Origin of the sequence: Flavobacterium sp. YO12 (assembly GCF_004119495.1) — a bacterium.
GTDB lineage: Bacteria > Bacteroidota > Bacteroidia > Flavobacteriales > Flavobacteriaceae > Flavobacterium.
The window spans coordinates 1-57,671 of the sequence record NZ_NRQU01000024.1; the positions used below are offsets into that span (position 1 = coordinate 1).

Genomic DNA, 57,671 nt, shown 5'->3' on the forward strand with positions numbered 1-57,671 from the left:
AAGCTGTATTTTTTCTGATTTTGTTTTTTTATCAGATTTATTTTTTTGTGTTTTGTTGCTTTTACTTCTTTTGCAGGAACCGTTTTGCCCTCTTTTGCAGGAAATGCATGAACCATTGCACTTGTTCCTAAAACTGCGACTAATAACATTAATAAATTTCTACTCAAGCTTAGCTGTTTGCTTTTTTTGTTTTCGTGAATCTTCGATTTCATAATTTCTAAGATTTAATATTCAATTCCTTTTATTTTACAGATCAAAATTACCCCTGTAACATGAAGAGAAAATGAAGAAATCTCCGAATAAAAAATTTTAACTTGACATTAACTTTTGCTTTTTTTACCATATAAGCGATATAAGTTCATTTAGATATTCTAGATCATTAAAATATTAGACGCACTGCAGTGCGTCTCTACGCTATGCGTGATGCTAAATTGAACTTATATCGCTTATATAGTGGAAAAAAAATCTTGTAACTTTAATTTTTGAGACCTCAATTGTTTATTTTTACAGACTAATATTTTTTATATGTCAACTCAAAAACGCCTTTTTCTTCTAGATGCATACGCATTAATTTTTCGTGGTTATTATGCTTTTATAAAAAACCCTAGAATTAACTCAAAAGGAATGGATACATCTGCAATTATGGGTTTTATGAACTCACTTTTAGATGTTATTAAAAGAGAAAAACCAGACCATTTGGCCGTAGCATTTGACAAAGGCGGAAGTCAATTACGTAATGAATTGTTTCCAGAATACAAGGCAAATAGAGATGTTACTCCTGAAGCTATTAAAATAGCGGTACCTTATATATGTGAATTATTAAAAGCAATGCACATTCCGATTATCGAAGTTGCTGGTTTTGAAGCCGATGATTTAATTGGAACAATTGCTAAACAAGCCGAAAAAGAGAACTATAAAGTTTTTATGGTAACTCCTGATAAGGATTTTGCTCAATTGGTTTCTGAAAACATCTTTATGTACAAACCTGCTCGTATGGGTAATGGAATTGAAATTTGGGGTGTTCCTGAAGTATTAGAAAAATTTGAAATCGAACGCCCTGAACAAGTAATCGATTTTCTTGGTATGATGGGAGATGCTGCCGATAACATTCCTGGACTTCCCGGCGTTGGTGAAGTTACTGCCAAAAAACTGTTGAAAGAATTTGGAACAATGGAAAATCTTTTGGCTAATACCGATAAGCTGAAAGGAAAAATGAAGGAGAATATTGAAGCCAATAAAGAAAAAGGTTTATTGTCTAAAAAACTGGCAACAATTTTACTAGACTGTCCTGTAACTTTTGATGAGAATGATTATGAGTTAACGCGCCCTGATATTGAAAAAACTGATGCGATTTTTCAAGAATTGGAATTTAGAAGAATGGCCGAACAATTTGATAACTTGTTTAAAACTGATGGAACACAAACTGCTCCTGCAGCTGCTCCAGATGCCAAATTATACAAAAAGCCACAGCCAAAAAACGAAGAACAGTTTGATTTATTTGGAAGTGCTTCCGCAGATGAAGATACAGAAACTGCAAGAACGTCTTTTTACAGCACATTAGAAAACACACCTCACTCCTATCAAACCATTCAAGGAGATTTAGGAGTAAAATTGCTTTTACAAAATTTACAAAACCAAACTTCGGTTTGTTTTGATACCGAAACTACAGGAATCGATGCTTTGCATGCAGAACTTGTGGGGATGTCATTTTCTTATGAAAAAGGAAAAGCATTTTATGTTCCGTTTCCAGAAAATCAAGAAGAAGCAAAAATATTAGTAGACAAATTTGTTCCGTTTTTTGAAAATGAAAACATCGAAAAAATTGGGCAAAACCTTAAATACGATTTAAAGATTCTTTCTAATTATGGCGTTACTGTAAAAGGAAAGCTTTTTGATACCATGATTGCGCATTATTTGATTAATCCAGATATGCGTCATAATATGGATATTTTGGCAGAAACCTATTTAAAATATTCTCCAAAATCAATTGAAACCTTAATAGGTAAAAAAGGAAAAAATCAGCTTTCGATGCGTGATGTTCCTCTTGAAGACATTAAAGAATATGCTGCCGAAGATGCTGATGTTACTTTGCAATTAAAAGAAATCTTCACTGTAGAATTAGACAAAACTGAAACTAAAAAATTATTTGACGAAATCGAAATTCCATTAGTAAGCGTTTTAGCTGCAATGGAAACCGAAGGAATTCGATTAGATGTTGATTTTTTAAACGCAATGTCTAAAGAAATGGATGTTGAAATCAAATCTTTAGAACAAAAAATATACGAAACCGCTGGAGAGAAATTTAATCTTGCCTCTCCAAAACAATTAGGAGATATCTTATTTGATAAACTTAAAATTGGCGGAGCAAAACAAAAGAAAACCAAAACTGGTCAATATGCAACCGGCGAAGAAGTATTAACTTATTTAGCAAATGACAACCCAATTGTAAAACAAATTTTAGATTGGCGTCAGATGGTAAAATTGCAAAGTACTTACATCTTAGCTTTACCAGAACAAGTTGACAAAAAGACTTTACGTGTTCATACTGATTATATGCAGACTGTTGCGGCAACAGGACGTTTGAGTTCTAACAACCCAAACTTGCAAAACATCCCAATTCGTACAGAAAGAGGACGTCAGATTCGTAAAGCCTTTGTAGCACGCGATGAAAATCATACTTTAATTTCTGCCGATTACTCGCAAATCGAATTGAGAATTATTGCCGCTTTAAGTGGCGAAGAAAACATGATTAAAGCATTTCAAAACGGAGAAGATATTCATAAAGCAACCGCAGCAAAAGTTTTTGATGTAGCGCTGGAAGAAGTTTCCCGCGAACAAAGAAGCCATGCTAAAACTGTAAACTTCGGAATTATATATGGTGTTTCTGCCTTCGGATTAAGCAATCAGACTTCGTTGTCAAGAAGTGAAAGTGCTGCTTTGATCGATGCTTATTACAAAACTTACCCAAGATTAAAATCATATATTCAAGAACAGATTGATTCTGCCAGAGAAAAAGGTTACGTACAAACCATTCTAGGTCGTCGTCGTTATCTAAAAGACATTAACTCGGCAAATGCAGTTGTAAGAAGTGCAGCAGAGCGAAATGCCGTAAACGCGCCAATTCAAGGAAGCGCTGCCGATGTAATTAAAATTGCAATGATTAACATTCATAAAAAATTACAAGACGAAAACTGGAAATCTAAAATGTTGCTTCAAGTACATGATGAGCTTGTGTTTGATGTACATAATGACGAATTAGAAAAAATCCAGCCCATGATCAAACATGAAATGGAAAATGCTTTTAAACTCTCTGTTCCTTTAGAAGTTGAACTTGGCTTAGGTAAAGACTGGCTGGAAGCACATTAGAAAGGCAGAAATGAAACAAAAAACGATAACGTATTCCCTTGTAACAATAGTTGTCTTATTTATAATCTACCAGATCAATGTTAGCTTAGCTTTAGGCTTGGATACTTTTGTAATAAATCTTTTTCCCCGCAAAAAACTGCCAAGTGAATTTGCGGCTTATAAAAATTTATCTGAAGTTAAAAAATTTGGCAATCATTATATATCAATATTTCAACAAGGAGCCAAATATTGTTATACGTTTCAGATACTTGAGATTTCAAGTGATAAAATCATGGTTAAAGTAATTACCAATTCTGAACCTTATGATCACGGGGGAGGAAATACTGGTGATAATTACAGCAACACATTATTTAAAATGGATTCCTTTGGAAAAGTTTTAGATACAATAGGCTTTAAAACTTCCTCATCTGATCAATCTGAATTTGGCGAGATTGTTTTGCTTAACAAACAAATAGTAAACAAAGCCCTGCTTTATTACCAAACTTGGCCCGTAGATGGGAACAAAACAAAAAAAGCATTTATTCCTGTAAACAAAGATTTAAGTTGGTCTGCTGAAAAATTATCTAAATATTATTATGATACTATTGTACCCAATTGTATTTACTTAGAGTCTTTTTATAGCTGGAGAGATCACTCGATACCTTCTGATAAAAGAGAATCTATAATTTATTATGCAAATAACCAATGGTACGTAGTTTATGGCACAGGTGAAGATATATATAATAATGCCCGAGATCTAAGCTCGAAGCAGCATAAAAAGATTGATAATGAAAATGTATTTCATGATATACCAAACAATAAAATAAAGGTTCGATATTATCAAAAAGTAGAATATAATTCAAATATGGCAGGACAAACCCAGTCCAACAGCCCTTATACTTATTATTACTGGGATGGAATTGCTTATGTCAATATACTTTTTGCAAAAGACACACTAAAATTTAAAAAAGAAGATATTTTTTTGGATGATTACAGCAACAAGGAAAAATCAATATACAGCACTACAAAAGACAACTGGACAGAAATGGAAAACGCTGTTAAAAAAAATACAATTATTATTCAAATCCAAATTTGAAGTTTACCTTAATTTCTGACGATGAAAGTAAAAACTTGTACATTGTCAAAAAAACAAAATAATATTGCATTTTAAAATTGGCTATCATGAAAAAAGTTTTTTTGTTTCTATTTGTAATGTACTCCACGATTTCATTTTGTCAGGACAAAATTTATTATCTAGAAGGAACTTTAGGTAAAAGCACAATCTATATGACCCTTCAAGTTTATAAATCGGATAATGAGACTAATCTAAACGCCGTATATTTCTATAAAAATTCATTAAAAGACATTAAACTTGAAGCAAAATTAAAAGACAATAACAATTATACTTTCTATTTTAAGCCCGGCGATATTGTTACTGAAAAGTTTTACCTGAAAAAATCAGGCAATAATTTCGATGGTTTTTGGTATGATGCTAAAGACAAACAACTGGCTGTTCATCTTGAACCTGTTAATTTTGATAATTACAAATCAAACCTCTCAATTAGGTTTGATGACGAACGTTTGAATCTGGTAAAATATAAGTTCTTGGAATTCAAAAAACAAAAAACCACGATTTACAATAACAAGGAATTTGTCTGGTATTCTGAAAAACATTGCGATTCGGATTTCTTTAGATTAGGAAATAATTTTTCAGAGAAAAACAAGGCTGTTATAAATCCAATTTTAGAAAATATACACATTCAAACTACATTAGCTCAGCTTAACTGCTCTTCAAGTTTTGAATATAGTGAAGGAAAAGGGATCGAAGGAAGAACTACCATAAATTTCCTCAATACAAACTTATTGGGTTTTGAAATGTTTTCATCTTATTACTGTGGCGGTGCGCATCCTGATTTTGGAGGAAGTGGTTATTTGATTGATCTAAACAATGGAAAAGATTATGAAATAGATGACATCATTGCATTTGATAAAAGTGTTACCACCGAAGAACAAAGCAATTTTGATAACTATTCAAAATACAGAAGTACTTATTTTGCTCCTAAATTACTAGCTGTACTTAACTCAGAGTTTCATTTCGAAAAACCAAAAAATGACGATGATGATCCTTGCGATTATACCAATGAAGAATATTGGGATTTTCCGTCTTGGAGTTACACCGAAAAAGGTATAGAATTCACGCCAATCTTTTACAGAGCCGCAAGATCTTGTGAGGAATCATTTCTAGTTCCTTTTGAAAAATTAAAAAAGTATAAAAATCCTAAATTCCCGTATTCTTTATAAAAAAAATATCCGCCTTAAAGACGGATATTTTTTATTTATGCTTTTCTAGTCGATTCTCGCTCTTTCAATTTTGTTTTGATAACGATAGTTTCATAGTCCGAAGTTTCGCCTTCCGGCTCTTCTAACCTCTGAATTAATCTTTTTGCCGCAACTTCACCAATTTCGATTCCGTGCTGACTTACTGTAGTTAAACTTGGAGACAAACGTCTTGAAGCCAAAATTCCGTCAGCAAAACCAATTATCGAAATATCTTCAGGAACTTTATATCCTTTTTTCAAACTTACTCTTAAAGCCGCAACAGAATCATTTTCATCTAAAGCGAAAATCGCATCAATTTTATTTTCAAAAATAGCATCAATTTTAGCTTTCATATCTTCTTCTGAATCAGTACGAAGAATGATTTTTTCGTTTATTGGAATATTATTGTCTTTTAACGCTTTTAAATATCCATCAGCTCTTAATTTTCCAACACTTAAATTATCTACAGAAGAAATTAAAGCAATGTTTTTGCATCCTAAATCAATTAAATGCTGAGTCGAGTTTAATGCAGAATCAAAATCATCTACCACAACTTTATCGCATTCTACTTCATCAGCAATACGATCAAACATTACAATTGGAGTCCCGTCATTAATAATAGCCGAAAAGTGGTTGTAATCTTGAAGCTTTTGCGCTTCTTCAGAAACCGAAAGAATAAAACCATCAATTGTTCCGTTGCTTAACATTTCAAGTGTATGAACTTCTTTCTCTAAAGATTCATTCGAAATACAAGTAATTACGTTATATCCTTTTTTATCTGCCACTTTTTCGATTCCGCTAAAAACTTTGGCGAAAAAAGAATTTAATATATTAGGTATAATTACTCCAATCGTTTTAGTCTTACGATTCTTCAAATTCAGACCAATAACATTTGGTTTATAATTTTTGAGTTTGGCATACTCCTTAATCTTCACCTTCGTCTGCTCACTAATTTCCGGACTATCATTTAGCGCCTTAGACACCGTAGATACAGAAACACCAAGTTCTTTCGCAATTTGTTTTAGAGTTGCTTTAGCTTTCATCTATTAATATTTTATGTAATTAATACAAATATAGTAGAATTACCTAAAATAAAACAAAAAACTGCTGCTACTATTTGAAATCATAAGGCCTTTTCGAAATAATATTCAAAAACATCGATTATTTAAAACCACTAGTGCTAAAATTTCGTTAATAACTTAATAGCATGTTATTAACCTTAATAAAAACCTAGATTATGAAAAACGAAGTTAAAATTCATGAAGTTGATCCTTCACTGAATAATAGAAGGAGCTTTCTTAAGCTCAGTGGACTAACATTAGTTACCGCAGGTTTGGTTTTAGCTGGTTGCAGCGACAATGACAACAATAATAATATGGAGGACAACTCCTTACCCGGAATAAAAAATGGAGTTTTTGATTTAGGTTCTGGAGATTTTGGCGTACTTACTTATGCATACGCCTTAGAACAATTAGAAGCCGATTTTTATACTAAAGTTGTAAATTCATCAAATTTCAACACTGTATTTAATGATATTGAGCGTCAAGTCTTAACAGACTTATACCACCATGAAGTAGTTCATAGAGATTTTTTTAAAGCTGCCTTGACTGGAGCACTCCCAGATCCAAGCTCTCAATTACTTCCTTCCTTAGCCTTCAGTTATGGTTCTTTAAATTTTAACAGCCGTAACGAAGTTTTAGCTACCGCAAAAGCACTAGAAGATACAGGCGTTGCCGCTTACAATGGCGCGGGACGACTAATTAAAAGCGCTGATTATTTATTACTGGCAGGAAAAATTGTTTCAGTTGAAGCCAGACACGCTTCCGCAATAAGAAGCTTGATCAATCCGAACTCCAAAGATTTTGCAGGCGACGATATTGTAAACCCTTCAAACGGCTTAGATGTAGCAAAAGATCCTTCTAAAATCTTACCAATTGCGGGCGGATTTATTACTACAAAATTTACTGCCAAATATTTACCTTAATCTTAACGAGCTAAAACTTAGAAATTATGAATATTTTAAAATTTATAGAAACCTTTACTGATGATAGTATAATGAATAGTACAGGTTCACGAAGAGACAGTTTTTCACAATTTGGAAATATCAGTAAAAATCTGGCGCTGGCATCAATTCCTTTTGGATTATCAGCATTGGCAAATAAAGCAATAGCAAAAGATATCACCCCAACACCCGCCACCCCAATCGGGGCTTTACAATTTGCCTTAACACTAGAATATCTTGAAAATGAGTTTTATGCCATGGCGCTGGATTCTGGTGTCATTCCGGCCTTAGAAAATGGTGGACGGGATTTAAAAGTCTTTCAACAAATAGCAGCTCACGAGTCAAGTCACGTTAAATTTTTAATCGCAGGATTAGGTGGTTCAGCAAGTGCAAACTTCGTTCCTAAACCTACTTTTGACTTTACAGTGGGCGGCACATTTGACCCTTTTCACGATTACCCAACCTTTCTTGCCTTAGCACAAGCTTTTGAAGATACCGGCGTGAGAGCTTACAAAGGGCAAGCCGCTAACTTAATAACTACACCAGATTTATTGACTGCAGCTCTGCAAATACATTCTGTCGAAGCACGTCACGCGTCTGAAGTGCGAAGGCTCCGCAAATTAAAAGGCTGGATTTCGAATGCTGATCGAGGAGCAGGAATGCCGTCAGCAACTCAAGCGGTTTACGATGGCGAAGGAGTTACCACTCAAGCAGGATTCAATACTGCTGCGGCCTTTGGAGCTTCCGCAGGATCAGAAGCTTACGACGAACCTTTAACCACTCAGCAAGTTGTAGATATTGCCAATATTTTTATTGTTTAATAACAAAAACACTCCACAAATTGAACCAGCTTCGCCTTAATGTGAAGCTGGTTTTTTTTTAGTTTTAAAAATAAAAACTGAGAGCCTGATTTTCAGGATATAAAATATTCTTTTAAGGTATTTGGTTTTAAAATAATTAATTGTACTTTTGCATCCCCTTTATTGGGGATGGAATGTTTAATTAAAATAATATTATGGACGCATTAAGCTACAAGACAATTTCAGCTAGCAAAGCCACTGTAACTAAAGAGTGGATTGTTGTTGATGCAGAAGGTCACAACTTAGGACGTCTTGCTTCAAAGGTTGCGATGATCTTAAGAGGTAAGTACAAGCCAAGTTACACACCGCACGTTGACTGTGGAGATAACGTAATTGTTATCAACTCAGAAAAAATTAACCTTACAGGTACAAAAATGAATGACAAAATTTACATGCGTCATACAGGTTACCCAGGAGGACAAAGAACTTTAACTGCTAAAGTATTGCAATCTAAAAACCCTGCATTATTAGTAGAAAAAGCTGTAAAAGGAATGTTACCTAAAAACAAATTAGGAGCTGAACTTTTTAGAAATCTAAATGTTGTTGTAGGTGCTGAGCATACTCACGGAGCTCAAAAACCTAGAACTGTTAACCTAAACGATCTTAAGTAATGGGAGTTATTCACAAAATCGGTAGAAGAAAAACCGCTGTTGCACGTGTATATGTTTCTGAAGGAACAGGTAAAATCACTGTAAACAAAAAAGAATTCGCAACTTACTTTCCAACTGCAACTTTACAATACAAAGTTTTACAACCATTATCTATGACAGAAAATGCAAGTAACTTTGATGTAAAAGTAAACGTTTACGGAGGTGGTTCAACTGGTCAAGCAGAAGCTGTAAGAATGGCATTAGCACGTGTAATGTGTGAAGTGAACATCGAAAACAGAGCTATCTTGAAACCAGAAGGTTTATTAACAAGAGATCCAAGAATGGTTGAACGTAAGAAATTCGGTCAGAAGAAAGCTCGTAAGAGATTCCAATTCTCTAAACGTTAATATTACCTGTCTTGTTCAAATGGGACAAGACATTATCAATTATTTATTGAAATTAAAAAACACAGTTATTGTTGCTCTCCTACCGAGGTAGGATATAGTTTAGCATCTAAATGTATAAAGCCAGAGAAATCGCCATTTATACATTGCTAATCAACAGAACGTAAACTAGTACAAAAATGGCAAACAAAATAGAAGTAAAAGAATTACTAGAAGCAGGTGTTCACTTCGGACACATGACTAGAAAATGGGATCCAAACATGGCTCCTTACATTTATATGGAGCGTAATGGTATTCACATTATCAATCTATATAAAACTGCAGCTAAAATTGAAGAAGCTAATGAAGCTTTGAAAAAAATCGCTGCATCAGGTAGAAAAATTTTATTCGTAGCTACCAAAAAACAAGCAAAAGACATCGTTGCTGATAAAGCAAAAGCTGCAAACATGCCTTACATCACTGAAAGATGGCCAGGTGGAATGCTTACTAACTTCGTAACTATCAGAAAGGCAGTTAAAAAAATGTCTTCTATCGATAAAATGAAGAAAGATGGTACTTTCATGACGTTATCTAAAAAAGAGCGTTTGCAAGTTGATCGTTTACGTGCTAAATTAGAGAAAAACTTAGGTTCAATCGCTGACATGTCTAGACTACCAGCTGCATTGTTCGTAGTAGATATCAAAGCTGAACACATCGCAATAAAAGAAGCACAAAAATTAAACATTCCAGTTTTCGCAATGGTTGATACGAATTCTGACCCAAGAGAGGTTGATTACGTAATTCCAGCAAATGATGATGCTTCTAAATCAATTGACAAAATTTTATCTTTAGTAACTACTGCAGTAATCGAAGGTCTTTCTGACAGAGGTTCTGAAAAAGAGACTGAAGCTCCTGCTGAAGAAGCTGCTCCTGCTGTTGAAGCTGAAGCTGCTCCTGCAACTGAAGAATAAATCAAATTTTAAATTCCAAATTTTAAATTCCAAACTCCAAATACAAAATTAAAAACGTTATGTTGATAATTTAATAAAATTGGAGTTTGGGATTTAGAAGATGGAATTTTTACTTTTAACATTAAAATTCAAAAATATTATGGCAACAATTACTGCTGCAGACGTAAATAAATTAAGACAATCTACAGGTGCCGGAATGATGGACTGTAAAAAAGCTTTAGTTGAAGCTGAAGGAGATTTCGATAAAGCTATACAAATCCTTAGAGAAAAAGGACAAAAAGTTGCTGCTAACCGTTCTGACCGTGAGTCTTCTGAAGGAGCTGCTGTTTCTTTCATCAATGCAGACCACACTAAAGGAGCTATCATTACTTTAAACTGTGAAACTGACTTCGTAGGTAAAAATGAAGCTTTCGTAACTTTAGCTAAAGATTTAGTAGAAAGAGCTATCAACTTCTCTTCTAAAGAAGAATTCTTAGCTTCAGATTTCAACGGAATTACTGTTGCTGAAAAATTAATTGAGCAAACTGGAGTTATCGGAGAAAAAATCGAAATCGGTGGTTTCGAAATTTTAGAAGGTGCTTTTGTTGGATCTTACGTTCACGTTAACAAAATTGCTGCTTTAACTGCAATTTCTGCTGCAATTCCTAACGCTGACGTTTTAACTAAAGATGTTTCTATGCAAGTTGCTTCTATGGGAGCTGATACATTATCTTACAAAGATTTTGATCCTGCTTTCGTTGAATCTGAACTTGCTGCTCGTATTGCTGTAATCGAAAAAGATAACGAAGAAGCAAAACGTTTAGGAAAAACTTTAAAAAATGTTCCTAAATATATTTCTTTCTCTCAATTAACTGAAGAAGTTTTAAAACAAGCGGAAGAAGATGCTAAAGCTGAATTAAAAGCTGAAGGTAAACCAGAACAAATTTGGGACAAAATTATCCCAGGAAAAGTACAACGTTTCATTTCTGACAACACTACTTTAGATCAAGAAAAAGCTTTACTTGATCAAAACTTCATCAAAGATGACAGTAAAAAAGTTGGTGATTACGTTAAAGGATTCAATGTTGAAATTACAGGTTTCAAAAGAGTTACTTTAGGTTAATATATTATTTCAATAAAAAAAGCCCGAATATTTATTTATTCGGGCTTTTTATGTTTATCAAATTGTAAAGACGCACCGCAGTGCGCCTATTATAATTACAAAGTATTTTTACTTTTTCTTTTCTACAATTGGAAAATTTCTAGCACGCATTAATGCATCAGATTTTGGAGCTCTGCCTCTAAAATTCTCATATGCTTTCTCCTGATCTATAGTATTTCCTACACTAAAAACATTATCATAAAGACGCTTAGCTACTTCTTTATCATAAGGTCCTTTTCCTTCTGTAAAAGCTTCCCAAGCATCAGCATTAATCACGTCTGCCCATAAATAACTATAATATCCAGCCGCATAACCATCCCCAGAGAAAATATGTCCGAATTGAGGAATTCTATGTCTCATTACAATTTCTGATGGCATATGAAGCGCGTCTAAAGTTTCTTTCTCAAATTTATGAGGATCAATAGTTGTAGTTGCCAAGTGCAGTTTCATATCTATTAAAGAACTAGAAATGGTTTCTACAGTAGCAAAACCTTCATTAAAATTAGCCGCTTTTTCAATTCTATCTACTAATGACTGAGGCAATGGTTGATTTGTTTTATAATGTAATGCAAATTTATTCAACACTTCTGGTGTAGCCAGCCAATGCTCTAATAATTGCGACGGGAACTCGACATAATCTCTAGCCACAGATGTTCCTGCCAAACTAGGATAAGTTACGTTAGAACATAATCCGTGAAGCGCATGTCCAAACTCATGAAACAATGTGGTTGCATCTTCCCAAGAAATCAAAACAGGTTCGTTTGCTGCACCTTTAATAAAATTACAGTTATTAGATACAATTGTAAGCACTTCACCGTCCATTTTTTGCTGATCACGATACGCATTCATCCAAGCACCAGAACGTTTACCAGCACGTGCATACGGATCAAAATACCACAACCCAACTGTTTTACCCGTTATTTTGTTACTCACCTCCCAAACACGAACATCTGGATGATAAACAGGAACATTTGTAACTTGTTTGAAGCTTAAATTAAATAATTCTCCAGCAACCCAAAACATTCCTTCACGTAAATTCTCTAATTGCAAATAAGGCTTAACCTCATTTTGATCTAAATCATATTTTGCTTTTCTAACTTTTTCAGCATAATAGCGATAATCCCAAGGCTGAATTTTAAATTTTCCACCTTCAGCATCTACTATTTTCTGCATTTCAGCAACATCTTGATGCACCTTTTCTACAGCCGGCTCCCAAACAGACATCATCAAATCCAATGTTTTCTTAGGATCTTTCGCCATTTTATTAGACAAACTCCAATCTGCAAAAGTTGGAAATCCTAATAATTTCGCTTTTTGAGTACGTAATTGCAAAATAGAAACCAAAGTCGCATTATTATCATTTGCATTTCCATTATCACCTCGTTTCACAAAAATATCGAAAGCTTTTTCTCTTAACTCTCTACGATTCGAGAAAGTTAAGAATGGCTCAATTGAAGAACGTGTATTAGCAATACAGCCCAAAACATCAAGTTTTCTCTCTTTTGCTTCAGCAATAGCAGCATTTTTTACTTCTAGCGGTAAACCATCAAAATCACTTTCTGTTTTTAAAGCTACATATTGATTATTTTCCTCGGCCAATAAATTTTGGCTGAATTTAGTAAAAAGACTCGCTAGTTTTTTATTAATATCAGCTACTTTTTCTTTATCAGCCGCATTCAATTTAGCTCCTTCACGAACAAAATCAGTATAATACAACCAGATTAAACGCTGTTGTTCGCTGGTCAGTTTTTTACTTTCTTTAGAATTGTACAAAGCCTCAACTCTAGCAAAAAGTTTTTTATTCTGATTAATCTTATCAGAGAATTCAGAAAACTTAGGAGACATCTCGCGATCTACAGCACTAAACTCAGGTGTACTCAAATTCGATCTGTAAATTCCGTATACTGTCAAAATCCTAGTAATTGTTTTTCCAGAACGTTCCAGCTCAGCAATTGTATTTTCAAAAGTCGGTGCCTTCGGATTATTAGCAATAGCATCAATCTCGTTTAGTTTTTCTTGAATTGCAAACTGAATTGCCGGCTTAAAATCCGCAACCTTATACTCATTAAACGCAGGAACTCCGCCATATGGCCCTGTCCAGTTTTTGAGCAATGGGTTATCTGAATTTGTTTGTGCGGTGGCCGCAAAAAAAGTTGTTCCCATGAGAAAAATTGTCATTAATTTTTTCATTATCATTATTTTTTAACTAATATATTATTGTTCCAAATGTAACTAAAATCAGCGTTCAAAATAGAATTTTAACTTTCAGATTCTCTTAAATGCAACAGCTTAATTTAAAATCAATCCTTTTTAAGTTATAAAGAAATAGTTTAAATTTGAAACATCATTTACCAAATTAAGATGTTTAAAACCCGAAAAGAAATTGTTTTTGTTGTCCTTGCCGGAATATTTATAACGAATGCAGTTGTTGCAGAACTTATTGGTGGAAAGCTAATTCAAATTGGCCCATTTGTAATGAGCATTGGAATTTTGCCATGGCCTGTTGTTTTTCTAACAACCGATTTGATTAATGAATATTTTGGAGAAAAAGGGGTAAAAAAACTCTCTTTTATAACTGCCTGTTTGATCGCTTATGCATTTTTAATCCTTTTTATGGCAATAGTAATTCCTGCTGCAAAAGGAATAAGTCCTGTAAACGACGAGCAATTTCAAGCTGTTTTTGGACAAAGTATGTGGATTATCGTAGGGAGTTTGATCGCTTTCATGGCATCTCAATTAATTGATGTATGGATTTTTTGGTTCTTTAAAAGACGCACAGGCGAGCGAAAAATTTGGCTTAGAACAACAGGTTCAACCGTAGTTTCGCAATTATTTGACTCATTTATTGTTCTTGGAATTGCTTTTTGGCTGCCTGGAAAAATTGATTTTGATACTTTTCTTTCTTCCGCTTTAATTGGATACACTTTTAAATTATCAATTGCAATTTTACTAACCCCATTAATCTATGCGGGGCATCATTTGATAAAAAAATATTTGGACGAGGAAGGCTCATCTCACAAAGGATAAACCAAAATAAAGCCATGAAAAAAAACTGTACGATATTAGTATTCCTTATCGCTTTCCTTTTTTTCGGTTGCGGAAATGACGAGAAAAAACAGCCTAAGAAAAAAGTGTACCCTGTTAATTCTTTGAAAACGGCACCGTTAAAAGAAATTTCCTCTGCTTCTTCAAAAACCATTGTACAAAAAGAAATTCTTACTGACTCAGTTTCTAGTAGAAAAAATACTTTTGCTGTAAAAAAGCCAATCAAAATTAACGAGCGCACTCAAGAATCAAAAACACCAATTAGCACCGCCGCTTCCGAACCAAAAAAAGACCCTAGCGAAAATAAATTATTAAGCTTTTCAAACCTTCATAAAATATTAAGCAACTGTAAAATTGGGCAAACCTTAACTCAAAAAGAGCTTACTCAAAACTTTGAAATTCAAAAAGAAGCAGTCAAACTTGTTAAAAGCGTAACCAAAACTGCCCAAAATGAAATCGAAGTTAAATGGCATTCAACGTGGTTTATTGAAAAAATATCTGATGCTAAACTTCAAGATGGGCGATTAAAAGTGGTATTTAAAGAAAATAAACTATATACTTCTGGCAATGCAATTGGCATTAAATACAACAAAAAAATCTATAATAATTTAGTTATAATAGGCCGTTCGGCTTACATTCCAACTGTAAAAGGCTACAGCTGGCAAATTGGAAAATAATGAAAAACGAAAACATCATTCGCTGCGGCTGGTGCAGTTCAAGCGATTTATACAAAAAATATCATGATGAAGAATGGGGAACTCCTGTTTATGACGACCCTACTCTATTTGAATTTTTAATCCTGGAAACCTTTCAGGCGGGATTAAGCTGGATTACCATTTTAAACAAAAGAGAAAATTTTAAAACAGCTTTTGACAATTTCGATTATAAAAAAATCGCCAATTATCCCGAAGATAAGATCGAAGAATTACTTCAAAACACAGGAATTGTTCGAAATAAACTCAAAATTAGGTCAGCAGTTACAAATGCTCAGGCATTTATGAAAATTCAGGATGAATTTGGAACTTTCTCTGATTATATATGGAAATTCACAGATGGAAAACCTATTGACAATAATCCGAAGAGTCTAAAAGATGTTCCTGCCACAACTCCAATTTCTGATGCAATTAGCAAAGATCTAAAAAAACGTGGTTTCAAATTTGTTGGTTCAACCGTTATCTATGCTCATATGCAGGCGACTGGAATGGTCAACGATCATATTGAAAATTGCTGGACGAGAACTAAATAGCTTTTAATTACAATCGTAGTTTTCAGTCACCGTTTTCAGTTTTCAAAAAACTTGAAACTTAAAACCTGAAACTTCTAAACAAATTTTATTACATTTGCTTCACACTTTAGGGGTGTCTGCAACTTGCAGGCTGAGATTTTACCCTCTGAACCTGATCTAGTTCATACTAGCGTAGGGAAAAGTAAGATGACTTCTGAGCGCATTTTTATGTGCAATTGCAGCCATTCCTAAGGTAGAGATTCACTTCAGTGAATCTTAGATAAACCGAAAAACAAAGGAATGGAACTAAAAATCAACCAACAAACTAAACATTTTAATGCTGAATCTCTAAGCATTCAGTCATTACTTGATCTCGAAATTCCCCACAAGCAAAACGGAATCGCCGTTGCTATTAACAATACTGTTGTTCCAAAAATTAAATGGAACGAATTCTTCATACAAGAAACTGACGAAATTTTGATTATTTCTGCTACGCAGGGAGGATAGAATTTAAACTCCAATTTTTTAAAAATCCAAATTCCAATTATATACTGGACGTAGACGCACTGCTGTGCGCCTCTACAGAAAAATTTTGTGAGACAAACACAATCAGAATCAACTTGAAACCTGAAACTTGAAACAAAAAATACCATGACTACAGAAGAACAAATATCAAGAACACCATTTCCTAATTCTAAGAAAGTTTACATCGACGGAGAAATTCATCCGATAAAAGTTGCTATGCGCGAGATTCATCTTAGCGACACCAAACTTTCAAACGGAGGAGTTGAAAAAAATCCTCCCGTAACCGTTTATGACACATCAGGTCCATATACTGATCCAAATGTTGAAATAGATATTAGAAAAGGACTGCCGCGCTTGCGCGAAAATTGGATCTTAGATCGAAATGATGTCGAAATTTTAAACGAAATCTCTTCAGATTACGGTCAAAGCCGATTGCGCGACGAAAACCTGAATCATCTTCGTTTTGAATATCTTCATCAGCCAAAACGTGCTAAAAAGGGCGCAAATGTAACGCAGTTATATTATGCGAAACAAGGCATTATTACTCCTGAAATGGAATACATTGCTATTCGCGAAAACCAACGTATCGAGTTTTTAAATGAGCAAACAAAAGCAATGCAATGCCAACACGGCGGAAATAGTTTTGGTGCAAATACTCCAAAAAGTAAAATAACACCCGAGTTTGTACGAGCTGAAGTTGCCTGCGGAAGAGCTATTATCCCTAATAACATTAATCACCCTGAAAGCGAACCAATGATTGTTGGACGTAATTTCTTGGTAAAAATCAATGCCAATATTGGTAACAGCGCTGTAACATCAAGTATTGAGGAAGAAGTTGAAAAAGCAGTCTGGGCTTGCCGCTGGGGCGCTGACACAATAATGGATTTATCTACTGGAAAAAACATTCATGAAACCAGAGAATGGATTATTCGAAATTCACCAGTTCCAATTGGTACCGTTCCTATTTATCAGGCTTTAGAAAAAGTAAAAGGAATTGCAGAAGATTTAACTTGGGAAATTTTCCGTGATACTTTAATAGAGCAGGCAGAACAAGGTGTTTCATACTTTACAATTCATGCTGGAGTTTTACTTCGTTACATTCATTTAACCGCAAATCGCGTAACGGGAATCGTTTCTCGAGGTGGATCAATCATGGCAAAATGGTGTTTATTTCATCATAAAGAAAACTTTTTGTACACTCATTTTGAGGAAATCTGTGAGATTATGAGACAATACGATGTTGCTTTTTCTTTAGGAGACGGTTTACGTCCGGGTTCGATTGCAGATGCCAATGATGCCGCACAATTTGCCGAATTAGAAACTTTAGGTGAATTAACCAAAATTGCTTGGAAACATGATGTACAGGTTTTTATTGAAGGCCCGGGACACGTACCAATGCACATGATTAAAGAAAACATGGACAAGCAATTAGAGCATTGTCATGAAGCTCCGTTTTATACTTTAGGCCCCTTAACAACAGATATTGCACCGGGTTACGACCACATAACATCTGCAATTGGAGCTGCAATGATAGGCTGGTACGGATGTGCTATGTTGTGTTACGTAACACCAAAAGAACATCTTGGTTTACCTAATAAAAAAGACGTTAAAGATGGCGTAATCACCTATAAAATTTCGGCACATGCAGCAGATTTAGCAAAAGGTCATCCGGGAGCTCAGTACCGTGACAATGCTTTAAGTAAAGCCCGTTTTGAATTCCGTTGGGAAGATCAATTTAATCTAGCTTTAGATCCAGATACAGCGAGAGAATTTCACGATGAAACACTACCTGCTGATGGTGCAAAAGTGGCGCATTTTTGTTCGATGTGCGGACCAAAATTCTGTTCTATGAAAATATCTCAGGAAATTAGAGATGTTGCTGCCGCAGAAAAAGGAATGCAGGAGAAATCAGAAGAGTTTATTGAGCAGGGAAAAGAGATTTATATTTAAGTGAAAAGATAAAAGGAACAAGGAGAAACATATGATTGTGATTACGAATCCTTCTTTTATTGAAGATGAAATTGAAATTCTTCATTCTTTATTTGAAGAAGGATTGTCTTTACTTCATATTCGAAAACCTGATTTTTCTGAATTGGAAATGGCGCATTTTATTCATCCAATAAAAATGGAGTTTAGATCGAAACTGGTTTTACACAGTCATCATGATTTGGCTAAAGACTTTGGTATTAATCGAATTCATTTTTCTGAAAAAGAAAGAAAAAATCAACGTCATCTTTTTTCAAAGTTTTCAGATTCTGTCAAAGATAAAAGCGAGTTCATATCAACATCAACACATTCTATAGACGATTTTAATTCACTAGAAAATGATTTCGATTATGCCTTTTTAAGTCCTGTTTTTAAAAGTATTTCTAAAGAAAACTATCATCCCAAAACAGATCTCTTTGAAGCATTAAAATCAAGAACAAATTATAAAACTAAAATCATTGCTTTAGGCGGAATTAATTCTGAAAATATTCAAAAAACGCTCGAGAATGGTTTTCATAACATCGCACTTTTAGGTGCTGTTTGGAACAACACAAACCCTGTAAAAGAATTTAAATTATGTCAGCAAATCGCCCTTTTGCACTTACAATAGCCGGCCTTGATCCTTCGGGAGGGGCTGGTATTCTTGCCGATATTAAAACTTTTGAGCAGCATAAAGTCAATGGTTTTGCAGTTATCACTGCCAATACTATTCAAACTGAAGATACATTTTATGAAATTCAGTGGACGGATTTAAGTTTTGTGATTCGCTCAATTGAAACTCTTTTTTTGAGTTATAAAATCAGCGTGGTCAAAATTGGAATTGTTCCTTCTGCTCATTATTTAAATCGAATTCTGTCAACTATAAAACTGTTATCTCCAACTACACAAATCGTTTGGGATCCCGTTTTAAAATCAACTACAAAATTTGAATTTCTTTCAATTAACGATTATTCAGATCTAAACAAAATTTTATCAAAAATCGATCTAATCACACCCAATTATAATGAAATTGAAGTTTTATATCCTGGGTTTATTTCAAAGAAACTTTGGTTGCAAAATGAAATTCCTGTTAATCTTTTATTGAAAGGCGGACATAACGAAGCCGCAGTTGGAACAGATCATTTATTTCTAAAAAATGAAGTTTTTGATTTGCTTCCTACCGATAAAAAATGTTCTGAAAAACACGGCTCAGGCTGCGTCTTATCATCTGCGATTGCTTCAAATCTTGCATTAAACCAAACTTTATATGAAGCTTGTAAAAATGCTAAAACCTACATAGAAAAATACCTGAGTTCAACATCAACTTTAATCGGATATCATCATGTACAATAAATTGCAATACATTTCACAAGGAAAAACAATCGAACAACAATTGTACAACATTCATCAAGCTTTAGATGCAGGATGCGACTGGATACAAATGCGATTTAAAAATCAGACTGCAAAAAACAGCTTTGCATTAGCTGAAGCTGTAAAATTTTTATGCGAAGAATATCTCGCCAACTTTATTGTAAATGATAATATATATCTCGCACAGCAAATTGCTGCCGATGGTGTTCATCTAGGTTTATCAGATATGAAAATCGATGAAGCAAGAGCAATATTAGGGGCTACAAAAATTATTGGAGGAACCGCAAATACATTCGAAGATATTGTAAATCATACAAAAAATGGCTGTGATTATGTTGGTTTAGGACCTTTTAGATTTACTAATACAAAAGAAAAATTAAGTCCCATATTAGGCTTATCTGGTTATTATGAAATCCTAGAAAAATTGAAAAAAAATAACATTGAAATTCCAGTGTATGCCATTGGAGGAATCACCCTGAAAGATTTAAATCCGTTGATTGAAACTGGAATTCACGGAATTGCAGTTTCAGGCATCATCACAAAAAGTGACGAAAAAGAACTATTAATTCAACAATTAAACGAAAAATTATATGCAAACGTCATTGTTTAATATTGGGGATAAATCCTTCAAATCTCGTTTATTTCTGGGAACAGGAAAATTTGGCTCCAATAAAGAAATGGAGGAAGCTATTTTAGCATCAGAAAGTGAGTTAGTTACGGTTGCCTTAAAGCGCATTGATCTAGAAACTGATACTGATGCCATTTTATCGCATTTACAACACCCAAATATCAATTTATTACCCAATACTTCTGGCGCAAGAAATGCAAAAGAAGCCATTTTTGCTGCTCAATTAGCCCGTGAAGCTTTAGAAACAAATTGGGTAAAACTCGAAATTCATCCAGATCCAAAATATTTACTGCCTGATCCCATTGAGACTTTAAAAGCAACCGAAGAATTGGCTAAACTTGGCTTTTTTGTACTGCCTTACATTCACGCTGATCCTGTGTTGTGCAAACATTTAGAAAATGCTGGAACAACAGCCGTTATGCCATTAGGATCACCAATAGGCAGTAATAAAGGCTTAAAAACAATTGATTTTATAGAAATTATAATCGAACAAAGCAATGTTCCAGTCATTATAGATGCAGGAATTGGTGCTCCGTCTGATGCTGCAAAAGCAATGGAAATTGGCGCTGATGCCGTTTTGGTAAATACAGCAATTGCCGTTGCAGGAAATCCAAAATTAATGGCGGAAGCATTTAAAGAAGCGGTTATTGCAGGAAGAAAAGCTTTTGAGGCAAAAATTGCTAATCAACAAAACTATGCTGTGGCTTCTAGCCCTTTAACTTCATTTTTATATGATTAGATTTTTGTTTCACGCAGATTTTGCAGATTTAAGCAGATTTTATATTGATTAATAAATTCTTAAACTGCAAATTTTTAAAAACTGACAAAACAAAAAAGAAAGAAAATTCTTTAATTTTGAGTAATTTTAAAACTAAAGAATTATGACAGAAAATGAAATTTCATATCTAGTACGAGGAGCAATTTTTAAAGTATACAATAATTTAGGACCAGGACTATTTGAATCTGTCTATGAAAGCGCTCTATTCTATGAATTAGAAAAATTAGAACTTAAAGTCAAAAAACAAGTAGCAATTATCATTAATTATGAAGAAATAATATTAGATGCCGCTTTTAGACTTGACTTACTAGTTGAAGATAAAGTAATAATTGAATTAAAATCTGTCGAAGAATTAGCACCGATACATTACAAGCAAATTGCAACCTACCTTCGACTTTCTAATAAAAAATTAGGCATACTCGTTAATTTTAATACTCTTAATATTTTAAGTGATATTAAAAGAATTGCCAATAAAATATAAAAAACGCAAGATGCAATAAAATAAAAATCATTTTTAATCTGCTTAAATCTGCAAAATCTGCGTGAAATAAAAAAATAAAATGAAAACATTCAAATCTATTTTTGAGCAATATAATTGGGATGATATCCAGTCCAGAATATACCAAACCACATCAAAAGATGTTGAGCGAACTTTAGCCAAAACCAAATACGGTCTCGATGATTTCTTGGTTTTAATTTCGCCCATAGCTCAAAATTATCTGGAAGAAATGGCACAAAAATGCCATGAAATCACCAAAAAACGTTTTGGGAAAACGATTCAAATGTATGCGCCGCTTTATTTAAGCAACGAATGTCAAAATATTTGTACGTATTGCGGATTTAGTTTAGACAATAAAATCAAACGAAAAACACTTACTGATACCGAAATAAAAATCGAAATTGAGGCCTTAAAAAATACAGGTTTTGACCATGTTTTACTGGTTACTGGAGAAGCTAATTATACTGTAAACATCAATTATTTTCTAAACGCAATAAACCTTATCAAAAACGATTTTTCGATCATTTCCGTCGAAGTACAACCGCTTTCTATAGAAGATTATGAAAGGCTGCACAATGCTGGTGTATATTCGGTTTTGGTTTATCAGGAAACTTACCATCAAGAAGTTTACAAAAAATACCATACAAAAGGCAAGAAATCAAATTTTGACTATAGACTGGAGACTCCGGATCGAATTGGAACTGCTGGAATTCATAAAATTGGTTTAGGTGTTTTACTGGGTTTAGAGGATTGGCGAACGGATAGTTTTTTTAACGCTTTGCATTTAGATTATCTTCAAAAAAAATACTGGCAGACCAAATATTCTGTTTCCTTCCCTCGCCTTCGCCCTGCTGAAGGAATTATTGAACCAAATTTTATAATGGACGATAAAGATTTGACACAATTAATTTGTGCTTATCGCTTATGGAATGAAGATTTGGAAATTTCGATTTCAACGAGAGAAAACGAAAAATTCAGAAACAATATTATTCCCATTGGCGTTACCAGCATGAGTGCAGGTTCTAAAACAAACCCGGGCGGATATGTTGTTGACCCGCAGTCATTAGAACAATTTGAGATAAGTGATGAACGCTCTGCAGATGAAATTGCGCAAATCATAAAAAGTAAGGGTTACGAGCCTATTTGGAAAGATTGGGACAAAGCATATAGTCAAAAGTTTGAAAGCCTAAAGTCATAAAGTCTAAAACTTTTGACTTACAACTTTTTACTTTCAACATTCGGCTTTCGACTTTAAAAACCTTAAGACTAAAATAATGAGTATTATACAAGAATTTTTACGTTACAATAGACAAACTATGTTACCTGAAATTGGTGATGAAGGTCAGGAAAAATTAAAAAAAGCACGTGTTTTAGTAATTGGTGCCGGCGGTTTAGGCTGTCCTATTTTGCAATATATTGCAACGGCTGGAGTTGGTTTTATTGGAATTATAGATTTTGATACCATTGAAATTCACAATCTTCACAGACAGATTTTGTATACCGAAAATGAAATTGGTCAGCAAAAAGCAATTGTGGCAAAAGAAGTCGTTTCAAGATTAAATCCGCTTATTGAAGTTACTGCTATTACTGAGAAATTGACTTCAGAAAATGTTTCAGAAGTTATTAAGGAATATGATATAATTGTAGATGGATCAGATAATTTTACAACACGCTATTTGGTAAATGATACTTGCGTTCAACTCAAGAAACCTCTGGTTTATGGCAGTATTTTGAGATTTGAAGGGCAAATTGCAGTTTTTAATCACAACGGAAGTAAAAATTTACGTGATTTATTTCCCGAAATGCCTGATCCAAAAGATGTACCGAATTGTAATTTGAATGGAGTTTTAGGAACATTACCCGGAATTATAGGAAATATGATGGCGCATGAAACCTTAAAATTAATTCTAGAATTGCCAACTTTAAAAAATGAATTAGTGATTTTTAATACTTTAAACTGGAATTTCACAAAGCTGAATTTCTAGAAAACAAGTGTATCTCCAATCTTGATAGTTCCTGAATTCAACCCCACAATGTTGGTTCCGAATAAAACTGAATTATCTACATTTCTGTATTTACTTAACGTTTTTAAAGGTTCTTTTTTTAGTCGTCCGTTTTCAGGATCATTATTCACCATAACGCATCTTCCGCAGGGTTTTATGTTTTTAAATTGAACTTCTCCAATGGAAAAGCTTTTAAAATCATCTTCTTCATGAGGATTTTCACTGCTTACAACGATGTTTGGTCGAAACCTTTTTATGGTGATTTTTTCATCAAGTTTATCATTCAAAAAATCCAAGCTTTTTGTACCAATTAATAAATAAGGATAACCATCCGCTAAACTTACATTGAAAGTTTCTTTTACTCTGGAACTTTCATGTTTACGATCTCCATTCTTTAGAATTTTGACCAATTTACATTCGAAACCTAAATGCTGACTGAACCATTTTGAAGTTTCTTTATTCACCTCAACTACTTCACTTTTATCATCCCAAACATTTACTTCAAGGGAATTGCCTAAATGTTCATTGATAGAAAATTCATGTTTTTGATCTTTAAAAGTAACATTGATTTTTCCATCTAAAATCTTCGGATAAAACTGGCTCATTACTCGATGTTCTCTTTGCGTAATCATCTGGTTTTCTGCATCAACAAGCATCCATCTGCGATCATTTTCAAATCCCATTTCTTCAGCCAAAGCAGATTGAAGGCTGATTCCTGCCAAGCTTTTAATCGGATAAATATAGATTTCCTTTACAATATGAACTGTACTCATTTTATTAACTTTTTAAAATCGTCATAAATTCATCGCGATCAATTTCGCGACAACCCAAACTCTCTAAATGCGGATTGTAAACTTGGCAATCTAATAGTTTGTAGTTTTCTTTTTCTAAATAATTCACTAAAGCTATAAAAGCAACTTTTGAAGCATTTGAGACTTTAGAAAACATACTTTCACCGCAAAAAATATGTCCTAAATCTATTCCGTACAAACCACCAACCAATTCTTCATCTTGCCAGACTTCTACAGACTTTGCAATTCCCTGCTCATGGAGTTTACAATAAGCTTCAATCATTTGGTTTGAAATCCAAGTTCCGTTTTGTCCGTCTCTTTTTATCTTCTGACAATTTGAAATCACGTCCTCAAAATTCTGATTAAAGGTGACTTTAAATTGGTTTCTATTCAAAATATTTCGCATGCTTTTAGATACAATCAATTCATCTAAAAACAAAACCATTCTTGGATCTGGCGACCACCAAAGTATTGGTTCACCTTCATTAAACCACGGAAAAATTCCGTTCCTGTATGCCAGCTTTAACCGCTCCGGATTTAAGTCTCCTCCAATTGCAAGAATTCCCTCTTCATCAGCTTCTGAAACTGGCGGAAAAAATAGATCTTCAAATACGTAGTACATCTTTTTTAAATTCCAATAAAATTAAACTCCAAATTCCAATTTATCACAATGTTGTCATTTCGACCGAAGAGAGAAATCACAAACGAAACTCGACAAAGATTGTCGATTCACTTTACAGAGTTACTTGTGCGATTTCTCTCTTCGATCGAAATGACATAAACTGCAAATAAAAATAAAATTCCAAATCCCAAATTCACGAAAATGAATTGGAATTTGGAATTTAATAAATTGAATTTAAAACTCTTAGAACGGTAAATCGTCTGGTTCGTCTTCGTTTAAGTTTGTTGCTGGAGCAAAAGCTTCTGCTGCCGGCATTGCTGGAGTTTGTGCAGGACCTTCTGGTGCAAGTCTTTCGATTCTCCAACCTTGAATACTATTAAAATATCTAGTTTCTCCTTGTGGATTAACCCATTCTCTTCCTCTTAAGTTGATAGAAACTTTTACTGCCTCTCCTTGCTTATAGCTGCTTAATAAATCGCATTTATCTTGTGTAAATTCGATTAAAATGTGCTGTGGATACTGCTCATCTGTAGTAACTACTAGTTCTCTTTTTTTGAATGAAGCACTAACTTGCTGCTCAGGATTAACCACTTTTACTTTTCCTATAACTTCCATCTTCGTCTATATTAATTATTGTTTCTATTCTTATTTTTTAGCTAAAAGCACTTTCCAAGCTGAGCTGATATCTTCTTTATCGAGATATTTTTTTGCTTCTAAATGGATTTTTTTCTGATCGTCTGAACTTAAAACTCCTTTGACTGCGAAATTTTCTTTCACAAATATACTAACTTCTTCTTTTGTAGGCAAGGTTTCTATATTGCCTAATTTTCCAAGGTCATTCCCATTAAACACAGGGCTTTGCCTGATATAATCTGGAATTGCATCAACACCAACACCTAAAGTTGTAAGCGGTTTTTGTACTTCAAATAACCCTTGATTCGATCTAGAATACCAATTTCCGCCAAGTCGTGAAACCAAATCAATTTTATGTTGATCGATTGCTCCATTTTCATCAAGAATTGCTTCATGAATATGAATTTTAACCACTTCGCAAAGAATCAAATTCCCTGCTCCGCCTTCGGTTCCTAGAGGAATAATCTGAGTCACTTTACACTCAAACTGAACCGGAGATTCTTTTACGCGATAAGGTTTTACAAAATCTGAAGGAATTTGGGTTAAACCTGCTTTTATAAACTCGTTTACACAATCTCCATATTCTGTGCTTGCCAAAGATGTTTGTTGTACCAAATCGTAATTAACGACATTAATTACAACTTCACGAGTTGCTTCAGCGTTTATCAAGGTGTGTTTTATGGTATTATCACGAACACGTCTTGATGGCGAAAAAACTAAAATTGGCGGATTAGCGCTAAACACATTAAAGAAACTAAAGGGAGATAAATTTGGAACTCCATTTACACTTATGGTGCTTGCAAAAGCAATTGGCCTTGGGCCTACGGCACTTTGCAAATATCCTTGCAGTTTTACTGTCGTTATCTCTTTTGGGTCTATGCTGATCATAATTTCTCCATTTAACCGAACCTCAACTTCGGGCTTACAAAAGTATATAAATCGTTTAACTTCGAGAAATAGTTTTGCAAGATAAAAACAAAAAATCTTTAAAGTTCTGCGAAATATAAAATGCGTTTATTTCGTTATATTTATACCTCAAAAATTAGTTTATGCGTTTTTCTGAAAGTAGAAATACAACCCGTTGGATCATTATTTTTATTTCCTTCTTAATCATTTCTTTGATTCTTTGGAATACTTATACTTTTTTCCAAATCTTTAAAAATGAGGAAAGATTAAAAATGAATCTTTGGGCTAATGCTCAAAAAACATTAATTAATGCAGATGAAAATACTGATCTTGATTTACCTCTTGAAATCATAAACAACAATACTTCTGTACCAGTAATGTTAGTAATGTATGACAAAGTTATAAGCTCTGTAAATGTTCCTGAACACATTATTAATGATAGAAAAGAGTCTGTTAAATTTTTAAATAATCTTAAAAACGAGAATGATCCTGTTATAATTGAATATGCTCCTGGTAAATTTCAACAGATCTACTATGGAAATTCGGCTTTGATCAATAAATTAAAATATTATCCTGTAGCTTTATTATTGATTATTTTTTTGTGCGGTGCTTTGATTTACAACTTCTACAAAAGCACAAAAATGGCAACACAAAATAAATTATGGGCAGGAATGGCAAAGGAAACGGCACACCAAATTGGCACTCCTTTATCATCATTAATCGGTTGGGTTGAAATTTTAAAAACGGAAGAAATCGATCAATCTATTACAGCTGAAATCGAAAAAGATGTTGAGCGTTTGCAAACCATAACAGATCGTTTTTCTAAAATTGGTTCTGTTCCTGTTTTAGAACCAAATGATATTGTGGCAGAAACTTTGAATACCTATGAATATTTGCAATCGAGATTTTCTAAACAGGTGTCGTTTTCATATAAGGCTCCAGAAAAACAAATTTTTGCTCTGATCAATCCAACGCTGCACAGCTGGACTATTGAAAACTTAATTAAAAATGCGATTGATGCAATGAAGGGAAAGGGGAATCTTGATCTTGAAATTGAATTAGATTCTCATCATGTAAAAATAAACGTGAAGGATTCTGGAAGCGGTATTTCTAAAAATCAATTCAAGACTATTTTTGAACCTGGTTTTACTACTAAAAAAAGAGGCTGGGGCTTGGGACTTTCTTTGACTAAAAGAATAGTCGAAGAATATCACAATGGAAAAATCAAAGTGCTGCATTCTGAAATTGGAAAAGGAACTACTTTTCAAATCAGTTATAAAATAAACACTCCTTCTTAAAAAATAGATATAAAAAAACACCAATTCAAAATCGAATTGGTGTTTTTATTTTTTCTGTATACTTTAAAGATTAGATTGAATGTCTTTTGCCAAAGCTTCAAACTCTTCTTTTGAAAGTTTCACTTTATTATGAAAACGCATTTCATCCATTTCGTTAAGCGGAATTAAATGTACGTGCGCATGAGGAACTTCTAAACCTACAACTGCTATTCCAATTCTTTTACATGGAACTGTTTTTTCCAGCGCCGCTGCAATTCTTTTCGAAAACTTCATTAATCCTAAATACAATTCGTCATCCATATCAAAAATCTTATCGATTTCTTGTTTTGGAATACAAAGTGTATGTCCTTTTGCATTAGGATTTACATCTAAAAATGCCAAATAGTTATCGTCTTCAGCGATTTTATAAGCTGGAATTTCTCCGTTTACTATTTTAGTGAATATAGAACTCATTGTTTTATTCGGTTAATCGTTTAACTGTTTATTCATTTAACCGATTAAACGGTTAAACAATAGGAAATTTAGTCTCTTGAAATTTCAAGAATTTCAAATTTTAAAACACCGTTTGGTACTGTAATCTCAGCTACTTCGCCAACAGATTTTCCTAGTAAGCCTTTTCCAATAGGAGAAGTTACAGAAATCTTTCCTGTTTTTAAATCGGCTTCACTTTCAGCAACAAGTGTATACTTCATCTCCATTCCGTTGCTTTGGTTTTTAATTTTCACATTAGAAAGTACCAAAGCTTTCGAAACATCAAGTTGAGATTCGTCAATTAATCTTGCATTTGCATATACTTCTTCAAGTTTAGCAATTCTCATTTCTAATAAACCTTGTGCTTCTTTTGCAGCATCATACTCAGCATTTTCAGATAAGTCACCTTTATCTCTTGCTTCTGCTATATCTTGAGATGCTTTTGGACGCATTACACTCTTTAAATGCTCCAATTCATCTTTTAACTTTTTTAATCCTTCTGCGGTATAATAAGATACTTTACTCATAACTTCATCGTTTATATAAATAGAAAAAATCCCATCGGGACGGGATTTTGTATTACAAATATACTATTATTTTTTGTAGTACATAATTATATGTTAATCATATAAAAATCAAATCTAAATAATTTATTTTTGTTTCACTAATTCTTATTAAAATAATGAAAAAAATCTTTCTAATAATCGCCTTCGTTTCTATCCTTTTCTCTTGCAGTGACAGCGAGCGAAGCAATAAAAATCCATATATCCCTAATTACGCTGTAAATTTATCTGTAGATATGAACCTACCGGCTTATTCCAATCTGAAATTTGTGAGCAACGGTGTAATAATTCCTAATTATGGAGCAAAAGGAATTATTATTTTTAATGCTGGAGGCACCTATAATGCTTTTGACGCGGCTTGCCCTAATCAGGATTTAAACTCATGCGTTGCCATGACAATTAACGGTATTAATGCCGTTTGTTCTTGCGATAAAACAGAGTACAGTCTATTTACTGGACTTGGCGGTAAAGATTATCCATTAAAACAATATCGTGTTGAAGTAAGCGGAACTGTAATTCGCGTTTATAACTAAAATAAAAAAAGCCTGAAAGTTTAAATTTTCAGGCTTTTTTATGTTTGAGAATATTTTAGAATTTTAATGTTAATCCTGCTAGGAAATTAATTCCTGCCTGCGGATAATAGTATGGATAAATATCCCACATAGCTCCGTTTGAAACATATTTTTTATCTAGAATATTGTTTACTAAACCAGTAATCATGATTGATTTAAAAACAGATTTTGGCTTAATCTCGTAAGATACATTCAAATCATTTACAAAATAATCAGCCAGTTTTGCAGATGGCAATTCGATATTGTTCATGTATTGTTTACCAACATACTTTTGCAGCAACGAAACATATAAATTCTCAATTGGCTTATAAATTATAATATTCCCTGCAATAACTTCTGGTGAATAAGCAATATTCGTTGTTCCGTAATACTGCCCGTCAACAGCTAAATCAATATTTTTATTACTGCTTAAAGTAAAATTAGGTCTCAAAATAAATTTTTCTGAAAGTGCAATTGTTGCATCAAACTCAAATCCTAAACGATAGCTTTTTTCAGTATTAGCACGAATTGGCGCACCAACATCATCCAATCTTCCCGTTAAAATTAACTGATCTCTATATCCCATGTAGTAGAAATTAGAATTCAATTGGATTTTTTCTGAATTAAATCTCCATCCCAATTCAAAATCATTTAATTTTTCAGGCTTCACATTTCCGCCTTCATAGTCTGTTCTATTAGGCTCACGGTTTGCACGTGCATATGAAAAGTATAGATTGTTTTTTGAATTGATCTCGAAATTTAAACCAGCTTTTGGATTAAAAAAGTTAAACTTATCATTTACCAAACCAGTTTCGGCACTATTGGCTTTATAGTGTACATTTCGGTATTGTAAATCTCCATAAAAACTTAATTTTTCAGTAAACTGATAGTTTGCTTTTGCAAAAATATTCCCATCTGTTTTTGTCGAGAAATCATCATAATAATGATCGCCTAATTCAGACTGAGCTGAATTTCTTGCCCAAATTACTTTTCCGTAGTGATCGCCTTCATATTTATTCCAGCCTCCGCCAATAATAACATCTAGTTTTTCTTCTTTATATTTTACAGAAAAAGTTGTTCCGTAAAAGTCATTATCTAACCATTTCTGACGAATCAAATCAGTTCCCGGAACTAATTCTCCTAAATCATTCTCAACTTGTTTTGTAGGCTGAATTGGCCCATATCCTTCAATTGGCTCATCATATTTGTAATTTTCATAATACCCTAATCCCTTTGTATAATGAAAAGCTAGATTAGTACTCCACTTATCAGACCATGATTCACTCCAATGTAATTGGTAATGATCTTGATTGTAATTATCTGTTTCATTATCGTAAAAACGAACATTTCCTTGTTCATCTTTATACTTTCCTGCGGAATTATAAGTGCGGTTTGAATTTAAAGTTTCAGCATCGATTCCGTTCCAAGATTGGTACGTTTTTTCAGTTCCTCCAAAAACAAGAGCTTTAATCAAAGTTGTTTTTCCAACGTAAGTTCCTTGCAAGAAATATGATTTTAGATCTGATTTGGCACGATCTACATAACCATCAGATTTCAATGTAGATAAACGACCTGCCAACTCAAAATGATCATTTAACAAACCTGTGCTAAATTTTACTGTATTTTTATTTGAATTGAAACTTCCGTAAGAACTTGAAATTTCGCCATTTGCTTTAGAAGCGTAATTATCTGTAAGCATATTTAAACTGGCTCCAAACGCCGAAGATCCGTTTGTTGAAGTTCCAACACCTCTCTGTAACTGCAAGCTCTCTAGAGAAGATGCAAAATCGGGCATATTTACCCAAAAAGTCCCTTGACTTTCAGCATCATTATAAGGGATTCCGTTTATAGTAACGTTTACTCTCGTAGCATCACTTCCTCTAACTCTGATTCCAGTATAACCCATTCCGTTTCCAGCGTCAGAAGTTGTAACAACAGAAGGCAGGTAATTCATTAAAACAGGAATATCCTGTCCTAGATTTCTGTATTTAATTTCTTTTTTATCCATGTTACTGAATGTAACCGGAGTTTTTGAAGTAACACGAACTGCAGAAACTAAGACATCATCAAGTTTAGTAACTTTTGTTGAATCCTGCACTTGCGCAGTAGAAACCAGTGTAAAAAAGAAAGAAAAAAGAAGAAAGAAAATGGATTTGGTTCTGCTCAGTTTTTGAACCTTAGAACCTTTGCAACTTAGTACCTCAGTACTTTGAAAAATAGTTTTCATTCGTAAAGAATTACGAATAAAAGGGGGAATTATTCTTTTGTTAAATTAATAAATGTTTCACGACAAAATAAAGTGTGCACGCTTGACAGTGTCGTTTTTTCCCTTAGCAACATTACTCGCTCAGGTTCTTTGGGTATGATCTCAGCTCGTTATTTAGAGCACCCCTTTGAGACAGTGCAAATGTAGTGTTAAAAAACAAATTCCAAAAAATTAAATTCCAAATTCCAAAAACTCATTTTTTTCTCTTTGAATAAATACTCAAACAACCACCGATGACTGCAAAAAAACCATAAAGAGCATTTAAATATCCATTACGCACGCCCAACATTCGTTTTGAATTATAACCTATCGAGCCATTAAATCCTTCATCGATTCCAAACTTAAAGAGCACAAGCCCAAAGATTATTACTAAAACTTCCCAATAATAACTTTTTGATCGTTTATCTTTATCTGGGTTTTTCATTTTTTAAAACTCTGGTCTCTTCCTGTTTTTCTTTATTTCAGAAACACTTTTTTTGTCTTTGATTCTTTTTTTAATTACGGATTTTGGAATTTTGGTCGCTTTTCGAACTTTCGGAACAAACAAACCTTTCTTTATAATTTCTAAAAAACGTTTTATAACAATCTCTTTGTTTTTAATCTGACTGCGATCTTCATCACAATTTAAAATCAATATGTTCTCAGAGGTTAAACGTGACGATAAATTATCTTTTAAAAGCGCTTTTTCTTCATCTGACAAAACCTGAGAAGCTTCTAAATCAAAAGTCAAAACTACTTTTGATGAAACTTTATTTACGTTTTGTCCGCCTGCACCACTGCTTCTAACCGCTTTAAAATTTAATTCTGATATGATTTTTTCGTTATCCATTATTGTGGCTGATGTGTCGCTTTTAATAAATCATTTACCGTTTTTACCGGATTAAAGGTTATTAATGGAAGTGCAACAAAAATAGTGAGCCAATGTGCCATTGAACCATTCCATAATCCTGGCAATTCATAATTTTTTACTGCTTTGCCTTCTACACTTTTCTCTACAATAAAACCTGCATTTTGATCTATATATTGACCAAGATTAAACTTTTGTCCTTTAAAATTCTTAATTCCGCAAACCAAATCAACTGGATTAAAATGGGTTGCCGCTTCTAAAATTTCAAGTTGTTTTTTATTTTGAAGATCAATTTGAGAGGCTTCTACAATTTGAAGGGAAATTTCTCCTTTGTCATTCATTACCCAAAATGGACCGCCGCCCGGTTCACCTTCGTTCCGAACCATTCCGCAAACTCGGATTGGCCTATCTAAGATTTCTCTAATTTTGGTAATTTTATGTTCAATAGTAAATTTATAAAAATCTTTACTTACCTGAATATTTAACTTCTCGGCTAGAAATTCAATAATTGCAGCAAAATCACTTTCATTTAATTCGTTATTTTCAATTGCTCTTAAATAACCGAATACTTTTTCTTGAATTTCGATCAAAATACCTCCTAAGGTCTTTTTATAGAGGGTAATTTCATCTATATGATTTTGAATGACATTATCTATATTCTTAATAAAAATAATATCTGCATCAAGATTATTTAGATTTTCAATTAACGCACCATGTCCTCCGGGTCTAAAAATCAGCTTTTCATTTTGATTTCGTACAATTTTGTTCTTTACATCAACTGTAATAGAATCTGTGCTTTTATTTTGATAGGAATACCCAATATTAATTTTTGTTCCTGAAGATTTTTCTATTTTTCCTCTAACCTCATCAACGGCCTGCTCAAATAAATTTTGATGAATTTCTGAAACGGTAAAATGCAAATTCGAACTGTTATTTGTTGTCGCATAATGAACGCATTCGTTCAAATGCTCTTCAATTGGATTTGCAAGATGAGTTTTGTATAAATGGAATGGCAAAACTGCTTTAGGTTTATTTGCCGAATTAAAATGATCTGGAGAAAGCAGTAACTTTATGAAATAATAATTTTTATAATCTCTTTCTAAAGCATCAAAATCTGGATAAACCTCTTTTAGCTTTTTATAAACAGTTTCAAAAAAGGGAAATTTCTCCATTCCTACTATAAAAATAGCAAGTTCTTTATCATTTTTTCTATTGATATAGGCATTTATAGTTTCTTTTTCAATATCAAAATCATTCAAGAAAGCAATTAAAAACTTAAACATTCTAGTTGCAGCTCCAGAAGCTGGAACAAACTTTTTAATTTTTAAATTTCCTCTCTGAGCATCAAAAAAAACAGCCTTTTCTTTAAATTCTATATCAGATAAACTTAAAATTCCGTTATTGATAGTTGCTGGATTTATTAAGCTGCTTTTTGTAATTCCGTTTTTAAAAATTTCCAATTGTTTTAGAACATTTTCAAAAGGAATACCATGCTCGTATATCTGAACAAAATCAGCAGAACTAAAGCCATGTTTTTTAGCTATTGCTAAGTTATCTACAATTTCTACAGCCTTTGCCAAGCGGCTTTCTTTGTTGCCCGAAAGCGTTATAAAGGGCTTTTTAGTATTTATCAGGGTTTCTTTAAAAACAGAAAACACTGTTTCTCTTCCTTCAGGTGTATCTCTAATATCATCCTTTTCCCAAGGAACATCAATGTCTGTTAGAAAAAACAAATCGTATTCATGCTCAAGCGCCGCCTCATTTAAAAGCGGATCACAAACATTATAATACATTTCGGAGAAAACTTTGGTAACCATTAAATTGGTATCGCAAAACAAGTATTTTTTTGCGTTTGAAAGTTTTTGATTTTCTAGAGCGGTCTGTCCGTAAGCAATGGGCATCATATCTGCCTCAACACAAATATGCTGATTTTCTTCCCATTTTTCTTGCAGATAATCGCGTGCAAATTCCGGAACCCATTCTGTTTCGTAATAATCTGCAAGTTGTGTTGCCAATGTGGTTTTACCTGTACTTTCAGGGCCAAATAAAGCAATTTTTATGATAGCTGTTTTTTGCTGTCTAAGATTTTTCTCCATTCTAAATAAGCTGAAATAGCTAAAATTGTAAAAATTAAGTATTGAAGTGACAGCATTCCAAGTCCGCGATAAGCGTACAGAGGTACTACAATAATATCACCAATAATCCACAGTGTCCAGTTTTCGATTTTTTTTCTGGCCATGTACCACATCCCTGCAAAAAATATTCCAGAAGATATCATATCGACATAATTGTCATTTTTAATTTCGTAATCGAAATATTTATAAATCCCGAAAACTACAAAAACAGTTATCAAAAACAATACGACTCCGATTATTTTTTCATTAAAATTTGTTCTGGTAATTGGCAGATTATCCTCGACTGCTCCACCTTTTCCCCAAACATACCAGCCATAGATGCTCATAATCGAGAAATATCCGTTTATAATCATATCGCCAATATAGCCGGCAACATATAAAAGATACACTGAAATAACTGTGGCGATTAAACCTGTTGGATAAACCAAAATGTTTTCTTTTTTTGCAAACCAAACACTTAAAATTCCAAACACAAAAACCAAAAATTCTAAGGCAATATGCCAAAGCGGCGCATTTTTATAACTATCAAGAAAAAAATCTATCATTTGGGCGGTATTTTGTAAACTATAAAAGTTTTATTTAGGATTCAAAAAAATGGCTGTCATTTTCAAAGGCAGTTCCTACAACTACCAAATCAGCGCCAGCATTGTAAGCTTTTTTAATGGAATGCAAATCTACAATTCCTCCTCCAACAATAACAGGAATTTCAATATTTTGAGCAATTAACTGTATCATTTCTAGCGGAACTGGATTTTTTGCTCCGCTTCCGGCTTCTAAATAAATCAATTTATTCCCTAACATTTCGCCTGCTTGAGCTGTTGCGAGTGCCAAATCAAAATTATCACGACTAAGAGGTTCTGTTTTGCTAACACGCGCAACAGCAGTTTCGTTACCACTTTCAATCAAAATATACCCTGTAGAAATAACTTCAAGATTTGTCTTTTTAAGAATTGGAGCCGCCTGAACCTGATACTCTATTAAATAGTCAGGATTACGTCCAGACAATAAAGACAAAAACAAAATGGCATCGGCTTGCAGAGAAATCTGTGAAGGATCTCCTGGAAACAAAACAACCGGTAGATTTGTCTTTAATTTTAACTCTTGTATTAAATCTTCTAGAACATTACTCTGAACAATACTTCCGCCAACAAAAATATGAGTTGCTGGAGATTCATTTATTTTAAGCAATAAATGGTGCAAATTTTCCCAAACAATTTTATCAGGATCTAGAAGTATGGCCAATAACTTTTGTCCATTTTTCTTAGCCTCCAAAATCTGCCGATGAATACTGAGTAATTTTTGCTCCATAATGGCTGTAAAAGTAAAAAGTTTTTAATGCCGAAGAACTATTTTGAATGAATTATCTTTGTAAAAACAGCTTTAAAATATTTTTTATGATTGCTTCCGAATTATTAGAAAAATATGACGCGATAAGAAAGACTATCGATAAAAATGAAATTCTTTTTGAAGAAGGAAATCTGCCAACACATTATTATCAAATTATTTCAGGCGAAATTAAAATGAGTAATTATAATGATGATGGAAGAGAATTTATTCAGGGGATATTTTATAAAGATCAGTCTTTTGGAGAACCTCCATTATTTTTAAATCAAAAATATCCAGCAAATGCTATTGCTGTCGAAAACACTGAAATTTTTCTTCTGCCAAAAGTTACTTTTATGAAACTGCTGCAGGAAAACCCTTCTGTGAGCATTAACATAATTGAAAATCTTGCGCAGCGTTTGTATTACAAATCTATAATGGCGGCAGAAATATCGACTCATGAACCTGAGCATAGGGTTTTAAAATTAATAGATCACGGAATTGCTTATTTTAATTTTAAAAAAGAGGCTAACGGACATCTTATTAGTTTTACCAGACAGCAAATTGGAGACTTAACCGGACTGCGTGTTGAAACCGTTATTAGAGCCATAAAAGCACTTGAAAAAAAGGGACAGCTAAAAATAATAAACCGAAAAGTATATCGATAAAAAAGATTTTGTTTTATGATTTAAGTCATAAATAACAGCGTCAAGGTGCCTGTACCTTTGTTATTCTAAAACTTAATATCATGACACTTTATCAAACAACATTCGAAAATTTTGACAAAAATTATATTGGTTCTGCAACAATGGCTGTAATTGGCCAAAGCTGTTTAGGAGCCGCTGCAGCAATGTTTATTCTTGCCAATGGAACTTCTATTCCGCAAATGATACAACTGGCTGTTATTGTTTTAGTTTGTATCTTTGTAAACACTTCAATTTTAGCTCAAATGAAGCATAAAGTGGTTTTTAACTTACTTCTTGCAAGTGCTTTTTTTAGTGTTTTATTTATTATTTTGAATAGTCTTACATGAGTAAAAAACAAATAGAAAATAGAGCAGATGTGTCTTTTCTAGTCCATCGATTCTATGAAAAAATAAGAGCCGATGAAGAAATTGGCTTTTATTTTAATGAAATGATTAAAGATTGGGATTCACATCTGGAAAAGCTGACTGATTTTTGGGAAATGAATTTGTTTGGTATAAAGAAATATGCTGGTAATCCTATTGCTGTTCATAATGAAGTTGATGCTCATTTTAAGGGGCAGATTACTTCAAATGAATTTGGAATCTGGCTTAATCATTGGTTTCAAACTTTAGATGAAAATTTTGAAGGTGAAAATGTCGAAATACTAAAAAGACGTGCCAGAAAAATGAGCACTTTTTTGTACATGAGTATGTTTGAACATCGAAAAAAAGATGCTAATGCTTAATTATTTCTTTCAATAAATTTAAATATCATAAAGTTGGGTTTTTTACTTTTCAAAAGCATAAACCAATGTAAAATTACCCTCAAAATTATCTGATTTTATTTCTTCATAATGCACATCAAAATCTTTCACTAAATCATCAAAATGAAGACTGGCGTTGGTTTTAGCTTTATTCAAAGAAAAATCATCAACTCTAATATGATCTTTAAAACTAATGCCTTTCTCGTTTCTGATTTTAAAAATGGCTTCTTTTGCACCCCAAATAACAGTAAGCTTCTTTACATAATCCTCTAAAACATTTGGCTTTAAATAATCAAATTCAGTATCTACAAATTTATCTGCAATGCGAAGTATTTTTTCGCGTTGTAATTCCATATCAATTCCTACGGTTTCATGGCTGACGATTATTGCCGCAAAATGATAGGAATGTGTTATCGAAATATGATTATGACAATCAAAATAAGGTTTTCCAAATTCGTCATAATGCAAATCATGATCTGTAAAACCTATTTCCTGAATCAGCATACGAACGCTTAAAAAAGCGCGCTGATGCAGTTGTGATTTCATTCCGTCAAGCCTGCGCTGCGTCTTCTCTTTTAAGGTAACCTTACTATACAATTCATCAAAAGATTCTGTTATTTCCCAAATTAAAATTTTTGTGGTTTCGTTAAACTGTATGGTTCGAAATAAAGGCATTACTTTTTAATTATAAATTATGAGTTGTCAATTATGAGTTTTTAAACCATATAAGTGATATAAGAAAATATAACTTCTGGTTCAAAAAAATGCATTAAGTAAATTTAAGCAAAACAAAGCGCATTACAACGAATCCTTTTTTAAATGAACTTACATCACTTATATGGTTTAAAACAATTTACAAACTAATGTTCTATATATTAAGAAATTAAAGATTTCATAAATCTTACAGAAAGTAGTAAAAATAAAAAGCTATTATGTAAATTTGCAAAAATTTTACAATTACAAATATACTATAAATGAGTACAACGACTACGCCTTATGTGGCTTTCAAAGTAAAAGACATTTCTCTGGCTGCTTGGGGAAGAAAAGAAATTGAACTAGCTGAAGCTGAAATGCCAGGTTTAATGGCTCTTCGCGCTGAATATAAAGACGAACAACCTCTTAAAGGTGCTCGTATCGCTGGATGTTTACACATGACGATTCAAACTGCAGTTTTAATCGAAACTTTAATTGCTCTTGGTGCAGAGGTTACTTGGTCTTCTTGTAACATTTTCTCTACTCAAGATCAAGCTGCTGCTGCTATTGCTGCTGCTGGAATTCAAGTTTATGCTTGGAAAGGTCTTGACGAAGAATCATTTGACTGGTGTATTGAGCAAACTTTATTCTTTGGTGAAGACAGAAAACCATTGAACATGATTTTGGATGACGGTGGAGACTTAACTAACATGGTTATTGATCGTTACCCGGAATTAGTTCCTGGAATTAAAGGTCTTTCTGAAGAAACTACAACTGGTGTTCACAGACTTTACGAAAGAGTAAAAGCCGGAACTCTTCCAATGCCTGCTATCAACATTAACGACTCTGTTACTAAATCTAAATTTGATAACAAATACGGATGTAAAGAATCTGCTGTAGATGCTGTACGTCGTGCAACTGACTTAATGTTAGCTGGAAAAAGAGTGGTAGTTTGCGGATACGGTGACGTTGGAAAAGGAACTGCAGCTTCTTTCAGAGGTGCTGGTTCTATCGTAACTGTTACTGAAATCGATCCAATTTGTGCTTTACAAGCTGCAATGGACGGTTATGAAGTTAAAAAATTAAACACTGTAATTGCTAATGCTGACATCATCATTACTACTACAGGAAACAAAGATATTGTTCTTGGAGAGCACTTCGAACAAATGAAAGACAAAACTGTTGTTTGTAACATTGGTCACTTCGATAACGAAATCGATATGGCTTGGTTAAACAAAAACCACGGTGCATCAAAAATCGAAATCAAACCTCAGGTTGACAAATACAACATCGCTGGAAAAGATATCATCATCTTGGCCGAAGGTCGTTTAGTAAACCTTGGTTGTGCTACAGGTCACCCAAGTTTTGTAATGAGTAACTCATTTACAAACCAGACTTTGGCACAAATCGAATTATGGAACAACAGTGCAGCCTACAAAAATGAAGTTTACATGTTACCAAAACATTTAGATGAAAAAGTTGCTGCTTTACACTTAGCTAAATTAGGCGTTGAACTTGAAGTTTTACGTGACGATCAAGCTGCTTATATTGGTGTTCCAGTTGAAGGTCCATTCAAACCAGAATACTACAGATACTAAAAATCGCAGTTTTCAGATTTATAAAAACCCTTACAGAAATGTGAGGGTTTTTAATTTTTAAGGCTTTATAAGAATGAGTAAATTGTCTTTTTAAACATTTCAACCAAAAAATTCTACTTTTTAGAAATAAGTCCTTAATTTTAAAAATAAAAATAAGCCCTTATTTCTCAAATACATAAACATTGTAATCTTGAAAAAAACATCTTATTTATTCGCTTTCTTATTTTTACTCAGCCTCCCGCAAATTATTTTTTCGCAGGAAAAGAAACCTAAAGTCGTATTGGTTTTAAGCGGCGGCGGGGCAAAAGGAATTGCGCATATTCCGCTTTTACAAAAACTAGATTCTTTGCACATCGTTCCTGATCTTATCGTTGGAAATAGTATGGGAAGTATCATTGGCGGTTTATACGCAATGGGATATTCTGGTGACAGTATAGAAAAGCTAACCAAAAATATTAATTGGGATAAATTACTTGGCGGCGGACAATCATTAAAATCTGTCAGCGTAGAGGAAAAAAGAGAATTTCAAAGATATTTAGTTGGAATTGGGATTAAAAACAAAAAACTAAACAGTATTGGTTCTTTATTAAACGATCAAAACTTAAGAGAATATCTTTCTGAATTAACTTACCCGGTATATAACATTAGAAACTTTGACAGCCTCTCTATCCCGTTTAGAGCCATGGCTACAGATTTGTCTGAAGGAAAGGAGGTCATTTTAAGCAAAGGCAGCTTAGCTTATGCAATGAGAGCCAGTATGTCGCTCCCTGCTATTTTCAAACCTATGTCATACGAAAAAACAGTATTAGTTGATGGAGGCGTTTTAAATAATTTCCCTACTGATGTCGCCCAACAAATGGGTGCCGACATTATTATTGGCAGTGATGTTGGAGGCGGATTGGAACCAATAGACAAACTGAACAATGTTATAACTATATTGACACAAACCAGTATGTTCCCTAGTAACATTAAGAATCCTGCAAATAGAAAACTCTGCGACATTTTAATAGATCACATGCCAAACCTTCGCTTTTCGACTGCAGATTTTGCAAATAGTGCAGAAATCTATAAAGATGGTAAAATTGCAACAAATGAAAATCTTCCTGCTTTAATAGCATTATCCGAAAAATTAAAAGGGTACCAACAACGTATTCACGAATTACCACAAATGCCCTCAGAAATTATTCTTGATACCATTATTTACAAAAAAATCAGTCCCGAAAATCTTGCTCTCGTATTAGGAAGAATGAATCTAAAAACACATAAAAAATACACTACAAAAGATTTAATAGCAGGTATTAACAGAGCAATGGGTACCAATCTTTTTGATGAAATTACATATAACTATTTCATCAAAGATGACAACAAACTAGGTGTTACCATCTTTGGGCATGAACGCGCCAAAAACCAACTGAACACATCTGTACATTATGACACTTATCGTGGCGTTGGAATCATTTTTAATTACACTGCCAGAAATGTTCTTGCCAGAGCATCTCGCCTTCTTATAACTGCAGATATAGCTGAGCAGCCAAAAGCAAGAATCAATTATCAGAAAAATTTTGGAAAAAACCGAGATTGGTGGTGGTCGTCTGAACTTTATGGAGCATTATTAAGACAAGAAATTTATTTTAACGGCAGGGCTTCAGATAATGTGCTTTATAATTCTGTTGAATTTAATAATGAAATCAATAGAAATATAAATTCATTAAAAAGTTATTTTGGTTATGGCTTGCTCTATCAATATGCCAATTTAAAACCAAAATACGAAAGAGAATATAACCCTAACTCAATCGACATCAAGACTTACTCCTTGAACACTATAGAATTAAACATGCATTATTTCTACAATGACATGGATAAAGTTTTCTTTGCTGAAAACGGAACAATTTTAAAAGCAAATGTAACTCGATCTTTATTGTCTGATGTTTACGCCTCTATTAATGACCCAGATAAAACAAACATATCTGGTACAACTAATGGTTACACAAAACTTGGCTTCAGTTTTGAAAAAAGAGCCCTTTTAAAAAAGAAAATTACGGGAATCATTGGGTTTGATTCTTATTTTACTTTTGAGGATAAACTTACAGACGATCAAATCTCTTATTCGGATTTTGGTTATGCCTCAAGATATTTTTTAGGCGGAATCATACCTAGTTCAGGCGGCAATCGTTTTTCATTTCCAGGCCTGCACGAAGACGAACTCAATGTTTCACAATATATGGGCTTAAAACTAGCTTCTCAAATAAACCTTATGGGAAAAATCTACCTAACTCCCCATTTTAATATCGCAACTGTTGGGTTTGAATCTTTTGATAAATACATCAACAAAGCATTTAGTCCAAAAGGAAAATGGGATGATGGCTTTGACCCTAGTCTTGTACTATCTGGAGGAGCTTCTATTTCTTATCAATCGATTTTAGGACCTATTCATTTTGATACTTCTTGGATAAATAATATTGACAAAGTAAGATTGTTTTTTAGTGTTGGATTCTCATTCAACCCTTAATAGAATGCTATAACTAAAAATAGAATTTTCTTTTTTATGCTTAAATTTGAAATCTAATAACTTGCAAAAAAGTAAAATTTTATAAAATAATGATCGAAAATATTTTATGTGAAGTACATGGCTCAAAAGAAATGTCTTTTGGCTGTATTCATATTGCAATGGCAATAGATTCAGACGAAAAAACAGGCTTTTTCTATTCAGAAGCCGAAGAAGATCTTCCGCAGATTGCTTGGTGTGGAGAATGCGAACAATATCTTCTGGACAATGGTGAAGAATGGACTGATGTTTTTCAAGCTAAAGCTGATTTTAAAATGTTATGCAGCGATTGCTTTGATGAAGCAAAAAATAAGGAATCAGAAATTCATTTACGATAAATAAATCTTATGAAAAAGAGTATTCTTTTTTCTGTTTTCTTCTTTTTAAACTTAACTGTATTTGCCCAAAGCAATGATATTTGGATCTCATTTCCAGATAAAGATTCAACTCATATTGGTTTTAAAGATAAAAACGGCATCATCAAAATTGAGCCAAAATTTATGGGATTTACAATCGCTCATAAATTCGAGAATATTATAGCCGTTACGGAAGGAAATAATCAAAAATGGGAAAGCTATTATTTAACCAAGACAGGAAAAATTGTTGGCCGAGACAGTTTATATATTTTTGACAATGGTCCAGATTGTGAAAATGAAGGTTTTATAAGATTTACAGATCGTAAAACGGATAAAATGGGAATGTTTAATGGCGAAGGTAAAATCGTAATTCCTGCAGTATACAGCAATTTAACTAAAGTTAGAAATGGAACTTTTATAGGATTAAAAGATGCTGAAAAAGTAAGAGATGGAGAACACTTTTTCTGGGCTGGGGGAAAAGAGTTTCTAATCGACATCAATAACAATATTTTAATTGACGATTTTGCATACAATGATAACCTTAATTTTTATTCTCTAGAAAAATCAACAGTGCCGAGTAAAGATCCAATAAGAGAATGTTTTCTTGGAGTTGACGGTCACTATTATTCGTTTATAAACTTTGAAAAAGAGTTTAAAGACTGGCTGACAAACAGTTTGCTCAAAGATTTATCTAAAGCTAATATTTTAAAACAATCTTTTGACAAAATTACCTATTGGAAAGAACCAATGGGCTGGATAAGTAACCCCAAAAGTAAATTCATAAATAATAATTACAATTTTTTAAAGCTTAAACTTCAAGAGTTAAATACTGCAAAAGCAGATTACTTCATTTCGGCTGACGGTTTGAATCAATTTATTTTTGAATCTGCCGAATACGAAATGTATTTCAATAATTGCAATGAATCTAAAGACTGGATTTACCCTACTATGGATATTGTCATCAATTCAAAAAACAAAACAAATTTCGGACAGGATCATTTTGAGTTTTTAAGAACTGAAAATGGTTATAAATTAATAAGCGTTTCAACAAAAAAAGATAAACTTAAATAATTGCTTCCTGCTTTGTACAAAACGTAACTTTGTAAAAAACTTAATTATGAAGAATTTTTTATTTTTGTTTATCGCCATTGTCTTCGAAATTATTGCCACAACTGCATTAAAAAAATCGGAGCAGTTTACTCAACTTATTCCCAGCATTATTACAATTGTAGGATACTTTGCTGCATTTTACTTTTTAAGTTTTGCTATAAGAACTATTCCGGTTGGTTTTGCTTATGCTATTTGGTCAGGAGTCGGCATTGTTTTAATTACCACTATTGGCGCTATTTTCTTTAAAGAAATTCCTGATTTACCTGCCATAATTGGATTAAGCTTAATTATAATTGGAGTTGTTGTAATTAATGTTTTTTCTAAAACTACAGCGCATTAAATCACTTTTCATCATTATAACACTATAATAAATGAAACATCACAATAAATCAACAAATTAATGATTTTCAAAAAAGGCACACTTTCAGATTTAGACGAAATGCAGCAATTGTATATAGAAACCATACAATCTGTTTGCAAGAATGATTATAATCCCGCACAAATCAAAGCTTGGATTTCTGGCGTAGAAAACAAAGAACGCTGGCTTGAAGTTATTGAAACGCAATTTGTTCTTTTAATAATTATTGAAAACCAAATCGCCGGTTTTGGAACTTTAAAAGACGGAAGCTATATTGACTTCTTTTACGTTCATAAAGGTTTTCAACGACAAGGAATTGCTGATAAACTTTTGACAGAATTAGAACTCGAAGCCAAAAAACAACATTCCAAAATTATAACTTCGGATATCAGTATTACTGCAAAACCATTTTTTGAAAAGAAGGGATTTATTGCAAAAGCCGAACAAAAAAACATTCGTCACAATGAAATACTTATCAATTATAAAATGGAAAAAGAGATTTAATAATTTGTTTCAGGTTTCAGATTTGTGCCAATCTTTGCCGACATACTTTCTGCCCTTCGACTTTGCTCAGGGTGACAATATTACGTAAAAAAAACTTTGCGCACTTTGCGTAAATCTTAGTGCCCTTTGCGGTTAAAAAAACTCCGCAAGATTCGGATTTTATACCAGCAGAAACCAATCGATATTTGCCTTATAAAATTGAATGAAAATGAACACACAGGAAACCATTAATTATAATCGTATTGCGGAAGCGATAGATTATATCAAAGCTAATTTTAAAGAGCAGCCTAATCTTGATGAAGTTGCCGAAAAAGTGCATTTAAGTCCGTTTCACTTTCAGAAACTTTTCAGCGATTGGGCAGGAACAAGTCCGAAGAAATTCTTGCAGTATACCAGTTTGGAACATGCCAAAAAACTGCTTAAAGAAAATCAAGCAACCGTTTCTGAAACAGCTTACGAAACAGGACTTTCGGGAACAAGCCGTCTTCATGATTTATTTGTAAATATTGAAGGAATGACTCCTGCCGAATATAAAAACGGCGGAAGGAATCTTGAAATAAATTACAGCTTTGCCGAAAGTCCGTTTGGGAATATTATTGTTGCATCAACCTCAAAGGGAGTTTGTTTTATGGCTTTCGCCGATGATGAAACCAATGGCGTAAATGCCTTAAAAGACAAATTCCCCAATGCTTCTTTCTCTAGAAAACTAGATTTAGTGCAGCAAAATGCACTGTTCATATTTCAAAATGACTGGAGCAAATTATCTGAAATAAAACTGCATCTAAAAGGAACTGATTTTCAATTGAAAGTTTGGGAGATGCTGCTAAAAATCCCAATGGGACAGCTTTCAACTTATGGCACTATTGCACATCAAATTGAGAAGCCAAATGCTTCAAGAGCTGTTGGAACTGCAATTGGCAGTAATCCAGTTGCGTTTTTAATTCCATGCCATCGCGTGATTCAGTCTTCTGGAATCTTTGGCGGTTATATGTGGGGAAACACTAGAAAAACAGCCATAATTGGCTGGGAAGGTGCGCAGATAAATCTATAGTTTTTTTGCCACAAATTGCACTAATTTTTATTCTAATTAATAAAAAAAATAATTCGTGAACATTCGTGTAATTCGTGGCAAAAAAAAATCCAATCTAAAATCACTATGCAAAATATACAATCAATAATTGCTTCTCAAAACTGGGAAAGCATCACCGAATCTATGCACGAAAATGGATTTGCAATTATTCCAAAAGTACTTAATAACGAACAATGCGAAGATTTAAAATTTGATTATGACAATCCAAATTTATACCGAAAAACGGTTGTAATGGAACGTTACCGATTCGGTTTAGGCGAATACAAATATTTTAATTATCCTCTTCCTGATTTAATTCAAAACATTCGATCTGCAATCTATCCCAAACTAGCACCAATCGCAAACGCTTGGATGAAAGTTCTAAATATCAACACCATTTTTCCTGATCAGCACCAAGAATTATTAAAACAGTGTCACGACAATAATCAATTAAAAGCGACCGTCTTGATTTTAAAGTATGGCAAAAGCGGTTTCAATACACTGCATCAGGATTTATACGGTGATGTTTATTTTCCAATTCAAATAGTCCTTTTTCTAAATGAACCTGATGAAGATTTTACCGGTGGTGAATTTGTTTTAACACAACAAACACCAAGAGCGCAATCTAAAGCTATTGTTTTGAAACCAAAAAAAGGAGACATTTTGGTTTTTACAACCAATTTCAGACCTGTAAAAGGTTCAAAAGGGTATTATCGGGTTAATATGAAACATGGTGTAAGCGAAATTCAATCTGGTGAAAGATATACGCTGGGAATTATTTTTCATGATGCGTTAAATTAAGGTTCAAAGGTACAGAGGCGCAAAGATTCAGAGGTTTCTCGATATAGCTGTAGAGACACACTGCAGCGCGTCTACGCAAAGATTTTTGACAAAAATACGTGACGTTAGATGCACTGCAGTGTGTTTCTACGATATAAAAATCGATATTTTTTTCACGCAGATTGAGCAGATTTTTTAAATCATTTTAATCCTTTAATCTGTGGCAAAAAAAATGACAAACAAATGATTGAACATATTAAAATTCTCGGCTCTGATCTTCGAATTAAAATTAAAAATGCGGAAATTTGTTTCGGCGGCAACCAAAAATTAAAAATCTACGGAACGCTGAAATGCTCTTCGGGAAAAAGAATGAAACGAGAAAATCGCGTTTTCTTTTCTTCGGAAAACGAAGCTAAACAAAATGGTTTCAGGCCTTGCGGACATTGTATGAAACTTGAATATCAAAAATGGAAAAATGGACTTATTTAATCCTCAAATAGACGAAACAACAAATCTGCTTCCTAAGGATGGTACGGTTAATTATTACGGAAAATTGTTTTCGAGAGAAAAAGCCGATTTTTATCGTGATATTCTATTGAATACGATCGAATGGAAAAATGATGAAGCAATTATCTTTGGGAAATTAATTTTGACCAAAAGAAAGGTGGCTTGGTATGGTGATAAAGAATTTGAATACACGTATTCGAATACGACGAAAAAAGCACTTCCGTGGACAAAGGAATTACTAGAACTAAAAACTTTTATAGAAGAAAAAACAGGAGAAACTTTCAATTCCTGTTTACTCAATTTATATCATTCGGGCGATGAAGGAATGGCGTGGCACAGCGATGCTGAAAAGGATTTGAAAAAAAACGGTGCAATTGGTTCTGTAAGTTTTGGGGCTGAACGTAAATTTGCTTTCAAACATAAGGAGACTAAAGAAGTTGTTGCTATGATTTTAGAACACGGGAGTTTATTGGTTATGAAAGACGAAACACAAACGCATTGGCTTCATCGGCTTCCGCCAACAAAAACTACTCAAAAGCCGAGGGTAAATTTAACTTTTAGAACTATCGTCAGGTAAGGTATAAAACGCTATTTCTTTTTAGAAGAGACACTTTGGTAGGAAATCAATAAAGCATCTGCAAACATTTCAGGTCTTACTTTTGAAAGTTCAACAATTGTCCAGCCTTGTTTTCCCCATTTATTAGGTATTGGATAAAAAATCATTTCACTTGAAGCGCAAAATACAGATTGATCGATTTCATTGAATTTTAAAACGGCTTGATTTTTCTTTTCATCATAAGTAGCGAAAATTTTCTTCTTGACACGAAAGGATGTTTTTTCAAAATGTGGTTCTTCGGCAGCATTTTCAAATGATAAAGCTAATTTTCGGAATGTTTCAATTGATACCATAATCGCAAATTATTAATCAGACTTAACAAATTTTACCAACCTTGATTCAATCCATTTTTCAAGACCTCATCGTATTTTTCTTTATCGAAAGAATATAAGTTTGGTGCTTTGTGAGCAACATTACTTTTCTTTTCATCAAGTTTAACCAGAATTCCGATATTAGTTATTTTTCTAAGAAAATTTCTGCGATCTAGTTTTTTATCTAAAATCGTTTCGTATAATTTTTGCAGTTCTGGAATCGTGAATTTCTCTGGTAATAAATTATATCCTATGGGCATTAAATTCAGCTCTATTCTTAAGGTATCAAGAGCTTTATCTAAAATTTCCCGATGATCTAAAATAAGATCTGGAACTTCTTTATGATCGATCCATTCTACAACTTCATTTCTATTAACAGGATTGGGAAGTATTTTTAGAAAATCTACTAAGGCATAATAACCAATTGTTACAAAACGCTGCGTAAGCCATTTTCCTTGTTCGGGATCAATATCTAAATGTTTTAAAATTTCATTCCCAAAATGATTATCATTTCGCTTCGTTTTTCCAAATGTGGCAAACTGTCTTAAAAACACACCTTCAACTCCTGTTCTTTCATTTAGAATAGTAACCGCTGCCGTATCAATATCCTGATCAATTGGAATAAATCCGCCGGGTAAGGACCATTTTTCGTTGTGCGGAATTTTAATCAGCAGCACTTTCAATTGGTTATCATGAAAACCAAAAATCACACTATCAATTGACAATCCTGGCTGGTAATTTTTATTATTTTCTAAAATTGATTTCAGCATTGATTTTATAATTAATACGACATTTAGTTTCAATTGTGTACGCAATTTACTTCATTTTTTACAAATCGCATTTATCCATTTTCAAAATCAGAAAAAAAACAAAAGTGTATAAATCACAATTTTTGTTAAAATTAAAAATAAAATCAAAAAAACAAGTACATTGCGTCATAATAACACATTTAATGATTAATTGTGAAAAACAATTAAAAAAGAAAGAGAAAGAACTGCTTTTATACCACTTATAGTTCTTATCGAAGAAAACAAAATTTAGAAGAAAATGACCACTAATCCGTTAAAAAAAATCAATTCAAAAATTAGAGATAAAATCTGGAGTTCTTTTGGTTTTGTTTCTAAAACTTATCTTTTGGAAGCTTCTTTAAAATACAGCGAAGAGCAGGAAAGAATTTTTAATGAAATGATCGTTGAAACGGAGGCTAAAGATAAAAAAGCAAAACGTGAAGCTTTTGACAAAGCATTGTATGCTTCATACAAAGGAATTGGCGCTATGGATTTTATAAATACGGTTTTAAAATAATTTAGCCCCTTTATAAAATCCATAACGCCAATTCTAATAGACATTCTATATTACTGCACTAATTCAAAATCTGATTTTAGTTTAATATCTGCTGATGAAGCTCCAATCATTACTTCAAAATCTCCAGGTTCAGCAGTCCATTCTAATTTATCATTGTAGAAAGAAAGCTTTTCTTTGTCGATTGTAAACTCGATTGTTTTTGATTCTCCTGCGTTTAATTTCACTTTTTGAAAATCTCTTAATTCTAAAACTGGGCGAACAACTGATCCAAATTTATCTTTTAAATACAATTGTACAACTTCTTCTCCAGCTGCTTTTCCAACATTTGATAATTGAAATGAAACTTTAATTGTTTCGTTGTTTTTCATTTTTGTTGAAGAAAGTTTCATTCCAGAATAATCGAATTTAGTATAACTCAATCCATGTCCAAAAGCGAATTTAGGTGAATTCTTTAAATCGATATATGCTGAAACATAATTGTTTTGATTTTCATCTTTGGCTGGTCTTCCAGTACTGAAATGGTTGTAATAAATAGGAATCTGCCCTACTTCTCTAGGAAATGTCATTGGTAATTTTCCTGACGGATTGTAATCTCCAAATAATACATTTGCAATTGCATTTCCTGCTTCTGTACCTAACCACCAAGTATAAACAATCGCTGGAACGTTGTCTGCAGTCCAGTTAAAAACAAGAGGTCTTCCTGCATTTATTAAAACTACAACTGGTTTTCCTGTTGCCTGAATTGCTTTTACTAAATCTTCCTGAACACCTGGCAAATGAATATCGCTTCGGCTTTTTGCCTCACCGCTCATGTCACGTTTTTCGCCAATACTTAAAATAACAACATCGGCTTGTTTTGCAGTTGCAACGGCTTCTGCAAAACCATCTTTGTTGTCGCCTTCAACTTCGCAGCCTTTTGCATAAAGTAATTTAGTATTCTTGCCTACTTTATTCTGTAAACCATCCCATTGCGAAACAATCCATTTATTGTAATCAACATTAGGCAATTCTACAGACCAAAAACCCATATTTTCTTTATACTCTTTTACCATCGGCCCGATAAAAGCGATTGTTTTTAGGTTTTTAGAAAGTGGTAATGTTTGATTTTCGTTCTTTAATAAAACGATACTTTTTTGAGCAACTTCAAGTGCCGCTTTTCTATTTTCTGGATTATTTAAAGCTTTCTCTGCTCTTTTTTCGTCAGAATATCTATAAGGATCATCAAATAAGCCTAATTCAAATTTCTTGCGAAGAATACGTTTTACGGCATCATCAACTAAGTCTATTGAAACTTTGCCTTCTTTGACCAATTGTGCCAAATTGTTTTTGTAAGCAACGCTTTCCATATCCATATCACTTCCTGCAGTAATTGCTGAAAGTGCTGCTGCTTTAAGATCTTTTGAGTAGCCGTGAGCTACCATTTCTCCAATAGAACCCCAATCTGAAACTACGAAACCTTGAAAGTTCCATTTTCCTTTTAAAATGTCACGTTGTAGATGAACATTTCCTGTAGCCGGAATTCCGTTTAAATCATTAAATGAATTCATAAATGTTGCGGCACCAGCATCTAAAGCGGCTTTGAAAGGAGGCAGATAAGTTTCCCATAACATTCTTTCGCTCATATCAACGGAGTTATAATCTCTTCCGCCAACTGCGGCTCCATAAGCGGCAAAATGTTTTACGCACGCCATAACAGAGTTTAAATCTCCTAATTTATTTCCTTGAAAACCTTTTACTCTTGCATAAGCAATTTTAGATGCTAGATAAGTGTCTTCTCCTGCACCTTCCATAACGCGCCCCCAGCGTGGATCACGCCCAATATCTACCATTGGTGCAAATGTCCAGTGAATTCCGCTTGCGGCTGCTTCTGTTGCTGCTACTCTTGCTGCCAGCTCTATTGCTTCTAAATCCCAACTAGCAGCTTCTGCTAATGGTAATGGAAATGTTGTTTTATAGCCATGAATAACGTCCTGCCCAAACAACATTGGTATTTTTAAACGAGACTGCATGGCTAACTTTTGATAGTTTCTAGTAGATTCTACTCCCGTTACATTCAACATTGAGCCTACTAAACCGTTCTTAATCTCGGTCTGCTTATTTGGGTTAATCGTTATTGGTCCTGTTATTGAATTGTCGTTACTATATTGATTCAATTGACCTATTTTTTCTTCAATAGTCATTTTTTTCAATAAAGCATTTACTTTCTGATCGATTGTTTCTTGCTGTGCAGCCGCAAAAAATGTGACCATCAGTAAGAGGAATGTTGTTGTTTTTTTCATGTCTTTTATTTTAATTACCAAACATAAGTTGCTACTGCTCCTGCGTTTAAAGTAGTTGAAATTTGTTTTTGATTGTATTTTATATTGAATGTTTCAGCTTTATTTCCGTCGTTTTCAACAATTAAAGCAATTTGCCCTGATGATGTTTTGAATGCAACGTTATAAAGGTTTCCGCTGATATTGCTTCCAATTCTAATTGATCCTTCTGGTACAAACTTCGAAGCGTGGCCAATAATATAATAGCCTACTTCTCTTTTAATATTCTGATTTTGATCAATCATTAAAGCACCTTTGCAAGTAGAACACCCGCCTGGCGTAAATGGTTTGTAGAATTCGTCATTTGCTAATCCCCAGGAAAGTGCATTTACACTCCAGTTGCGCATCGAGCCAATTACTACATTTTTTACACTCCATTTCAAATCAGATTCAAAACTGCTTCCTGATCCTGTGTATTGTTCTGTAAAATACAAATCTTTATTTGGATATGCATCATGAACTGTAGACAAGGCACTAATATCTCCTTCGTATAAATGAAATGCTGAACCTGCTACAAAAGGCAATGCTTTTGGATCATTTAAAATGGTTAAAGGATATTCAGGTTTATTGCAATTGTGGTCGTAAACTACAATCTTGGTTTTAATTTTTGCTTTGGCGAAAGCGGGACCTAAATGATTTTTTATAAATTCTGCCTGTTGTTCTGCGAGCATCAATAAACTTGGATTGTTACCGGGATGTAATGGCTCATTTTGCGGTGTAATGGCATCAATTACAATTCCGTGCTCTTTCATGGCTTGAATATATTTTACAAAATACTCGGCATAAACCTGATAATATTTAGGCTGTAAGCTGCCGCCTTTTGAGCTTCCGTTGTCTTTCATCCAAACTGGCGGAGACCACGGAGAACCCATAATTTTTATTTGTGGATTTATGGCTAAAATCTCTTTTAACAGCGGTACAACATCATTTAAATCTGAACCAAGATTGAAATGTTCCAGCTTTAAATCTGTTTGCCCTTCTGGCATATCATCATACGAAAAAACTTTTTCATTCAAATCTGAAGCTCCAATACTTATACGCAGGTAACTTAAACCAATGGCATCATTTTTTCTAGAAAACAACTCTTGAAGCAGGGCTTCTTTTTTTGCTTTATCTAGTTTTAAAATTGTTTGAGCACTTCCTCCAGTTAACGAAAATCCAAAACCTTCTATGGTTTGAAATTTCTGAGCAGGATTTACTTCAATTGTTTGGTTTGCATTAGTTTCTGAACTAAAAACTAAATCGTCCTGTTTTTTAAGTTTTGATGTTTCATCTGTTGTTGTAATCCAAGATTGTGCTTTTCCTGAATTGCTTGCAACATTTTTTGAAGATCCGCATTTTATCTGTACCGCAATAAGAGGCAGTAACAGTAAAATTTGGAGTTTTTTGTTGATGTTTTTCATATTTAATCTATTTCTATTAGAACAGGTAAGTGATCTGAAGGATATTTTAAATCTTTAGAATCACTTAAAACTGCATGTTTTTGAACTGTGAGTCCGCTGTTTTTTGATATAAAAATGTAATCTATTAATAAGGTTACAGGCTCATTGTGTTTGAAATTATTAAAAGTTCCAGATGGCCCAAATGGTTTTTCTTTTGAAACATCTCTAGTGTCATCCATTACTTTTTTAATTTCAGCAATCTGAGGTGTGTTTGGCTCTGAATTAAAATCTCCCATTAAAAACACAGGATATTTTTTTGTGTTTATTGCTTTTATTTTTTCTAAAACTACCTGCACGCCTTTAACTCTTGCTACTTCTCCCATGTGATCAAGGTGAAGATTAAAGACGTAAAATGTTTTTTTAGTTTTTAAATCTGTAAAAAGACCATAAGTACAAACTCTATTGCAAGCAGCGTCCCAGCCTCTTGAAACTACATTTGGTGTTTCTGAAAGCCAGAAGGTGTTAGATTCTTGAAGCTTAAAACGGTCTTTTTTGTAATAAATCGTGCAGGCTTCTCCTGTTCCTCCTTCTTCTCTTCCTATTCCAAATTTGCTGTATTTTGGCATTCCAGATGCAATATCAATTACTTGACTTGGTGTTGCTTCCTGAACTCCAAAAATATCGGGGCTGTAAAATTGCACTTGAGACATGAAATAATCCTTACGATTTGGCCAGGCATTTTCTCCATCTGAAGCAACATTTAAACGAATGTTGTAGGTCATAATTTTTAAGTTTTGACCATAAAAAACTCCGCTTACTAAAAGCATCATTACCACTAAAACAATTGAATTTATCTTTTTCATATTTAAAAAATTTTGATCCGTAAAGCTAATGTTTCCTTGACCTTAAAGAAAAAAACTTATTTAAAAATTATGTTAATTATATAGTTTAGAACAATTAATATTAAATATATCATCACTTTATAACTTTAGGACTTTTTTTTATTTTTTTGTACAATCAAATTGGTGATTCTTTTTACTTTTTTGGGTTCTTTTTTTTATTCTCCAAAAAATCTAAATAGTTTAAATTAAAACCTCCTTTTTCAAAAACAGCTTTAATCTTGTTTTGACCTGCATTCAATTCGACATCAGTTAAGCTTATCGTTTTCCATTTTTCATTTCCGCCAGTTGCTGGCAGTGTTATCGATTTTGACCTTCCTTTTTCGGTTTCTAAATGAAGTCTGCCTTCTGCTTTTTCGCTTGAATATCGTATAGCAACATTGTATTTATTCTGCTTATTAACTTCGGTAGTAAACTGCAGCCATTCGCCGTCTTCAATAAATGAAACTTGATAACCGTTTGATCCTGCATCTTTGCATGGCAGAATATCTACACCGTCATTTCGCATTGTATTTCCTTTATTCCAATCTTCAAATTTGTTGGTTTCAACTCTGTAGTTCACGAAATCTTTATCGGAGTATGCGTAACCGTTTGTTCCTAAATCATAATGTGTTGCCGCAATTTTTCCTGGAATTACGTTTTTTCTGTACGCCTTTGTATCGTTTGTCTGCACTTGTCTAAACATGGCGTCGATTACATCTGGTTTAACGGTTACGTTTTCCATTTTGTAATTATCTGCCATTTTCATTAGTGTTTTTTTAGAAAAATCTGCTGTTGGTTTTTGACCGCCGTCTTTCCAGTATTTTAATAAAACATCGTATTCAGGGATTTTGGTTACAGAGGTTACTCCTGCAATATTTTCGATTTTTTTCATTGGCCAAAATGCCCATCCAATATTGTTGTTTTCCATCAGCGTAAGCGCATCTTTAAACCAAACATTAGAGTTTTCGCCGCTTTCTCCTAACCAAATTGGCACGTTGTACTGCGTTCTATAGTCCAACATTTTCTGGATTGATTCTTTGGTATTGTAGTTCCAATATTTATGAAAACTCAATGCCATATTATCATCCCATAAAGGAAAAATTCCGTTGTAATTATTTCCCCAGCAGTTTCCTTCAATAAAAATTAAATGATGGGTATCGACTTCGCGAATTGCTTTTGTTACGGAAACCATAAGTTCTCTTAAAGGACCGTTTGAATTTTCGTCGCAGCCATTTTTGTTTGTTCCTGTAAAATTCCAGTTGGGTTCATTAATAATATCATACGCTCCAATCCATGGATTGTCTCTGTAACGAGAAGCTATTTTTTTCCATAAAGCAATCATTTTTTTCTGATTGGCTTCACTTTCCCATAATGATGGTTTTGTCGTATCGTAATCAGAAATTGCCGCATCATTTCCTTGTCCGCCCGGAGCAGCATGTAGATCTAGAATAAGATAAATTTTGTTTTCGGCGCACCATTTCAGCAAATTATCTGTCATTGTAAAACCTTCTTCTATCCAAGTGATTTGACCATTTTTTTCTTCTTCAATTGGTGGCGTGTACAGATTATAATGCATTGGCAGACGGATTGAATTGAAACCCCATGCTGCTAACGAATCTACATCTCGTTTTGTTAATCCGTTTGCTTTGTAAGCTGCATAAAACTCTTTTGTTCCCTGCTCGCCAATGACGTCTTGAATTTTCTGTTTTATTGCATACTGCGGACTGGCAAAGGGCTGCGTCTGTATCATGTATCCTTCCTGCACCATCCACCCGCCTATACCAAGCCCTCTTAATACTATATTATTTCCATTTCCGTCAACAATTTTTTGCCCGTCTCTATGTAAAAAACCTTGTCCTGCAACGGCAATCGAACACAAAAGCTGTACTGCTATTATTATTTTTTTCATTTGAAAACTATTTTGTTTTTTACTCGATTTTTATTTCCAAGTATAGGTTGCCACTGAACCTGCTTCTAAAGAGGTTGTGATCCATTTATCATTGAACTTGATATTGAAAACTTCTACAGCAGTTCCGTCATTTTCAACAATTAAAACTTTTGAGCCTGATGGGGTTAAGAATGCCACGTTTTGAAGATTTCCGCTGGTATTACTAGCGATTCTAACGGAACCTGCCGGAACAAATTTTGAAGCGTGTGCAATGATATAATAGGCAACATTGCGCTGAAAATTTTCGGTTGATGTTACTGTTAAAGCTCCTTTGCAGGTATTGCATCCACCCGGAGTATGAGGTTCGTAATTGCTATTGTTGGCTAAATTCCATTCTAGTGCATTCTTGCTGTAGTTTCTCATTGAACCAATAACTACATTTCGCATATGCCATTTTAGATCACCTCCAAAATTCCCTATTGAGGCAGTGTATTGCTCTGTGAAATACACATTTTTTGTTGGATAGGCATTGTAAACATTTGACAATGCACTGATATCTCCTGCATACAAATGAAAAGCTGATCCGTCTACGAAAGGAAAAGCATCGGCATCTGCCAAAATTGCTTTTGGATAATTTATGTTGTCGCAATTATGATCGTAAATAATAATTTTGACATTTAGATTTGCTGCTTTGAAGGCTGGACCTAAACTTGTTTTTATAAAATTAGCCTGCTCTGCTGCCGACATATACATACTAGGATTGTTCCCGTCATGTAATGGTTCATTTTGTGGTGTTACGGCATCAATTGTAATTCCTTCGGCTTTCATTTGCTGAATGTATTTTACAAAGTATTTGGCATAAACATCATAATATTTGGTTTGCAATTTTCCGCCTACAAAGCTGTCTTTATCTTTCATCCACAAAGGTGCAGACCAAGGGGTTGCGAGTATTAAAATTTTAGGATTGATTGCTAAGATTTCTTTTAAAAGTGAAATTACTCCAGCTTTATCTTTATCTAAACTAAATTTTACCAAATCCAAATCGGTTTCTCCAGTCGCAAGATCATTATAAGTAAAAGGAGATGCGTTTAAATCTGAAGCTCCTATGCTTATTCTTAAGTAATTTACTCCTATCGAGTTTTCGCCTGAACCAAAAAGTTCCTGCAAGAGAGCACTTTTTTTTGATGCTGTTAATTGATTAATTACTTCAGCGCTTCCGCCTGTCAGTGTATAACCAAAACCGTCTATTGTTTGATATTTTTGCGAAGCATTTACCTCGATATTTGGATAGATATTGTAAGTGGTTCCAAATCCTAAAGTTCCTGATTGTTTTGCCAGTAAAACACTTTGATCTCCTTTGGTCAGCCAAAAATCGACGTCGTTTGTAACAACAACTGGAGGTACAACAGGCGGTAAAATCGGCACGGGATCAGCAGCATCATTTGACGAAGAGCACTTTATTTGCGAAAATACTGCCAATATGAAAAACAGTGCTTTTATTGTGTTTTTAAAGTTTAGTTTCATTTTTACTTTTTTTAACTTGATAAACAACCTATTACAACCAAATCAACTTGTAATAAAATAACTTACAATCACTTTTGCATTACCACAAAAAAAATAGTTTCAAATACAAAATGAATGAGGGTCGAAATGGATGATTCAAATCAACCCTCTCATTTACTTAAAACGCTCTAGTAAACAAGTGTTTGTATAGCATGAGCCGGAATTTTAACGACCGTTTTTTCAGCTCCAATAATTAAATTGTAATTCATTTCTTTATCTGTTTGATTCATTACAATTGTTGCCATTGTACCATTGGTATTTAAAAAGGAAGTACTAAACAATCCACTTCTGCTTACTGCTGTACTTACTCTTACGGCATTCAAATGGATGAATTTTGAAAAATGTCCAATGTAATAATAAGATGGTGTGTAGATTAACTCGCCTG

61 protein-coding genes and 1 riboswitch (1 of these 62 running past the window's edge) are annotated in these 57,671 nt (G+C 33.5%); of the genes, 37 read left to right on the top strand and 24 right to left on the bottom strand.

What is annotated here, in order from left to right; translation table 11 throughout:
- On the bottom strand, positions 1–212 hold a 212-nt coding region (locus tag BOW55_RS20815; protein ID WP_164975022.1), incomplete at its 3' end, for a hypothetical protein.
- 313 nt (positions 213–525) lie between these two features.
- Here BOW55_RS20815 and polA point away from each other — a divergent pair.
- The 3 genes from polA to BOW55_RS09795 all read left to right on the top strand — a co-directional run bounded on the left by polA (position 526) and on the right by BOW55_RS09795 (position 5,646).
- Entirely contained in the window at positions 526–3,366 is a 2,841-nt protein-coding gene (gene polA / locus BOW55_RS09785) for a DNA polymerase I (RefSeq protein WP_129023973.1), read from the top strand.
- 10 nt (positions 3,367–3,376) lie between these two features.
- Positions 3,377–4,441, top strand: a complete 1,065-nt coding sequence (locus tag BOW55_RS09790; RefSeq protein ID WP_164975023.1) for a hypothetical protein — start codon at positions 3,377–3,379, stop codon at positions 4,439–4,441.
- An 86-nt stretch (positions 4,442–4,527) separates the two neighbouring features.
- The gene (locus BOW55_RS09795) at positions 4,528–5,646 is read left to right on the top strand and encodes a hypothetical protein (RefSeq protein WP_129023975.1); all 1,119 of its coding nucleotides are present in this window, start codon (positions 4,528–4,530) and stop codon (positions 5,644–5,646) included.
- Positions 5,647–5,681: 35 nt separating this feature from the next.
- On the opposite strand, the gene BOW55_RS09800 is transcribed toward BOW55_RS09795, so the two are convergent.
- A complete protein-coding gene (locus tag BOW55_RS09800; RefSeq protein WP_129023976.1) occupies positions 5,682–6,707 on the bottom strand; it encodes a LacI family DNA-binding transcriptional regulator in 1,026 nt (341 codons plus the stop codon).
- Positions 6,708–6,901: 194 nt separating this feature from the next.
- Here BOW55_RS09800 and BOW55_RS09805 point away from each other — a divergent pair, with 194 nt between their 5' ends.
- The 6 genes from BOW55_RS09805 to tsf all read left to right on the top strand — a co-directional run bounded on the left by BOW55_RS09805 (position 6,902) and on the right by tsf (position 11,572).
- Positions 6,902–7,648, top strand: coding sequence for a ferritin-like domain-containing protein (locus tag BOW55_RS09805; RefSeq protein ID WP_129023977.1), 747 nt, complete (start codon positions 6,902–6,904; stop codon positions 7,646–7,648).
- A 26-nt stretch (positions 7,649–7,674) separates the two neighbouring features.
- A complete protein-coding gene (locus BOW55_RS09810) occupies positions 7,675–8,487 on the top strand; it encodes a ferritin-like domain-containing protein (protein WP_129023978.1) in 813 nt (270 codons plus the stop codon).
- A 194-nt stretch (positions 8,488–8,681) separates the two neighbouring features.
- On the top strand, positions 8,682–9,137 hold the full coding sequence (rplM, locus tag BOW55_RS09815) for a 50S ribosomal protein L13 (protein WP_026983738.1): 456 nt from the start codon (positions 8,682–8,684) through the stop codon (positions 9,135–9,137).
- Complete coding sequence (gene rpsI, locus BOW55_RS09820) at positions 9,137–9,523, top strand: 30S ribosomal protein S9 (RefSeq protein WP_017497947.1); 387 nt, start codon at positions 9,137–9,139, stop codon at positions 9,521–9,523. Before rplM ends, rpsI begins: the two co-directional genes overlap by 1 nt.
- A 176-nt stretch (positions 9,524–9,699) precedes the next feature.
- Complete coding sequence (gene rpsB / locus BOW55_RS09825; RefSeq protein WP_129023979.1) at positions 9,700–10,470, top strand: 30S ribosomal protein S2; 771 nt, start codon at positions 9,700–9,702, stop codon at positions 10,468–10,470.
- A 139-nt stretch (positions 10,471–10,609) separates the two neighbouring features.
- Positions 10,610–11,572 (top strand): translation elongation factor Ts, encoded by a 963-nt coding sequence (tsf, locus tag BOW55_RS09830; RefSeq protein WP_089052686.1) that lies wholly within the window; start codon positions 10,610–10,612, stop codon positions 11,570–11,572.
- 108 nt (positions 11,573–11,680) lie between these two features.
- Here the strand turns inward: tsf and BOW55_RS09835 are convergent, their stop codons facing one another.
- Positions 11,681–13,801 carry a M3 family metallopeptidase gene (locus tag BOW55_RS09835; RefSeq protein WP_129023980.1) on the bottom strand — a complete coding sequence of 707 codons (2,121 nt, stop codon included), beginning with the start codon at positions 13,799–13,801 and terminating at the stop codon, positions 11,681–11,683.
- A 171-nt stretch (positions 13,802–13,972) separates the two neighbouring features.
- Here BOW55_RS09835 and BOW55_RS09840 point away from each other — a divergent pair, with 171 nt between their 5' ends.
- The 12 genes from BOW55_RS09840 (at position 13,973) to BOW55_RS09895 (ending at position 23,632) form a co-directional block, all read left to right on the top strand.
- Positions 13,973–14,638, top strand: a complete 666-nt coding sequence (locus BOW55_RS09840) for a queuosine precursor transporter (protein WP_089052684.1) — start codon at positions 13,973–13,975, stop codon at positions 14,636–14,638.
- A gap of 14 nt (positions 14,639–14,652) precedes the next feature.
- Positions 14,653–15,333: a hypothetical protein gene (locus tag BOW55_RS09845; protein ID WP_129023981.1), complete on the top strand. Its 681-nt coding sequence runs from the start codon at positions 14,653–14,655 to the stop codon at positions 15,331–15,333.
- Positions 15,333–15,902 carry a DNA-3-methyladenine glycosylase I gene (locus tag BOW55_RS09850; RefSeq protein WP_129023982.1) on the top strand — a complete coding sequence of 190 codons (570 nt, stop codon included), beginning with the start codon at positions 15,333–15,335 and terminating at the stop codon, positions 15,900–15,902. Before BOW55_RS09845 ends, BOW55_RS09850 begins: the two co-directional genes overlap by 1 nt.
- Before the next feature lie 98 nt (positions 15,903–16,000).
- Positions 16,001–16,097, top strand: a riboswitch (TPP riboswitch).
- Positions 16,098–16,181: 84 nt separating this feature from the next.
- Entirely contained in the window at positions 16,182–16,388 is a 207-nt protein-coding gene (thiS, locus tag BOW55_RS09855; RefSeq protein ID WP_129023983.1) for a sulfur carrier protein ThiS, read from the top strand.
- Positions 16,389–16,532: 144 nt separating this feature from the next.
- Positions 16,533–18,356, top strand: a complete 1,824-nt coding sequence (gene thiC, locus BOW55_RS09860) for a phosphomethylpyrimidine synthase ThiC (protein WP_129023984.1) — start codon at positions 16,533–16,535, stop codon at positions 18,354–18,356.
- 31 nt (positions 18,357–18,387) lie between these two features.
- Complete coding sequence (locus BOW55_RS09865; protein WP_129023985.1) at positions 18,388–19,002, top strand: thiamine phosphate synthase; 615 nt, start codon at positions 18,388–18,390, stop codon at positions 19,000–19,002.
- Positions 18,969–19,724: a hydroxymethylpyrimidine/phosphomethylpyrimidine kinase gene (locus tag BOW55_RS09870; protein ID WP_129023986.1), complete on the top strand. Its 756-nt coding sequence runs from the start codon at positions 18,969–18,971 to the stop codon at positions 19,722–19,724. Before BOW55_RS09865 ends, BOW55_RS09870 begins: the two co-directional genes overlap by 34 nt.
- Entirely contained in the window at positions 19,714–20,352 is a 639-nt protein-coding gene (locus BOW55_RS09875; protein WP_129023987.1) for a thiamine phosphate synthase, read from the top strand. Before BOW55_RS09870 ends, BOW55_RS09875 begins: the two co-directional genes overlap by 11 nt.
- Entirely contained in the window at positions 20,333–21,109 is a 777-nt protein-coding gene (locus BOW55_RS09880; protein WP_129023988.1) for a thiazole synthase, read from the top strand. The genes BOW55_RS09875 and BOW55_RS09880 overlap by 20 nt, the downstream gene beginning before the upstream one ends.
- A 142-nt stretch (positions 21,110–21,251) precedes the next feature.
- Positions 21,252–21,629, top strand: a complete 378-nt coding sequence (locus tag BOW55_RS09885; protein WP_129023989.1) for a GxxExxY protein — start codon at positions 21,252–21,254, stop codon at positions 21,627–21,629.
- A gap of 79 nt (positions 21,630–21,708) precedes the next feature.
- Entirely contained in the window at positions 21,709–22,845 is a 1,137-nt protein-coding gene (thiH, locus tag BOW55_RS09890) for a 2-iminoacetate synthase ThiH (protein WP_129023990.1), read from the top strand.
- 76 nt (positions 22,846–22,921) lie between these two features.
- Positions 22,922–23,632 carry a HesA/MoeB/ThiF family protein gene (locus BOW55_RS09895; protein ID WP_129023991.1) on the top strand — a complete coding sequence of 237 codons (711 nt, stop codon included), beginning with the start codon at positions 22,922–22,924 and terminating at the stop codon, positions 23,630–23,632.
- Here BOW55_RS09895 and BOW55_RS09900 read toward each other — a convergent pair.
- The 4 genes from BOW55_RS09900 to BOW55_RS09915 form a co-directional block, all read right to left on the bottom strand.
- Positions 23,629–24,423, bottom strand: coding sequence for an MOSC domain-containing protein (locus BOW55_RS09900; RefSeq protein WP_129023992.1), 795 nt, complete (start codon positions 24,421–24,423; stop codon positions 23,629–23,631). The two genes, BOW55_RS09895 and BOW55_RS09900, sit on opposite strands and share 4 nt — an antisense overlap.
- Before the next feature lie 4 nt (positions 24,424–24,427).
- Positions 24,428–25,063, bottom strand: coding sequence for a leucyl/phenylalanyl-tRNA--protein transferase (aat, locus tag BOW55_RS09905; RefSeq protein ID WP_129023993.1), 636 nt, complete (start codon positions 25,061–25,063; stop codon positions 24,428–24,430).
- A gap of 243 nt (positions 25,064–25,306) precedes the next feature.
- Positions 25,307–25,678 carry a DUF3127 domain-containing protein gene (locus BOW55_RS09910; protein WP_089052671.1) on the bottom strand — a complete coding sequence of 124 codons (372 nt, stop codon included), beginning with the start codon at positions 25,676–25,678 and terminating at the stop codon, positions 25,307–25,309.
- Positions 25,679–25,708: 30 nt separating this feature from the next.
- Positions 25,709–26,584 (bottom strand): flavin reductase family protein, encoded by an 876-nt coding sequence (locus BOW55_RS09915; protein WP_129023994.1) that lies wholly within the window; start codon positions 26,582–26,584, stop codon positions 25,709–25,711.
- A 161-nt stretch (positions 26,585–26,745) separates the two neighbouring features.
- Here BOW55_RS09915 and BOW55_RS09920 point away from each other — a divergent pair, with 161 nt between their 5' ends.
- Positions 26,746–27,900 (top strand): PAS domain-containing sensor histidine kinase, encoded by a 1,155-nt coding sequence (locus BOW55_RS09920; RefSeq protein WP_129023995.1) that lies wholly within the window; start codon positions 26,746–26,748, stop codon positions 27,898–27,900.
- A 63-nt stretch (positions 27,901–27,963) separates the two neighbouring features.
- Here the strand turns inward: BOW55_RS09920 and BOW55_RS09925 are convergent, their stop codons facing one another.
- Positions 27,964–28,353 carry an HIT family protein gene (locus tag BOW55_RS09925; RefSeq protein WP_099720619.1) on the bottom strand — a complete coding sequence of 130 codons (390 nt, stop codon included), beginning with the start codon at positions 28,351–28,353 and terminating at the stop codon, positions 27,964–27,966.
- Between the two features lie 68 nt (positions 28,354–28,421).
- Positions 28,422–28,898, bottom strand: a complete 477-nt coding sequence (greA, locus tag BOW55_RS09930; RefSeq protein WP_089052667.1) for a transcription elongation factor GreA — start codon at positions 28,896–28,898, stop codon at positions 28,422–28,424.
- A gap of 155 nt (positions 28,899–29,053) precedes the next feature.
- Here greA and BOW55_RS09935 point away from each other — a divergent pair, with 155 nt between their 5' ends.
- Positions 29,054–29,467 (top strand): hypothetical protein, encoded by a 414-nt coding sequence (locus BOW55_RS09935; protein WP_129023996.1) that lies wholly within the window; start codon positions 29,054–29,056, stop codon positions 29,465–29,467.
- A gap of 55 nt (positions 29,468–29,522) precedes the next feature.
- On the opposite strand, the gene BOW55_RS09940 is transcribed toward BOW55_RS09935, so the two are convergent.
- The 6 genes from BOW55_RS09940 to BOW55_RS09965 all read right to left on the bottom strand — a co-directional run bounded on the left by BOW55_RS09940 (position 29,523) and on the right by BOW55_RS09965 (position 36,041).
- Positions 29,523–31,712 (bottom strand): TonB-dependent receptor, encoded by a 2,190-nt coding sequence (locus tag BOW55_RS09940; RefSeq protein WP_129023997.1) that lies wholly within the window; start codon positions 31,710–31,712, stop codon positions 29,523–29,525.
- Positions 31,713–31,944: 232 nt separating this feature from the next.
- Complete coding sequence (locus BOW55_RS09945; protein ID WP_129023998.1) at positions 31,945–32,175, bottom strand: hypothetical protein; 231 nt, start codon at positions 32,173–32,175, stop codon at positions 31,945–31,947.
- A gap of 3 nt (positions 32,176–32,178) precedes the next feature.
- Positions 32,179–32,580 carry an alternative ribosome rescue aminoacyl-tRNA hydrolase ArfB gene (arfB, locus tag BOW55_RS09950; protein ID WP_129023999.1) on the bottom strand — a complete coding sequence of 134 codons (402 nt, stop codon included), beginning with the start codon at positions 32,578–32,580 and terminating at the stop codon, positions 32,179–32,181.
- Entirely contained in the window at positions 32,580–34,694 is a 2,115-nt protein-coding gene (locus BOW55_RS09955) for a DUF4301 family protein (RefSeq protein WP_129024000.1), read from the bottom strand. Before BOW55_RS09955 ends, arfB begins: the two co-directional genes overlap by 1 nt.
- Positions 34,655–35,278, bottom strand: coding sequence for a nicotinamide riboside transporter PnuC (gene pnuC / locus BOW55_RS09960; protein ID WP_129024001.1), 624 nt, complete (start codon positions 35,276–35,278; stop codon positions 34,655–34,657). The genes BOW55_RS09955 and pnuC overlap by 40 nt, the downstream gene beginning before the upstream one ends.
- Positions 35,279–35,312: 34 nt before the next feature.
- A complete protein-coding gene (locus BOW55_RS09965; RefSeq protein ID WP_129024002.1) occupies positions 35,313–36,041 on the bottom strand; it encodes a geranylgeranylglyceryl/heptaprenylglyceryl phosphate synthase in 729 nt (242 codons plus the stop codon).
- Between the two features lie 86 nt (positions 36,042–36,127).
- Here BOW55_RS09965 and BOW55_RS09970 point away from each other — a divergent pair, with 86 nt between their 5' ends.
- The 3 genes from BOW55_RS09970 to BOW55_RS09980 all read left to right on the top strand — a co-directional run bounded on the left by BOW55_RS09970 (position 36,128) and on the right by BOW55_RS09980 (position 37,487).
- Complete coding sequence (locus BOW55_RS09970; protein WP_129024003.1) at positions 36,128–36,724, top strand: Crp/Fnr family transcriptional regulator; 597 nt, start codon at positions 36,128–36,130, stop codon at positions 36,722–36,724.
- Positions 36,725–36,804: 80 nt separating this feature from the next.
- Positions 36,805–37,089, top strand: coding sequence for a hypothetical protein (locus BOW55_RS09975; protein WP_089052658.1), 285 nt, complete (start codon positions 36,805–36,807; stop codon positions 37,087–37,089).
- On the top strand, positions 37,086–37,487 hold the full coding sequence (locus tag BOW55_RS09980; RefSeq protein WP_129024004.1) for a group III truncated hemoglobin: 402 nt from the start codon (positions 37,086–37,088) through the stop codon (positions 37,485–37,487). The genes BOW55_RS09975 and BOW55_RS09980 overlap by 4 nt, the downstream gene beginning before the upstream one ends.
- 42 nt (positions 37,488–37,529) lie before the next feature.
- Here the strand turns inward: BOW55_RS09980 and BOW55_RS09985 are convergent, their stop codons facing one another.
- Entirely contained in the window at positions 37,530–38,180 is a 651-nt protein-coding gene (locus BOW55_RS09985) for a 4'-phosphopantetheinyl transferase superfamily protein (protein WP_129024005.1), read from the bottom strand.
- A gap of 299 nt (positions 38,181–38,479) precedes the next feature.
- Between BOW55_RS09985 and ahcY the strand changes: the two genes are divergently transcribed.
- From ahcY to BOW55_RS10035, 10 genes are all read left to right on the top strand, one after another.
- Positions 38,480–39,796 (top strand): adenosylhomocysteinase, encoded by a 1,317-nt coding sequence (ahcY, locus tag BOW55_RS09990; RefSeq protein WP_129024006.1) that lies wholly within the window; start codon positions 38,480–38,482, stop codon positions 39,794–39,796.
- A 190-nt stretch (positions 39,797–39,986) separates the two neighbouring features.
- Complete coding sequence (locus BOW55_RS09995; RefSeq protein WP_129024007.1) at positions 39,987–42,305, top strand: patatin-like phospholipase family protein; 2,319 nt, start codon at positions 39,987–39,989, stop codon at positions 42,303–42,305.
- Positions 42,306–42,394: 89 nt separating this feature from the next.
- Positions 42,395–42,679, top strand: a complete 285-nt coding sequence (locus tag BOW55_RS10000) for a hypothetical protein (RefSeq protein ID WP_129024008.1) — start codon at positions 42,395–42,397, stop codon at positions 42,677–42,679.
- Between the two features lie 9 nt (positions 42,680–42,688).
- A complete protein-coding gene (locus BOW55_RS10005; RefSeq protein WP_129024009.1) occupies positions 42,689–43,768 on the top strand; it encodes a hypothetical protein in 1,080 nt (359 codons plus the stop codon).
- A 46-nt stretch (positions 43,769–43,814) separates the two neighbouring features.
- Positions 43,815–44,147, top strand: coding sequence for a multidrug efflux SMR transporter (locus BOW55_RS10010; RefSeq protein WP_129024010.1), 333 nt, complete (start codon positions 43,815–43,817; stop codon positions 44,145–44,147).
- Positions 44,148–44,207: 60 nt separating this feature from the next.
- The gene (locus BOW55_RS10015; protein WP_129024011.1) at positions 44,208–44,669 is read left to right on the top strand and encodes a GNAT family N-acetyltransferase; all 462 of its coding nucleotides are present in this window, start codon (positions 44,208–44,210) and stop codon (positions 44,667–44,669) included.
- A 208-nt stretch (positions 44,670–44,877) separates the two neighbouring features.
- Positions 44,878–45,720 carry a methylated-DNA--[protein]-cysteine S-methyltransferase gene (locus BOW55_RS10020; RefSeq protein ID WP_129024012.1) on the top strand — a complete coding sequence of 281 codons (843 nt, stop codon included), beginning with the start codon at positions 44,878–44,880 and terminating at the stop codon, positions 45,718–45,720.
- 105 nt (positions 45,721–45,825) lie between these two features.
- Complete coding sequence (locus BOW55_RS10025) at positions 45,826–46,539, top strand: 2OG-Fe(II) oxygenase (protein WP_129024013.1); 714 nt, start codon at positions 45,826–45,828, stop codon at positions 46,537–46,539.
- Between the two features lie 222 nt (positions 46,540–46,761).
- Positions 46,762–47,007: an Ada metal-binding domain-containing protein gene (locus tag BOW55_RS10030; protein ID WP_129024014.1), complete on the top strand. Its 246-nt coding sequence runs from the start codon at positions 46,762–46,764 to the stop codon at positions 47,005–47,007.
- Positions 46,994–47,602, top strand: a complete 609-nt coding sequence (locus BOW55_RS10035) for an alpha-ketoglutarate-dependent dioxygenase AlkB (protein WP_129024015.1) — start codon at positions 46,994–46,996, stop codon at positions 47,600–47,602. The genes BOW55_RS10030 and BOW55_RS10035 overlap by 14 nt, the downstream gene beginning before the upstream one ends.
- Before the next feature lie 11 nt (positions 47,603–47,613).
- Here the strand turns inward: BOW55_RS10035 and BOW55_RS10040 are convergent, their stop codons facing one another.
- Together BOW55_RS10040 and BOW55_RS10045 are read right to left on the bottom strand one after the other, a co-directional pair.
- On the bottom strand, positions 47,614–47,934 hold the full coding sequence (locus tag BOW55_RS10040; protein ID WP_129024016.1) for an MmcQ/YjbR family DNA-binding protein: 321 nt from the start codon (positions 47,932–47,934) through the stop codon (positions 47,614–47,616).
- Between the two features lie 32 nt (positions 47,935–47,966).
- Positions 47,967–48,722, bottom strand: coding sequence for an NUDIX domain-containing protein (locus tag BOW55_RS10045; RefSeq protein WP_129024017.1), 756 nt, complete (start codon positions 48,720–48,722; stop codon positions 47,967–47,969).
- A 277-nt stretch (positions 48,723–48,999) separates the two neighbouring features.
- On the opposite strand from BOW55_RS10045, the gene BOW55_RS10050 reads away from it, so the two are divergent.
- Positions 49,000–49,257: a hypothetical protein gene (locus BOW55_RS10050; protein WP_089052644.1), complete on the top strand. Its 258-nt coding sequence runs from the start codon at positions 49,000–49,002 to the stop codon at positions 49,255–49,257.
- Positions 49,258–49,307: 50 nt separating this feature from the next.
- On the opposite strand, the gene BOW55_RS10055 is transcribed toward BOW55_RS10050, so the two are convergent.
- The 6 genes from BOW55_RS10055 to BOW55_RS10080 form a co-directional block, all read right to left on the bottom strand.
- The gene (locus tag BOW55_RS10055; RefSeq protein ID WP_129024018.1) at positions 49,308–51,536 is read right to left on the bottom strand and encodes a glycoside hydrolase family 3 N-terminal domain-containing protein; all 2,229 of its coding nucleotides are present in this window, start codon (positions 51,534–51,536) and stop codon (positions 49,308–49,310) included.
- Positions 51,537–51,550: 14 nt separating this feature from the next.
- Positions 51,551–52,975: a glycoside hydrolase family 30 beta sandwich domain-containing protein gene (locus tag BOW55_RS10060; RefSeq protein WP_129024019.1), complete on the bottom strand. Its 1,425-nt coding sequence runs from the start codon at positions 52,973–52,975 to the stop codon at positions 51,551–51,553.
- A 2-nt stretch (positions 52,976–52,977) separates the two neighbouring features.
- Positions 52,978–53,817: an endonuclease/exonuclease/phosphatase family protein gene (locus BOW55_RS10065; protein ID WP_129024020.1), complete on the bottom strand. Its 840-nt coding sequence runs from the start codon at positions 53,815–53,817 to the stop codon at positions 52,978–52,980.
- 172 nt (positions 53,818–53,989) lie between these two features.
- Positions 53,990–55,744, bottom strand: a complete 1,755-nt coding sequence (locus BOW55_RS10070; RefSeq protein WP_129024021.1) for a cellulase family glycosylhydrolase — start codon at positions 55,742–55,744, stop codon at positions 53,990–53,992.
- Between the two features lie 30 nt (positions 55,745–55,774).
- Positions 55,775–57,247: a glycoside hydrolase family 30 beta sandwich domain-containing protein gene (locus BOW55_RS10075; RefSeq protein ID WP_129024022.1), complete on the bottom strand. Its 1,473-nt coding sequence runs from the start codon at positions 57,245–57,247 to the stop codon at positions 55,775–55,777.
- A 167-nt stretch (positions 57,248–57,414) separates the two neighbouring features.
- Positions 57,415–57,671: the end of a glycoside hydrolase family 30 beta sandwich domain-containing protein gene (locus BOW55_RS10080; RefSeq protein ID WP_129024023.1), read on the bottom strand. The gene runs 1,198 nt beyond the window's last position; 257 of the gene's 1,455 nt are visible here — the last part of the coding sequence; the start codon falls outside the window, past its right edge; its stop codon occupies positions 57,415–57,417.

Bases quoted from the DNA above. Each gene is read 5' to 3' on its own strand.
- BOW55_RS10010 (WP_129024010.1), top strand. From the start codon at position 43,815: ATGAAGAATTTTTTATTTTTGTTTATCGCCATTGTCTTCGAAATTATT.
- BOW55_RS09980 (WP_129024004.1), top strand. From the start codon at position 37,086: ATGAGTAAAAAACAAATAGAAAATAGAGCAGATGTGTCTTTTCTAGTC.
- BOW55_RS09880 (WP_129023988.1), top strand. From the start codon at position 20,333: ATGCAAACGTCATTGTTTAATATTGGGGATAAATCCTTCAAATCTCGT.
- BOW55_RS09840 (WP_089052684.1), top strand. From the start codon at position 13,973: ATGTTTAAAACCCGAAAAGAAATTGTTTTTGTTGTCCTTGCCGGAATA.
- BOW55_RS09985 (WP_129024005.1), bottom strand. From the start codon at position 38,180: ATGCCTTTATTTCGAACCATACAGTTTAACGAAACCACAAAAATTTTA.
- BOW55_RS09845 (WP_129023981.1), top strand. From the start codon at position 14,653: ATGAAAAAAAACTGTACGATATTAGTATTCCTTATCGCTTTCCTTTTT.
- BOW55_RS09790 (WP_164975023.1), top strand. From the start codon at position 3,377: ATGAAACAAAAAACGATAACGTATTCCCTTGTAACAATAGTTGTCTTA.
- BOW55_RS10075 (WP_129024022.1), bottom strand. From the start codon at position 57,247: ATGAAACTAAACTTTAAAAACACAATAAAAGCACTGTTTTTCATATTG.
- BOW55_RS10020 (WP_129024012.1), top strand. From the start codon at position 44,878: ATGAACACACAGGAAACCATTAATTATAATCGTATTGCGGAAGCGATA.
- BOW55_RS09805 (WP_129023977.1), top strand. From the start codon at position 6,902: ATGAAAAACGAAGTTAAAATTCATGAAGTTGATCCTTCACTGAATAAT.
- BOW55_RS10015 (WP_129024011.1), top strand. From the start codon at position 44,208: ATGATTTTCAAAAAAGGCACACTTTCAGATTTAGACGAAATGCAGCAA.
- thiH (WP_129023990.1), top strand. From the start codon at position 21,709: ATGAAAACATTCAAATCTATTTTTGAGCAATATAATTGGGATGATATC.
- aat (WP_129023993.1), bottom strand. From the start codon at position 25,063: ATGTACTACGTATTTGAAGATCTATTTTTTCCGCCAGTTTCAGAAGCT.
- BOW55_RS10040 (WP_129024016.1), bottom strand. From the start codon at position 47,934: ATGGTATCAATTGAAACATTCCGAAAATTAGCTTTATCATTTGAAAAT.
- rpsB (WP_129023979.1), top strand. From the start codon at position 9,700: ATGGCAAACAAAATAGAAGTAAAAGAATTACTAGAAGCAGGTGTTCAC.
- arfB (WP_129023999.1), bottom strand. From the start codon at position 32,580: ATGGATAACGAAAAAATCATATCAGAATTAAATTTTAAAGCGGTTAGA.
- BOW55_RS10025 (WP_129024013.1), top strand. From the start codon at position 45,826: ATGCAAAATATACAATCAATAATTGCTTCTCAAAACTGGGAAAGCATC.
- BOW55_RS09925 (WP_099720619.1), bottom strand. From the start codon at position 28,353: ATGAGTTCTATATTCACTAAAATAGTAAACGGAGAAATTCCAGCTTAT.
- BOW55_RS10035 (WP_129024015.1), top strand. From the start codon at position 46,994: ATGGACTTATTTAATCCTCAAATAGACGAAACAACAAATCTGCTTCCT.
- BOW55_RS09955 (WP_129024000.1), bottom strand. From the start codon at position 34,694: ATGGAGAAAAATCTTAGACAGCAAAAAACAGCTATCATAAAAATTGCT.
- BOW55_RS10060 (WP_129024019.1), bottom strand. From the start codon at position 52,975: ATGAAAAACATCAACAAAAAACTCCAAATTTTACTGTTACTGCCTCTT.
- BOW55_RS09870 (WP_129023986.1), top strand. From the start codon at position 18,969: ATGTCAGCAAATCGCCCTTTTGCACTTACAATAGCCGGCCTTGATCCT.
- BOW55_RS10050 (WP_089052644.1), top strand. From the start codon at position 49,000: ATGACCACTAATCCGTTAAAAAAAATCAATTCAAAAATTAGAGATAAA.
- thiS (WP_129023983.1), top strand. From the start codon at position 16,182: ATGGAACTAAAAATCAACCAACAAACTAAACATTTTAATGCTGAATCT.
- BOW55_RS09795 (WP_129023975.1), top strand. From the start codon at position 4,528: ATGAAAAAAGTTTTTTTGTTTCTATTTGTAATGTACTCCACGATTTCA.
- BOW55_RS09970 (WP_129024003.1), top strand. From the start codon at position 36,128: ATGATTGCTTCCGAATTATTAGAAAAATATGACGCGATAAGAAAGACT.
- BOW55_RS09875 (WP_129023987.1), top strand. From the start codon at position 19,714: ATGTACAATAAATTGCAATACATTTCACAAGGAAAAACAATCGAACAA.
- rplM (WP_026983738.1), top strand. From the start codon at position 8,682: ATGGACGCATTAAGCTACAAGACAATTTCAGCTAGCAAAGCCACTGTA.
- thiC (WP_129023984.1), top strand. From the start codon at position 16,533: ATGACTACAGAAGAACAAATATCAAGAACACCATTTCCTAATTCTAAG.
- BOW55_RS09850 (WP_129023982.1), top strand. From the start codon at position 15,333: ATGAAAAACGAAAACATCATTCGCTGCGGCTGGTGCAGTTCAAGCGAT.
- BOW55_RS10030 (WP_129024014.1), top strand. From the start codon at position 46,762: ATGATTGAACATATTAAAATTCTCGGCTCTGATCTTCGAATTAAAATT.
- BOW55_RS09975 (WP_089052658.1), top strand. From the start codon at position 36,805: ATGACACTTTATCAAACAACATTCGAAAATTTTGACAAAAATTATATT.
- BOW55_RS10005 (WP_129024009.1), top strand. From the start codon at position 42,689: ATGAAAAAGAGTATTCTTTTTTCTGTTTTCTTCTTTTTAAACTTAACT.
- BOW55_RS09940 (WP_129023997.1), bottom strand. From the start codon at position 31,712: ATGAAAACTATTTTTCAAAGTACTGAGGTACTAAGTTGCAAAGGTTCT.
- tsf (WP_089052686.1), top strand. From the start codon at position 10,610: ATGGCAACAATTACTGCTGCAGACGTAAATAAATTAAGACAATCTACA.
- BOW55_RS09865 (WP_129023985.1), top strand. From the start codon at position 18,388: ATGATTGTGATTACGAATCCTTCTTTTATTGAAGATGAAATTGAAATT.
- BOW55_RS10065 (WP_129024020.1), bottom strand. From the start codon at position 53,817: ATGAAAAAGATAAATTCAATTGTTTTAGTGGTAATGATGCTTTTAGTA.
- BOW55_RS09900 (WP_129023992.1), bottom strand. From the start codon at position 24,423: ATGAGTACAGTTCATATTGTAAAGGAAATCTATATTTATCCGATTAAA.
- BOW55_RS09935 (WP_129023996.1), top strand. From the start codon at position 29,054: ATGAAAAAAATCTTTCTAATAATCGCCTTCGTTTCTATCCTTTTCTCT.
- polA (WP_129023973.1), top strand. From the start codon at position 526: ATGTCAACTCAAAAACGCCTTTTTCTTCTAGATGCATACGCATTAATT.
- BOW55_RS09920 (WP_129023995.1), top strand. From the start codon at position 26,746: ATGCGTTTTTCTGAAAGTAGAAATACAACCCGTTGGATCATTATTTTT.
- BOW55_RS09810 (WP_129023978.1), top strand. From the start codon at position 7,675: ATGAATATTTTAAAATTTATAGAAACCTTTACTGATGATAGTATAATG.
- BOW55_RS10055 (WP_129024018.1), bottom strand. From the start codon at position 51,536: ATGAAAAAAACAACAACATTCCTCTTACTGATGGTCACATTTTTTGCG.
- BOW55_RS09895 (WP_129023991.1), top strand. From the start codon at position 22,922: ATGAGTATTATACAAGAATTTTTACGTTACAATAGACAAACTATGTTA.
- BOW55_RS09965 (WP_129024002.1), bottom strand. From the start codon at position 36,041: ATGGAGCAAAAATTACTCAGTATTCATCGGCAGATTTTGGAGGCTAAG.
- BOW55_RS09835 (WP_129023980.1), bottom strand. From the start codon at position 13,801: ATGAAAAAATTAATGACAATTTTTCTCATGGGAACAACTTTTTTTGCG.
- BOW55_RS09915 (WP_129023994.1), bottom strand. From the start codon at position 26,584: ATGATCAGCATAGACCCAAAAGAGATAACGACAGTAAAACTGCAAGGA.
- greA (WP_089052667.1), bottom strand. From the start codon at position 28,898: ATGAGTAAAGTATCTTATTATACCGCAGAAGGATTAAAAAAGTTAAAA.
- BOW55_RS10070 (WP_129024021.1), bottom strand. From the start codon at position 55,744: ATGAAAAAAATAATAATAGCAGTACAGCTTTTGTGTTCGATTGCCGTT.
- BOW55_RS10045 (WP_129024017.1), bottom strand. From the start codon at position 48,722: ATGCTGAAATCAATTTTAGAAAATAATAAAAATTACCAGCCAGGATTG.
- BOW55_RS10000 (WP_129024008.1), top strand. From the start codon at position 42,395: ATGATCGAAAATATTTTATGTGAAGTACATGGCTCAAAAGAAATGTCT.
- BOW55_RS09885 (WP_129023989.1), top strand. From the start codon at position 21,252: ATGACAGAAAATGAAATTTCATATCTAGTACGAGGAGCAATTTTTAAA.
- ahcY (WP_129024006.1), top strand. From the start codon at position 38,480: ATGAGTACAACGACTACGCCTTATGTGGCTTTCAAAGTAAAAGACATT.
- rpsI (WP_017497947.1), top strand. From the start codon at position 9,137: ATGGGAGTTATTCACAAAATCGGTAGAAGAAAAACCGCTGTTGCACGT.
- BOW55_RS09945 (WP_129023998.1), bottom strand. From the start codon at position 32,175: ATGAAAAACCCAGATAAAGATAAACGATCAAAAAGTTATTATTGGGAA.
- BOW55_RS09800 (WP_129023976.1), bottom strand. From the start codon at position 6,707: ATGAAAGCTAAAGCAACTCTAAAACAAATTGCGAAAGAACTTGGTGTT.
- BOW55_RS09910 (WP_089052671.1), bottom strand. From the start codon at position 25,678: ATGGAAGTTATAGGAAAAGTAAAAGTGGTTAATCCTGAGCAGCAAGTT.
- pnuC (WP_129024001.1), bottom strand. From the start codon at position 35,278: ATGATAGATTTTTTTCTTGATAGTTATAAAAATGCGCCGCTTTGGCAT.